Consider the following 56089-nt stretch of genomic DNA (forward strand, 5'->3'; position numbering starts at 1 on the left):
GGGGAGGGGGGCGGACGCGCGGGTGGCGGCGGGGTCGTGCCGAGGATGGGTGTCCGTCGGTGAACCTCTCGGTGCCGGTGCAGCCGTATCCCGCGGATGTGGGCACCGCCACAATATTGTCAGCGATGGTCAAAATGGAAGGGGTGGGGGAGGGAAAGCCTGGAATGTCCGGGGTGCGGGTGGTGAGCGGGTGCCGGTGCAGGTGGCAGTGCGGGTGCCGGTGCGGGTGTGTGGAGGTTGCCAGCGCGGGTGGCAGTGCGGGTGCCAGCGCAGGTGCCAGCGCGGGTGCGCGGAGGTTGCGCAGCAGCGGCGAATCGGTCGATCAGGCTAAGTTGTCCGACCGTGACGTCTGCCTCGCTCCGTGGCCGCCCGGCGGCGACCTCGCACGCCGAGATCGAGCGTGCTGCGTTCGATCTGTTCGCGGTGCGCGGCTTCGAGGCCACGACGCTCTCGGCGATCGCGCAGGAGATCGGGGTCTCCGCGCGGACCGTCACGCGCTACTACGTGTCGAAGAACGACATCCCGTGGGGCCAGTTCGACAGGACCCTGGACCAGTTCCGCGAGCTGCTCTGGGCGATGCCGACCGAGCTGCCGCTGTGGGACCGGGTGCACCGCGGCGTGATCGCGTTCAACGACTTCCCGCCCGACGCCTCCCCGTCGCACCGCGACCGGATGGCGCTGATCCTCGGCACTCCGGCGCTGCAGGCCCACGCTGTGCTGCGGTACGGGCAGTGGCGCTCCGTGATCGCCGAGTACGTCGCCGAGCAGCGCGGCCTCCCCGTCGATGCCGCCCTGCCCCGCCTGGTCGGCCACGTCAGTCTGGCGCTGGCCGTCGATGCGTACGAGCGTTGGCTGGCCGAGCCGTCCGGTGACGGCGTACGCGATCCGGAGGGGGACCGGCAGCTCCTCCTCGCCTTCCTGGGCGAGGCGATGGACGATCTGCGGGAGTTCCTCACCTAGCCGACTTCCGGGTTCACCACCGCCGACTTCCGGGTTCGCCACCGCCGAGTTCCGGGTTCGCCACGCGCGAGTTCCGGGTTCGCCACGCTGACTTCGTGACGAACACGGATCTCAGCCGTGGCGAACCCGGAACTCGGTCAGAGGGAGGTGTCGATCAGGTAGCCGCTCTGGAACTCCGACTGGAGGACCGAGGCGAGCTGGTCGTAGGAGACTCCCTTCTTCTGGGCGAGGTCCGAGAGCGACGTACCGCTGGTGAGAGCGTCGGTGAGGGTGTCGGCGTCGGTGTCGAGCAGGGTCGAGAGTTGGTCGAGCGTGCGTGACTGCGACTCGGTCATCTCGCCGCCCTTGAGTCCGCTCGGCGGCTGGCCGCCCGGAGGCGGACCCTGCGGCCCGCCCTGCGGTGCCTGGAGCCCCTCGGTCTCGACGAGCTTGGTCGTCATCTCCTGGAGGTTGCTGCTCTGCTTGAGGTCGTCGGGCGCGTCGGCCATCAGCGCCGAGACCAGGTCGTCCTCGCTGACCCCGGAGGTGACGGCGAGGCTGGCCAGGCTCGAGCCGCTGGCCAGGGCACTGGAGACCGCATCGGTCGTCATGCCGAGTGCCTTGGCGGCGGTCTCGAGGAGGCCTGCGGGCTTGGCATCGGTGGTGGAGGCGGTCGCGTACTGCCACGACGAGCCGCTGGTGATCGAGCTGATCGACATCGAAACCTGCTTTCTGCACGGCGTCGGGTGGTGTGGGCCATGCAGCGGGTACGTCGGCACCGCCCGGTTCCGGGTAAGCATCGGCAGTCGATGCATAGGGCTTCTTCAGGTGGTCTGGGGTCCGTGTTCAGCAGTGCTCGCGGCGCCGTTGTGACGGTGGTGTGAGGCTGCTGTGGGCGGCCCCGATGCCGGCTGTGTGGAGGGTTCCTGCGGTCGCCGTGACGTTCAGTCCCACGGCACGTCGTAGTGACGGGCGACTGGCTTGAGGATGGCGTACTCGTTGGCCAACGAGACCAGGACGCTGAGTAGCCAGGCGGCCGCGGTCGTCCAGACAGTGAGGGCGTGTGTGGTGGTCGAGGCCGCGATCAGCACGACGAGTGTCGGCACGACGTACAGGATCGCGACTCGGATGGCGACGAAGATCGCGACAAAGGGGATCGCCGCTGCCGCCAGGACCTTGCCGAACAGCGTGGCTTCGTCGTCGGCGTCGCTGTCCTTGTCGCTGGTAGCCCACGGATCGTCGTGCTCTCCGACGTCGATCCCGAGGAGGTTCACCTCCGTGTCGGGGGCCGGAGCGAGCAGCCGGAGTGCCTGGACGGAGGCCATCCCCACCACTGCTGCCACGGCAGCCCATCCGAGTGACCGAACTGCCCCGACATCGAAGATGAGCAAGCATGCCAGGAACACCGAGGAGAAGGATTCGACGGCGACGGCCTCAGTGCGCAGCCGGAGTCGGAACAGCCGATGGCGACGCTCGCTCACGCCGATGATCCTGTCATTGGACCGGCCGGAGTCGAGGAGATCGGGACCGGCGGAGGGGCTAGGCGTCGCGGCGCGACCGTTGGCCGTCCTCCCAGCACAGCGCGGTGACGGCTCCCGTAGCGGTCGTGATCGGGGCGTGTAGGGGACCTTCGTCTAACGCCGACAGGGCCTGGATCCGGCATGATGCGGGCATGGGCGAGTGGGCCTCCAGGTGGGGCGATGAAGGTGCGCACCGCAGGGAACTGATCCCATTCGGTGAGCGCGAGCCGCGACCTGTCCCTCACGGCTGCGCCCGCTTGGTCGAGGCTACGTTTCACGGCTGGCTTGGTCTCGACGATCCCGTTCTTGTCATCTGGGACAACGAGCGAGAAGTAGTTCGCCTCATGACTGGCGAGATCCGTTGGTATGCCGGAGACGGTCAGCAGGCGTTCCCCCGCGATGGTCAGATCGTCGTTGAGTCTGAGGGCGTCTATCCGCCCGGCAACCGTTACATGGACGCTCTCGCCGTACGGTCCTTGCAGGATCTCATGGACGAGATCAATGCAACTGAGATCGTGGCGGTTGACCCCGACCGCGTCATCCACGTCATGGGTCGACAGGACGGCGTCCGCGCTGAAGTAGAAATCGCGTCCGATAGTGGGATCGTCCTGCGCGCGTCGGGGGTTCAGGGGACGATTCCCTTCAGCGTTGAGGTTCGTGCGATCCGTCTCATCGAAGGCGAGGAGGTCCTTGAACCGGTGGACGTTCACTGGCCGTACTCCTAGTCACGGCGTATGCCTTGGATGGGGCCGAGGTGCCATGTGGATCTGTCATGCGGAGCCTGCGGAGAAGCGGGCCGCGAGGCGTTGCAGTCAGCGTGATCCGATTTACGATCGCAGACGTGGCACCGACTGAATCTCAGGAAGTTCTTGCCCCTCTCACCAGCGCCGCCATCTTCCTCACCTTCACCGTGAGGCAGGGGGCTGAGGCGACGGTGCGCGATGTCCTCGGTGATGTGAGCGGTATCCGGCGTTCGGTCGGCTTCCGGGCCCCGGAGGCGCGGCTGAGCTGCATCGCCGGGATCGGATCGGACCTGTGGATGCGGATGATCACGACGTCCGCACCGGCCGAGCTGCACCCCTTCGTTGCCTTGGACGGAGGGAAGCACCGCGCCCCGGCGACCCCGGGGGACCTGCTGTTCCACCTCCGGGCCGACCGGTTGGACCTCTGCTTCGAGCTCGGCAAGCAGCTTGCACAGCGGCTCGAGGGCGTCGCCGACGTGGTCGACGAGGTGCATGGCTTTCGGTCCTTCGACGAACGGGACGTGCTCGGCTTCGTCGACGGAACCGAGAATCCCGAGGGCGCTGCGGCAGCCGGCGCGGTGCTCGTGGGGGACGAGGACTCGGTCCATCGCGGCGGCAGCTACGTGATCGTGCAGAAGTACTTCCACGACCTCGCCGGGTGGAACGCCCTCAGTGTGGAAGCCCAGGAGCAGGCGATCGGGAGGACCAAGCTCGACGACTGGGAGTTCCCCGACGAAGACAAGGCGCCCAACGCCCACATCAAGCTCAACGTGATCGAGGAGGACGGCGTACAACGGCAGATCCTGCGGGCCAACATGCCGTTCGGCCGGATCGGGGCGAGGGAGTTCGGCACCTACTTCAGCGGCTACGCCCGTACCCCTGCGGTGACCGAGGAGATGCTGCGGCGGATGTTCGTGGGTGATCCGCCGGGCACCACCGATCGGATCCTGGACTTCTCCACCGCCCAGACCGGCTGTCTCTTCTTCGCCCCGAGGGTCGACTTCCTCGACGGGCTCAGTGCCGACGTCAGTGATCCGAGTCGGGGGTGAACCCGGAAGTGGGTGGTGGTGAACCCGGAAGTCGGTGGTGGTGAACCCGGAAGTGGGAACGACGAAGGCCCCCGACAGAGTCGAGGGCCTTCGGTTTCCCGTGTGGCGGGTGAAGGATTCGAACCTTCGAAGCTTTCGCGACGGATTTACAGTCCGGCGTGCCGTCTGGCTTTTGGTGGTGCGAGCGCGGAGGTAGTTCGCCGATGGATTACTGGCCTGACCTGCGACGATGCGTCCCTGACGTGAGTTGCTCCGTGTCTCCCAGAGGTGACCGGGAATGGAGAGGACCGAAACTCGGGCGCGTATAGGGCGCGGTGGTGCTCGACGTCGTCATTACGAGCGCGGCGAGGTCGTCGACCGCTGTCCCAGGGTGAGCGAGTTTCAGGGGCTGGGTTCGGCTGCAGAGAACACGTCCCACGCGCTGGACCTGCGGCATTCCGCCCAGATTGACGGGTTCAAGGCGGCTCGGCGCAGTTACACCTTTAGCTCCGAAAAGGCGACGTTGTGCCTGCCCAGCACCTGCATCCATTCTTTCTCCGACTGAGTGAGGTCAGCTTCAACCAGTAGGCCGACCCTCCGCATTTCGTATCGGACGAGCCAGTGCTGCTGGTAGTCGGTTTCGCAGAGGTAGTCCCACCCCAGAACTCGCGCCTTCGTGGCTGCCCGCGAACGAGGAACGAAGATCATCAACGCCAGGGCGACCAGATCGTCGTCCATCCGTAGGAGTGGCTCCCACACCGACTTGTTAACTCGGCGCCCGAGAACGCGACGCAAGATGTGGAGGTTCCACAGCACGACGTCTGTTTCGGCCCGATCGGCGGCGTCACGCATCTGCCTCTCCACCACTCGGGCGATTCGCGCCTTGTCCGCCTCTCCGATCACATCCTTGATCGTGTCGAGTTCGCCAGCCAAGAACGGGGCTAGGTGGGGATGGAACGTGCACAGACGCGTCAGTTCGTCGACGATCAACACTGATGATACCTGACCCGATTCGCGGCGACCACGGAGAGTTTTCACAGCAAACTTGAGGACTGAGTACTGGGGGTACCGGTGAGCCAACAGCTCGGCATGACGCAGGAACCTCGCCCCGGCCAATGGTGTGACCTTTGCGGGAACGTGAACGCGGACGTCCTCAATCCACGAATCTCCGACACCTTGCCGGAGGTCGGCAATACGGGTCTTCCTAGTGTTCAGGTCGAGCCGGTACTCCGAGAGTGCGTGCTGCAGATCAACCACAAACCTCTCGGCTTCGGAGCGATCCGAGCAGTACGACGTGTAGTCATCCACGTACCGCAGGAAATCGTGCCCCTTGGCCACCAGAGAGTCATCGACCCTCTGTAGGACCAACTCCGCGAGAAGGTTCGATACGGCTGGACCGATCATTACGCCTTTCGTCTCGCCGTCGTGACAGTTCCGAACAAGGAGATCGAGTTTCGCCTGCCAAGTCGTCTGCGACCGATCGGCCTTGGCGTTCTTCTTCCCTCTGGTAGCCCAGTCGATTGCGTGACTGTAAACACTGGGAAAGCAATTGCTCACATCCGCCTTTACTAGGAACTCCTGGCCTTGAGCAAGGCGGGTGTCTCGACTTAGGGATACTTCGGAGGTCTCGTAGTCCATCTGGACTATGCGGCCATTCTTGTGAAACCTTGGCTTGATCTGCGAGCGTGGGCTCCCGAGGAGTTGAGCGAGGTGTGACCAGTTGTCACCTACATGGAGCGCAAGGCGGGAATATGGCACAGGATGCGGAATTCCAAGCCTTCTCACGAGTCCATCGAAGCGGCGTGCTCGGAGTTCCGTCCACGCAGCAGCGTGGTGGGCCCTACCAGGGAGCGTCGCCAGGTCCTTTGCACAATCCACGGAGAACGACTCGGAGGAGAGGATCGCCGGGAGTTCTTCTCCGACTGCCTTGACGCTAGGGAAATACTGCCGCTGAAGCAGTGCCTTCCGAACAGCGTCCGCATCCAAGTCGCCCATTGCAAGGGATGCGAAGAAGTCAGCAAAGTCAGTCTTAGGCATTCGTGGCCCTCCGGTCCTACGCGGTCATTCGAGCGAGCACCGTCAAGCCCGGTCCCTTCGCGGCAAGATACCAATAGGTTCTTCGGCCGCGGAGGCGGGCTGAATACCGCAAGCCCCGAGTGTCAACCAGGCCGGAGCATTCCCGGGCAGAGCCCGGGCCGTGGCTCGCCAACTCATGGGCTTTCAGCGCTCCTACCTCCCGGCTACCACAATGTAGATTTCACCGCATCCCGCGTCGGGTCGCTTCCCACCTGCGTGACATCGCCGTGTTCAGTCGTCTTCGCCTCGGTTCTCGATGAGGAAGGGCTTTCGCTGGTCTGGCAGCTTCTTCCCGAGTGCGGCGATCTCCCGCGCCACGTCAACGAGGGTGCCGTCGTGACGCGCTACCGATTCTCGGAAGTCTGCCAGGTCGACACTGTACTCACTGATCGGCACGGGTCCGTAGGGGCCGTCGCACGCGATGTGAACCCGGTGGGCCAGCGATCCGGGTCGGTTGACGAGATCAGGTGACGTGCCGAGAGTCCAATGAAGCGCGCGTCCCGGGGCCAATGAAGACAGGCCCTCACTTAGACGTCGATGCATCACATCGAGGTGGGCCCCTCCGCGGTCAACCGGGAATGGTGGGTCAATCGTGATGCGCACGTTTACGGCGACGGTTGGGCCCGAATTGCCAACGACGAATTCCAGGTTCCATCCGTTGCGGGATTGCAGTCGAACATCGGCCCAGACGTAGGGCGACGACGAGCCTTCGGCGATGGCTTGCTGGAGGTCTGTCTGTCGCCGCATCTCGCGGACCTGCTGTTGAACGAATCGACCTGACACACCTGTGGCGACCGCGGCTGCAACCGCTGCAAATGACGCGATCACTGCAATCCAAGTCTCCATGGGACGCATGGTAAGCGTTGGCGCCCGACTGACGAGCAGGCTCCGCCGGGGTCGAGCAGGCTCGCGTCATACCACCGCGTTTGACGTGGGGCACCTTCTCTCGGTCGGCCGTGATGCTCGGCCTGAGTGACAGGTTCGCGTGCGGCAGGGCGCGGCCAGTGCCGCTCAGGGCCGCCCGCCGTCATCCATCTGACACCGCCGGGAGCGTGAAGTCGCCCTCGGTGATACGACCGACCATGAAGTAGATGACGACGAGCTGGTTGATCGCACGCTGGTTGCGGTAGTCCTCGAGCAGGGCGTGCGTCGCGATGCGGCACAGCAGCTCGTCCATGAAACGGGCCAGCATCACGGGCGAGTCGATGATGACGTCGAACTTCTGGCCCATCTCGACCCAGCGGTCGATCTCGGCTCGCTCATTCGGGCGGATTCGCTCAACGTGGTCCACCTCGTAGGCGTAATTCTCGGCGAGCGTTGCTGGCGTGGCAGTCGACTCGGGCTGCCGCGACTCGCCTCGACGTTCGAGGTAGGCAATGTTGCGGCAAGCGTCGCTGCAGTAGACGCGGATCCTCCCCTTGCCTGACTTCGGGGGTAGCGGCTGGCCGCAGGTCTTGCAGGTGACGCGTGCGTTGCTCATACCGATCAGGTGCGTCAGGGACGCCGCCCAAGAAGGCGTATCCCACGATCTGTCAAGCGTGTGACGTTTTTGGGAGTCGACGTTGGGGTCAGTCGGGGAGGGGGCAGTGATAGCGGCTGGGCGGTTGGCCGACGGAGGATGGAGAGGTCTGTGGAGGCTGGCCGTGTATAGATGGGAGATGTCTCCCGTCTATGGAGAGGGTTGGTCCCCGCGCAGTCAGAGACTGCGGGCCCGATTCGGTTCCCCTGGCGTTGCCGGTGGGCCACCGGCACCGGTGCCGGAGGGCCTCCGGCACCGAGCGGCGCACCGGACGTGGCTGGCTCTCGCCGTGCACCTCCTGATTGAGAGAGCCGCGTGGCATCGAGGCTTCGTCGCGACCGCGAGGAGGGTGCCATGTCCCATCACCTGACGATCACGGACGCTTGCGATGAGTTGGGCGTCGCACGGTCGACGTTCTATGACTGGCGGGCCGCGAAGAAAGCGCCACGCTGCATCAAGCTGCCCAACGGCGGTCTTCGGATCCGCCGCGCCGATCTGGACCGCTGGCTTGAGGAGCACGAGGAGCCTGCGGACTCCGAGGGTCACGCATGACCGCGCCGGACCTGTCGTACGACGTCCGGATCTGGGACGTCGAGGTCCGCGCGGGAGCGAGGCGGACGACGTACCGCGTGCGCTGGTTCGTCGGGTCGGCCCGCTTCGCCGAGCAGTTTCACGACGCGCAAGCTCGCGGACTCCTTCCGCGCGGGCCTCCTCCGGTCGGCCAGCCGGGGAGAATCGTTCGATCGCCGGTCGGGCGGTAGCAGCAGGCCACGATCGGCTCCGGCTCTACACGAATGAAGCGATGGTCGAGAACCAGCGGCTGTACGGGAGGATCGGCTACGTCGAGACGCACCGAGCCTGCGAGAACGGGCTGAGGCGGATCTTCTACGTCAAGGCCTTGGATGGCTGATGAGGCTGCCGGCCGAGAGCTCGATGAGGTCGGAGTCGACGAAGCGTTCCTCGATCGCGACGATGTTCGCCTCAATCAGCGCCAGCAACTCCGAGTTGTTGATGTTGCCGGTCAGAACGCGGAAGAGTCGTCTCGGAGTGCCGCTGACCAGATGGCTGTTGAGAAAGTCGACGTCCTTGGTCACCACTATCCGGCTCTCGCGGTCAGCCAATGCCGCGATGTCGCTGTCGGGCGTCGCATTGCGTTTCGGCAGATCGAGGGTGTGAATCGCGTCGTGACCCAACTCGTTCAGCGCCCGAGCGAGTCGGCGCGGTAGCTGGGCATCGACCAGGAACTTCACGCGGCGCCGAGAGGCTCGATGTGACCGCGAGTTGTCATGGCACCGAACTCCAGGGCAGCCAGGAGGTCGTCACGCTCCAGATCCTCGTAGTCGTCGAGAATCTCCTCGAACGTCATCCCGGAGGAGAGCAGGTCGAGCAGCATCGAGACCGGGTAGCGCAGGCCACGGACCACGGGCTGGCCGTGGCAGATGTCCGGGTTCGAAGTGATGCGGTCCAAGCGGGTCACGTGAACATCGTAGGCCGGATTTCGTTCCCCTGCCGGTGCCGGAGGCCCTCCGGCACGGAGTGGTGGGCCGGACGCGGCTGGCTTCCGCGGTACACCTCCCGTTTGAGAGAGCGACGTGCCACGGAGGCTTCGTCACGACCGAGGAGGGTGCCATGTCCGATCACCTGACGATCACGGACGCCTGCCACGAGCATGACCGCGCCGGACCTGTCGTACGACGTCCGGATCTAGGACGTCGAGGTCCGCGTGGGAGCGAGGCGGACGACGTACCGCGTGCGGTGACGAGGAGATGCTGCGGCGGATGTTCGTGGTCCGCCGGGCACCACCGCCCAGGCGGGCTGCCTCTTCTTCGCCCCGACGGTCGACTTCCTCGACGGGCTCAGTACCGACGTCAGTGATCCGAGTCGGGGGTGAACCCGGAAGTCGGTGGTGGTGAACCCGGAAGTGGGTGGTGGTGAACCCGGAAGTCGGTGGTGGTGAACCCGGAAGTGGGTGGTGGTGAACCCGGAAGTGGGTGGTGGTGAACCCGGAAGTGGGTGGTGGTGAACCCGGATCTGGGTGGTGGTGAACCCGGAAGTGGGAACGACGAAGGCCCCCGACAGAGTCGAGGGCCTTCGGTTTCCCGTGTGGCGGGTGAAGGATTCGAACCTTCGAAGCTTTCGCGACGGATTTACAGTCCGCTCCCATTGGCCGCTCGGGCAACCCGCCTGGGATGTCTCCGGTGAACCGGACGACTCGGGAACGATAGCGCAGGGGAGTGGCGGAGTGAAAAACGGCGGTCGTCCCGGTGCGCGAGGGGGTGGAACGGCCCGGCTCAGGGCAGCGCGACGGGCTCGGGAGGGACCGCCGCATACGCCTCCCGCAGTACGTCGACACGACCAGCGAACGCCACCGAGCCGATCGACGCGATCGGGTGCACGCCCCGCCCGGACCCCAGCGCGGCCGCCGCGGTGAACCCCTCCAGGTCGGAGGCCGTGACGATGCGATGCTCGATCGGTACCCGGGCCCCGACCAGGGCGACGGTGACGCTGGGCAGCACCGGACCGGCGGGGGTCACCCAGGTGCCGTCGGGGCGGCCCAGCACGAGGGACCAGGTGGTGCCCTCGGTGAGCGTGCCATCGGCGGTGAGCATCACGGCATCGTCGTACCCCGCCGCGATCGCGGTGTCCCGGAGCGCGAACTCCGGGGCGGTCGCGGTGTGCTTCATCGTCGGGCGCATCCGGTCGTGGCGCAGGGCGGCTACCCGGAGCGGGTGCGCCGACGGGGTGAGTCCGCGGGAGGTCACCTCGGCCTGTAGGGAGGCCGACTCGACGGCCAGCCGCACCAGGTGCGGCAGCGCCAGGCCGGACTCGGCCACCCCGCGATGCAGGGCGGTCGCCATCGCCGAGACCGCCACCGACGACCCGTACAAGGCCCGGGTGTCGCGCTGCAGCCGCTCGACGTGCAGCCCCCAGCCCCGCACCCCGATCCCGTCACCACAGGGCAGGGCCTCGACGCGCACCGTGGTGAAGCAGCCATACTTCGGGGCAGCGTCCGCAGTCGTCTCGCTCATCGCCCTCGCATAGTAGGTCCCCGCGTGCCCCGCAGTCTCCGTGTCGTCGTGGTGGACAACCACGACTCCTACACGTTCAACCTCACCGCACTGCTCCAGGTAGCCGGCGCAGCGGTCGAGGTCGTGCGCAACGACGACCCGACCCTGGACGCCCTCGGCGCCGACGACCTCGACGCCCTGGTGATCTCCCCGGGACCGGGCACGCCGCTGCGTGCCGCCGACGTCGGCCGGCTGCCCGACCTGCTCGACCGGCTGCCGAGCACCCCGATCCTCGGCGTCTGCCTCGGCCACCAGCTGCTCGCCCACCACCTCGGCGCCACGATCGAGCAGATCGCGCCGCACCACGGCCACCTCTCGACGGTCAGCCACGACGGCACCGGGCTGTTCGCGGGACTGCCGACGCCGTTCACCGCGACGCGCTACCACTCCCTGACGGTCTCGGCCGTCGACCTGCCCCCGGCCCTGCGGATCACCGCCCGCGCCGAGGACGGCGTCGTGATGGGCCTCGCGGTCGACGGACGCCCCTGGCACGGCGTCCAGTTCCACCCCGAGTCCGTCGCCAGCCAGTACGGCGACCGGCTGGTCGAGTCCTTCCTGCGTTCGGTAACGAGGACGGCATGATCGAGGACCTCTTCGCTCGCGAGCTGGGCGATGCCGCCGACGCGTTCTGGGTCGACCGGCCCGATGGCAGCGCCCTGCTCGGCTCGGCCGACCGCGTGGCGACGTACGACGTCGGCGACGGGGTCCGGATCGACGGCGTCCTCGTCGCCGAGGACCTGTGGACGTGGCTGGCCGGGCTGGATCCGGGGGAGACCTGGGTCGGCTATCTCGGGTACGGCGTCAAGGCGATCACCCGCGGCGGCGTGCCGCATCCTCGGCCGAGCCGGACCCCCGATGCGCTCTGGATGCGGGCTGACCGGCTGATCGAGGTGCCCGCGGCCGCCGCGAGCGCCCAGGCCGTCCCGATCGCCCAGCCTGTCCCGATCGCCCAGCCCGCCCAGACCTCCCGGACTTCCCAGGCCCCCCTGCCCTCCACCCCGAAGACCGACGTCTCCTCACGCGACCGGACCGGCTACCTCGCCGACATCGCGACGATCGTCGGGCACCTGGCGCGGGGCGAGACCTACGAGGTCTGTCTGACCCGGACCGTGAGCACCGCAGCGCCCCGGGACCCGCTCGCCCTGTTCACCACCATGCGCGCCACGATGCCGACCGGGCGGTCGGTCTACCTGCGCCACGGCGACCTGGCGATCTGCTCGGCGACGCCCGAGGAGTTCCTCACCGTCACCCCCGACCGGACCGTCACCTCCAGTCCGATCAAGGGCACAGCGGCGCGCCACCACGACGACCCCGACGCCGACGCCGCCGCAGCGCAGCGGCTCACCACCGACCCCAAGACCCGGGCCGAGAACCTGATGATCGTCGACCTGGTCCGCAACGACCTGCACCAGGTCTGCGAGCCGGGCTCGGTACGGGTGCCGCGCTTCCTCGCCGTCGAGTCCTACCCGACGGTGCACCAGCTCGTCTCCACCGTCGTCGGTCGACTCAGCCCGGGGCTGACCCGGGTCGACGCGATCCGTGCCGCCTTCCCGCCGGGGTCGATGACCGGTGCGCCGAAGGAGCGCACCATGCAGATCATCGACGCCCTCGAACCGGTCGCCCGCGGCGTCTACTCCGGCGCGATCGGGGTGCTGGGTGCCGATGGGGGCGCCGACCTGCGGGTCGTGATCCGCACCGCCGTCGTCGACGGCGCGACGGGCGAGGTCACCGTCGGCACCGGTGGCGCGATCGTGTGGGCCTCCGACCCGGCCGAGGAGTGGGCCGAGACCGAGCTCAAGGCCGACGCCGTGCTCCGCGCGGTCGCCGCCTGCGCAGCGCTCAGACCTGAGGGCGGTGCATCCTGAACAGCTGCTCGGCCCCGATCGTGTAGTAGTCCGCCGGCCCGCCACCGCGCAGCACCGGCTCGCCGGCGACGGTGCTGTACGACCCGTCGACCAGCAACGCGGAGTCGATGTGGACCCCGACCACCTCGCCGAGCACCAGCCAGGTGTCGGTCGCGACGCCGTCGGCGCTGGTCAGCTGCAGGATCTGCGAACGGCGGCACTCGAAGACCACCCCGGCCTCGGCCACGTGCGGCGCCCCGACCACCGTGGAGGCGCCCGCGGTCAGGGCGGCGAGGTCGAACTCGTCGACCGCGCTGTCGACCATCGCCGAGGTGGTGTTCATCTGCTCGGCCAGCGGCCGGCTGACCAGGTTCCAGCAGAACTCCTCGGTCGCCTCGATGTTCGTCACCGAGTCCTTGTGTCCGAGGCTGGCGAACCCGACGATCGGCGGCGTGTAGTTGAAGGCGTTGAAGAAGCTGTACGGCGCCAGGTTGCGCACCCCCGAACCCGAGACGGTCGAGATCCATCCGATCGGTCGCGGGCCGACGATCGCGTTGAACGGATCATGGGCCAGGCCGTGCCCGCGGGCCGGTTCGTAGAAGTGCCGTGCCATGCCCTCAGCCTAGGCTCGCGTGCCCCCCACCGGCCGGTCGGTGCTGGCCGCGCGTGGCGGCGTACGGAACAATGGGGGTCATGGCTGAATCCTCCTTCGACATCGTGAGCAAGCTCGACCGCCAGGAGGTCGACAACGCGCTCAGCCAGGCGGCGCGTGAGGTCACCACCCGGTTCGACTTCAAGGGCACCGGCGCCTCGATCGAGTGGAAGGGCGAGACCCAGATCGAGATCACCGCGTCGGCCGACGACCGCGCGAGCGCCGTGCTGAGCGTCTTCCAGGACAAGCTGATCAAGCGCAACCAGTCCCTGAAGATCCTCGACGCCTCCGAGCCGCGCCAGTCCGGCCAGCAGTCCAAGATCGACATCTCGCTCAAGGAGGGGATCACGACGGAGAACGCGAAGAAGATCTCCAAGCTGATCCGCGACGAGGGCCCCAAGGGCGTCAAGGCTCAGATCCAGGGCGACGAGCTGCGGGTCTCCTCCAAGAGCCGCGACGACCTCCAGGCCGTCCAGACGCTGGTCAAGGCGCAGGACTACGACTTCGCGGTGCAGTTCCAGAACTACCGCTGATCCGTCAGTAGGCCGACCCCGCACCGTCCCACGGTGCGGGGTCGCTTCGTTTTCCACAGGCTCGGGTGCTGGCCCTGACGGTGGGGTGGGGAGCGGGTTACCCTCGATCCATGACAGCAGCTGAGGTGATCCGCGCGGCGATGGAGCTGTCGCCGGCCGAGCGCCAGGACGTCGCGCTCGCGTTGATGCGCAGCGTCGATGAGAGTGTCGACCTGGAGGAGGTCGCTGCTGCCTGGAGGACCGAGATCGGCGGCCGCATCGAAGCGCTGCGGGAGGGCCGGGCCACCTTGCTCAGCCGCGACGACCTCGATCGATTCCTGGACCAGCAGGGCACTCGGCGGGCCGTGTGACGCTCACGCTTGCGGTCCAGGCGGAGGCCGCGGCGGAGGTCCGCGATGCCATCGCCTGGTTCGACAAGGGGGCCCAGGGACGGGGCCAGGTCTTCAGGTCGGCGTTCAACGACGTCGTGGACCGGTGCTTGCTGTGGCCCGAGTCGGCCCCGGTCTACGGGATCGATGCGGGGGAGGTCATCGTGCGGTCGGCCGGTGTTCCGGGGTTCGGCTATGCCATCGTCTACCTCGTCGAGGGCGACGTTCTCTACGTCGTCGCGCTGGCCCACCAGCGGCGGCGGCCGGGCTACTGGCAGGCGCGGCTCAGCCCTGACTCCCGCGAGCGTTGATCGGCCGGCGCGCCGTGAGCCGCCTCTTTGACCCTCTGGCTAGGTTCGTCGAGGTGAAGACCCTCGCCCTCGCTGTCGTGTCGGTGACCGCCGCCCTGGCTTGCACCGGCTGCGGTGGAGGCAGTGCTGCGGTGGCGACGACGTCGGCGACCTGCCACATCGGCGGAGAGGTCGATGCGGACGTGACGTTGGCGCAGAGCCCGTCGGGGCTGAGCGTCTCCTACGCCGGGAAGGCGTTGCCGGAGACGGGGGAGGTGCTCTACCTGGTCTCGGTGGACAACAAGCTCGGTGACGAGGTCCAGCTCGGGGTGCGTTTGAGCGGCGGCAAGGAAGACGGCACCTACGTCTTCGATCCGGGCCAGGACGAGATCAAGGACGTCGCCACTCCGGCGACCGTCTCGGCGACCTCGATCACGGCGTCCTACCCGCATGCCCGGCTGAGCTCGTTGAAGGACCACGGCGGGGTGAAGACGTGGGCCGCGAGCGTGATGGTGGGCCAGAACGAGGTCACGTGTGACGGCGGCGACGCGCAGGGGTCGCGCCGGTTCTAGCCCTCGGCCCCAGCCCCGGACCCAGCCTGAGCCTGCGCCCGCGCCCGCGCCACCTCCGGCGCCAGGTCCAGCACCGTCCGGAGGAAGTCGCCCAGCGCGAGTGCGACCTGGTGGCCGAGCGGGGTGAGCCGGTACTCCACGCACGACCGCTTGGCCGCGACCACCTGGCGATGGACCAGCCCGTCGCGGGTGAAGCGCTGCAAGGTCAGGGAGAGCATCCGGTCGTTGATGCCGGTGACGTCGGTCTTGAGCTGGCCGTACCGCGACGGCCCGGCGGCCAGCGAGGTCAGCACCAGCATCGCCCAGGGATGACCCACGGTCTCGACGGCGGCGTGGACGGTGCCGGCGCCGTCGAGCAGCTCCGCGACGTTGACCGCGGGCTGCGGGCAGTCCTCGGGGGAGGCGGGGGAGAGGGGCGAGGCCACCCCTCGACGGTATCACTCTTGGAATAAGAGTGATGTGGGTCTGGTTGTGCTCGGTGTCACCGTCCCGACGACCTTGGAGGTCATCACCATGAGCATGAGCAGCACCCGCAGCGCAGCCACCGCTTCGACCGAGGTCGTCGATCTCGGCCGCCCCTGGCCCGGCGTCGGCCCGTTCCTCTTCGCCGCGTTCCACTCCGACGCCTACCCGCGCGGCACGGCCGCGATGGGCCCCGACGCCGACCTCGCCGGCCGTCCGCTCGGCCAGGACTTCGGCAACCCGGCCGGCTGGAACATGTACCACGGCACCACCGTGCCCGGCTTCCCTGCGCACCCCCACCGTGGCTTCGAGACCATCACCCTGGTCACCCAGGGGTACGTCGACCACGCCGACTCCACCGGCGCCTCCGCGCGCTACGGCGTCGGCGACGTGCAGTGGGTGACCGCCGGCAAGGGCGTCAGCCACGCCGAGATGTTCCCGCTGCTCGACACCGAGGCGGAGAACCCCTTCGAGCTCTTCCAGGTCTGGCTCAACCTGCCCGCCGAGGACAAGTCGGCCGACCCGGAGTTCGTCATGTACTGGAACGAGGACATCCCGGTCCTCACCCCCGCTGACGCCACCGGTCAGGTGTCGATCAAGGTGATCGCGGGGGCGTACGGCGACGTCGTACCGGCTGCACCGCCGCAGCGCTCGTGGGCCTCGCGCCCCGACGCCGACGTGGCGATGTGGCTGGTCGAGCTCGGGCCGAGCTCGACGGTGACCCTGCCGGCTCCGGCCGGTGCGGAGACCGAGCGGATGCTCTACGTCTTCGGCGAGGACGCCGCCCTCACCATCGACGGCACCCCGGTGCACGCCGGCCAGGGCTTCGCGCCCAGCAGCGTGCGCTCGCTGGACCTGAGCACCGCCGAGCACGGTGCCCGGATCCTGTTGCTCCAGGGCCGTCCGATCGGGGAGCCGGTGGTCGCCTACGGCCCGTTCGTGATGAACAGCGAGGCCGATATCCGGCAGGCGTTCGAGGACTACCGCCGCACCGAGTTCGGCGGCTGGCCGTGGCCGGTCACCGATCTGGTGCACCCGCGTGAGACCGAGCGGTTCGCCCGCTACGGCGACGGCAGGGTCTCGCGTCCGGCCGACTGACCCCCGACCGACCCCCGACCGATCCCAGGCTGAGCGCCGGTAGGCAGCCGGCGTTCATGCCTTGGAGCCCAGAACAGCGTACGGTCCTGCTGTGATCACCCGCGGCCTCATCGGCAGCCTCTGCGTCCTCGCAGGTGGCTGGGTGGTGGCGACCCTGCCTGAGTCCACGCCGATGCTGCGCCACCACGTGCTGGTGAACCTGCGCAGCCACGAGTGGTCCCGGATGGTCGCCCTGGCCGTGATCCTGATCGGTCTCGGCCTGATCTCGCACTCCTGGCTCCGGCTCCGGTCCCTGGTCGCACGCGGGCGCGACCAGGCCGAGAGCCTGGCCCTGGTCCGCTACACCACCGTGATCTGGGCGGCGCCGCTGATCGTGGCACCGCCGCTCTTCTCCCGCGACGGCTGGTCGTACGCCGCTCAGGGCGCCCTTGTCGCGGCGGGGATCTCGCCCTATCAGCACGGCCCGTGGATCCTCGAGGGTCCGGTGCACGAGGCCGTCGACCCGATGTGGTGGTTCACCCCGACGCCGTACGGCCCGCTCCCGGTCTGGTGGGGCGCGGAGATGGCGCACCACACCGGCAACCCGCTGATGCTCGCGATCGGGCACCGCTTCCTCGCGCTGGTCGGCCTGGCCCTGCTCGCCTGGGCGGTGCCGAAGCTGGCCCGCTGGACCGGGGTCAACCCGGCGGTCTCCACCGCGATCGTGATCGCCTCCCCGGCGATGATGGCCAACGGTGTCGGCGGCCTGCACAACGACCTGCTGATGATCGGCCTGATGGCCGCCGCCCTCGTCGTCGGCGTGGAACGGCACTGGGCACTGGGGGCGGTGCTCGGCGGCCTCGCCGCCGCCGTGAAGCTACCCGGGGGACTGGTCTGTCTCGGGATCGTGCTGGCCACCGTCCCCGCCGGGGCCTCCCTGCTCAGACGCGGGCTGCGCGCCGTCGAGATCGGGGTGGTCGCGCTCGCGGTGCTCTTCGGTCTCGGCTTCGTCAGCGGCCTGGGCAACGGCTGGCTGGAGGCGCTCGGCGTCCCTGGCACGGTCAACACCCTGCTCACCCCGGCGGTGGTGATCGGCGGCCCGATCGACGGCCTCTCCCACCTGCTCGGCCTCCATCTGGGCCACGACTTCTTCATCGACGCGCTGCGCAAGGTCGGCAACGTGATCACCGTGATCGCGGTCGGCTGGGTCTGCCTGCGCTGGCCCACCGGCGACCGCGCCAAGGCGGTCACCGCTGTCGCGCTGATGGTCAGCGTGCTGGTGATCTGCAGCCCCGTCATCCAGCTCTGGTACCTGCTCTGGCCGGTGCCGTTCCTGGCCGTGCTGCCGATGGCGCGCCGCCCCCAGATCGCCCTCGTGGTCGGGCTGGTCCTCTCCGCCCTGGTCGCGCCGCTGGACCCGTCGCTGCACGGTGCCTACAAGGTGATCGTGATGGTGATCGTCATGATCGTGCTCGTCCTCGGCGTGCTGTGGGGCCTGACCTGGCTACGCCGTCGTCGTGAGGCCCGGGAGCTCGCCGGAACCGACGGTGGCGTGGACCTGCAGCATCCGATCCACGGTGGCTGACCAGGAGAACTCCTCGGCACGAGCCCGGGCTGCCGCCCGCCGCTCTGCGGTGGGGCGCCGCGTCAGCCGTCGTACGGCGTCGGCGAGCGCGTCCGGCTCCGGCTTGGCCCACGCGCCGGAGGCGGCGTCGACCAGCTCCTGAGCGCCCCCGACGTCGGCGGTCACCACCGGGGTGCCGCAGGCCAGCGCCTCCAGGACGGCCAGCCCGAACGTCTCGGCGGGGCAGCACGACAGCGCGATGTCGGCCTCCCCGATCCGCCGGGCCAGCAGCCGCCGGTCGCCGAGGTGGCCGTGGAAGCGCACCGGCGCTGCGCCGGCCAGCGTCCGCAGCTCGGTGAGCATCGGGCCCTCGCCGTACACGTCGAGGGTGAGCGCGACCCCGGCGTCGTGCAGTGCGACCGCCGTGGCGACCGCGAGCTGGGGTGACTTCTCCGGGGAGAGCCGGCCGACGTGGATCAGCCGCAGCACCTGCTGCGACCCGGACCCGGACCGGATCTGCGGGCCGTTCCGCGGCACCGGCCTGAAGTGGTCGAGGTCGACCCCGAGTGGCACCCGCGCCATCGGCGTCCCGGCGGCGGCGGCCAGGCCCGCGAACTCACGCTGGGCGTAGTGCGAGGTGACCACCACGGTGTCGAAGGCGCGCACCAGGATCCGGTTGAGCAGCCCGATCGAGACCTTGCCGAGCCCGGCGCCGGGCTCCATCCCGGTGCGCAGGGCGAACTGATCGTCGAGCCGCTCGTGGCTGAACAGCACCGACCCGACCCCGGCCCGCCGCGCCCAGCGGGCGACCGGCAGCAGGGTGAGCTTGTCCGAGCACTCGATGCTGGTCGGCGCCCACTCCTCGAGCACGTCGACCACCCGCCAGGGCTCCAGGATCAGCCGGTAGCCGCCGCCGACGCGTGGGGCGCGCACCTCGACGACGGGGCCGTGCGGGCCGTCGTAGCGCCGATCGACCTCGCCGGGGATCACCAGCAGCCGCTCGCACCCGGCTGCGGCGTAGCCCGCCCCGAGCGCCTCCAGGGCCGTCTTCATGCCTCCTGAGCGGGGTCCGACGAAGTTGGCGAGCTGAGCGATCCGCACAGCACGCGACCCTCCCCGTTCGAGGTGAACGGGGAGGGTCGGTGAGGTGGATCCGGTACGTCGATCGCGGGCCGTCCCGCGCCCGACGTGGTGATCGACTCAGGGGGCCACAGGCTGCCCGGTGAGCTTCTTGTAGGTGTAGGCCGCACCGAGCATGACGACCGGGATCGCCACCAGGGCGCCGACGCCGCACAGGCACAGACCGATCACGTAGACCAGGCCGCCGACGATCACCCAGACCAGCATGTTGGCCAGGTTGTTGCGGGTGAAGTCGAACGATGCCTTGAGGGCATCGACGGGGGCGAGGTTCTTGTCGACGACGAAGATCGGGGTGAAGAGCAGGAAGAACTCCGCGGCGATGCCGGGCAGGATGCAGAGCACGGTGCCGACCGCGGTGATCACCGCGACCAGCAGGCCGGCGAGCACGACGCTGCCGATGTTGATCCGGCTCACCAGCCCGGAGATCTGGAACGGCCGACCCTCGGTGACGTCGAGCGCCCCGCGCAGCAGGGCGGCGCTGATGATCATGGTGATCACGCTGAAGGCGAACTGGCCGACGGCCCCGACCAGGAAGGAGGCGAAGGTGCCCGAGCCGTTGGTGCAGACCAGCTGCCCGCTCGAGTTCATCTTGCACTCCGCCGGGTTGGTCAGGGCCAGCTGGGCGACGACGCTGATCCCGATGGCGACAGCGACGCCGAGCAGCAGGATGAACGCCGCCAGCATGATCTGACCCAGGTTCTCCTGGAACTTCTTCCAGCCGTAGGCCAGCGCGTCGCCGACCGCCCAGTCGCTGGGCTGGGGGGAGGGCTTGGAGAAGTCGGGGCCGGGCGGAGGCGGCGGAACCTGGCCGTAGCCGCCGTAGTTCCCGCCGCCGGGCGGGGTCGATCCGTAGTCGGGGCCGTCGGGGGGCAAGGTCGACATGTCAGCACCTTCGGGTTGGGGAGGCGGGGACCGCCGTGACATGCGGCAACGTAACGTGCCGCGCCACCGGTTGAACAGGTCCGCGAAGGTGGCACCATCGGAGAGGTGAGCAATCCCGAGGCCAAGCCTGACCTGCTCGACTGCCCCGCCGCGGCCGACGTGCCGCGTCCCACGGCGCCGGTCGAGATCATCGTGGCGCGTGACGTCCCGCTGGGTGGCCCGCGTGCCATGCCGGTACGCCGCACCCTGCCCAGCCGGCAGCGGTCCCTGATCGGGTCGTGGTGCTTCGTCGACCACTACGGACCCGACGACGTCGCCAGCACCGGCGGGATGAAGGTGCCGCCCCATCCCCACATCGGGCTGCAGACGGTCTCCTGGCTCTTCACCGGCCGGATCGTGCACCGCGACTCGGCGGGCAACCATGCCGACGTGCTGCCCGGCGAGCTCAACCTGATGACCGCCGGTCGGGGCATCTCCCACTCCGAGATCTCCGCCGACGAGGACGAGCCGGTGCTGCACGGTGCCCAGCTCTGGGTGGCGCTGCCCGAGGAGGCCCGGCACGTCGAGCCGGGCTTCGCCCACTACCGGCCCGAGCCGGTCGCCGGACCTGGCTGGGCCGCTCGGGTCTTCCTCGGCACCCTCGCCGGGTCGACCTCCCCGGTGTCGACGTACACGCCGCTGCTGGGGGCCGAGATCCTCCTCGACGCCGGTGCGGAGGTCGAGCTCGACCTCGACGTCGCCTTCGAGCACGGCATCCTGGTCGACGCCGGCGCCGTCACGGTGCTGAGTCCCGAGCACGGTGCCGAGCCGATCGCTGCGAACGAGCTGGGCTACCTGGCGCCCGGGCGGTCGGCGGTGCGGCTGCGGGCGGCGGGTCAGACCCGGCTGCTGTTGCTCGGCGGGCCGCCGTTCGGGGAGGCGATCGTGATGTGGTGGAACTTCGTCGCGCGCTCCCATGAGGAGATCGTCGAGGCCCGCGAGGAGTGGATGACGGCGATCACGGACCCCGGTTCGGGGGCGGTGATCGGCGACTCCCAGAGCGTGGTGGCGACCCGCTTCGGCACCGTGATCGGGGACCACCTCGCCCCGATTCCTGCTCCTGGGCTTCCAGGTACTAGGCTGCGTACGCGTCGTTAAGAGCACCGGGTTCCGGATGGGTAAAACCGAAGGAACCGCCCCGATTTGGACCGAGCGGGGAGGCCCGGTAATCTTCTCGGTCGTTGCCCCTTTAGCTCAGTCGGCAGAGCGTCTCCATGGTAAGGAGAAGGTCTACGGTTCGATTCCGTAAAGGGGCTCTGGAATGGCGTGTGGCCCGATCGCTTCGGCGAGGAGGCCCACACTGTTCAACCCTTGGCGGGGTAGCTCAGGCGGTTAGAGCGCACGACTCATAATCGTGAGGTCGCGGGTTCGATCCCCGCCCCCGCTACCACCGTAGACGCACCATCACCATAAGGACTTCCCGTGGCCAGCAAGAGCAGCGACGTTCGCCCGAAGATCACTCTGGCATGCACCGAGTGCAAGGAGCGGAACTACATCACCAAGAAGAACCGCCGCAACGATCCCGACCGGATCGAGCTGGCGAAGTTCTGCCCGCGTTGCCGCAAGCACCAGGCGCACCGCGAGACCCGCTGATACAGCTTCCGAACAGGCCCGACCGCTGCGGTCGGGCCTTTTCGCATTTCCCGTGAACCGGGGAACGTGAACCAGGGAACGTGAAGCAGGAAAAGCAACGGCCCCACCCGGCGAACCGGGTGGGGCCGTTGCGGTTCTGAACCGTCCAGGACCGTCCAGATCAGACGAGTCGTACGACGGCCTTCGGATTGCCCAGCACTCGCTGACCGTCGCAGGTGGCCTCCAGGACCAGGGTCAGGGTCTCCTCGGTCCGGGTCGAGGACTTCACCCCGATGGTGACCTCCGCGGCGCCCTCGGCCGGAACGACCACCGGCGAGGTGAACTTGGTGCCGATCTCCAGCACCTCGGCCCCCTCGGTCCAGTGCGCCACCGCAGCCGCGGCCAGGCCCATCGTCAGCATGCCGTGAGCGATCACTCCCGGAAGGCCCACCGCGAGCGCGACGGCCTCGTCGGAGTGGATCGGGTTGTGGTCGCCGCTGGCGTCGGCGTACGCGACCAGATCGGCTCGGGTGAGGGAGAAGACCTGGGGGACGAAGTCGCTCATGCTGCACCTCCGTGCACGAGGGTGGCCTTGGCCTCGCCGACGAGCTCGCCGGAGGCGTCGGTGATCTGGGTGAGGGTGCCGATCAGCTCGGCGCCGCCCAGGGCGCGCAGGGAGGCGACCTTCATCGTGGCGGTCAGCTCGTCGCCGACGACGACCGGACGGTGCCAGGTGAAGCGCTGCTCACCGTGCACGATGTGCTCCAGGTTGGCACCGACGTCGGCCAGGAAGGCCAGCATCGCGTCGTTGAGCAGGATGATCGGGAAGGTCGGGGGCACGCCGTCGCCGCTGTAGCGGGTCGCAGCGGCGAACGCCGCCACCCGCTCGGGGTCGACGGACCAGGGGCCGACGGGCGCGAAGTCGCGCTCCAGCACAGAGTGATCCACGCTTCCGACCCTAACCGCGCTCGCTCGCCGGGACGGGGTGTGGAACCGACAACGACGACGGAGGCTGATCAGCGACCTGCGACAATGACACGGTGACACTGCTCGCCGACCACACCACCGTGCACCTGGGGGGCCCCGCCCAGAACTGGATCGAGGCCACCACCGTCGAGGAGCTGGTCGCAGCGGCCGCCGACCCCACCGCTCTGATCCTGGGCGGCGGGTCCAACCTGATCGTCGCCGACGAGGGCGTGCCCGGCACCGTGGTGCACGTGGCGACCCGCGGGATCACCCCCGACACCGACGACCCGTCGTGCGGCGGCGTGCTGGTCACGGTCGCGGCGGGGGAGAGCCTCGACGACCTGGTCGCCACCACGGTCGAGCGTGGCTGGGCGGGCCTGGAGGCACTGTCGGGGATCCCCGGCAGTGTCGGTGCCACCCCGATCCAGAACGTCGGTGCCTACGGCGCCGAGGTCTCCCAGACGATCGCCCGGGTGCGGGTCTGGGACCGTGTGCTCCAGGGCTTCCGCACCTTCTCCGCCGACGAGTGCGGCTTCGCCTACCGCACCTCGCGGTTCAAGGCCGATCCCGGCCGCCACGTCGTGGTCGAGGTGGTCTTCCAGCTCAAGCCGGGGACGCTGTCGGCCCCGATCGGGTACGCCGAGCTCGCCAAGCGGCTCGGGGTCACCGTCGGCGACCGGGTTCCGCTGGCCGACGTCCGGGCAGCGGTGCTGGGGCTGCGCTCGGCCAAGGGGATGGTGATCGACCCCGCCGACCACGACACCTGGAGCGCCGGGTCGTTCTTCACCAACCCGATCATCGAGCCCGCCGAGGTGCCGGACGGTGCGCCGTCGTACGACCAGGGCGACGGCACCGTGAAGACCAGTGCGGCCTGGCTGATCCAGGCGGCCGGCTTCGAGAAGGGCTACGGTCGCGAGGGCGTCTCGGTGTCGACCAAGCACACCCTGGCGCTGACCAACCGCGGCGCGGGCACGACCACCGCGCTGCTCAGCCTGGCCCGCGAGATCCGCGACGGCGTCGAGCGCGAGTTCGGCATCACCCTGGTGCCCGAGCCGGTCTTCGTCGGCGCCCCGGAGTGGTGACCGGCCGAGGCTGACCCTCGTCCCCGCTCAGCGGGAGAGGGCGACCAGCACCTCGTGGTGCCCGGTGTGCGGGAACATGTCCAGCAGCCGTGCGCTGGCCGGGGTGAAGGAGCCCATCCGGGCCAGGTCGGCGGCCAGCGTGGTCGCGTTGCACGAGGAGTAGATCACGGTCCGCACCGAGGACGCCTCCAGCCAGTCCGCCAGCGCCGGGCCGATGCCGCGCCGCGGCGGGTTGACGATCACCAGGTCGGGCTCCGGTGTGGTGGCCAGTGCGAACGCGGTCGCGTCCCCGGCCAGCCAGGTCGCCTCCACCCCCAGCTCGGCGCTGGACAGCCGGGCCGAGACGATCGCCTGCTCGGAGAACTCCACGCCGGTCACCGCCCGCCCTGCAGCGGCGACGTGCAGGCCGAAGCCGCCCACCCCGCAGTAGAGGTCCCAGACCGAGGACGGCGCTGCCTCGTCGACCAGGGCCGCCGCCTCCCGGTAGAGCCAGGCGGCGACCTCGGTGTTGGTCTGGAAGAAGGACTGTGGCCGCAGGTGCAGGGGGCGGCCGTTGACCTCCATCGTCAGCGTCTCGGCCTCGGTCAGGACGATCTCGTCCGGGCCCTCCAGGACCGCCTTGTGGTCGGGCTGGAGGTTGACCGAGACGACGCTGGCCGGGATCTGCTCGGTCAGCCACGCCAGGTGCTTGCGGATCCGGGCCACGCCCTCGGTGGAGCGCAGCACGAAGCGGACCATCAGCTGCCCTGCCGGGGAGACGGTCGCCAGCACGTGCTTGAGCTCGCCGCGGCGCGTCGGCACGTCGTACGGCGTCAGCCGGGCGCGCGTGACGAACGCGGCGATCGCGGGCAGGGCGTCGTGCAGCCGGACGTCGTGCAGGCCGCACTCGCGCAGGTCCACCCCGACCCCGCCGGGGCCCAGGATGCCGAGCGTCGGAGCGTCGAGGGTGCCGCCGACGACCATCTTCGCCTTGTTGCGGAACCCCGACTCGGCGCTGGCGACCGGCTCACGCCAGGGCAGCCCCGCGGGCAGCAGCCCGGCGACGTGGGTCTGGAGACGCTCCACCTGGGTCGGGTAGGCGACCTCGAGGAGCTGACACGATCGGCACACGCCGGCGTCGTAGTACGTGCACTGCATGAGCCAGGGTCAGGCGTTCACACCGGTGTCGTTGATCGTCACCGAGCCGTCCCAGGCGAAGGCGATCAGGAAGATGAAGGCGATCAGGCCGAGGATCGCGAGGACCAGGATGATCGTGCCGATCAGTCCGAGGATGAACCCGGCCTGGGCGTTCCCGCGTCCGCCGAGCCGGCCGGCTGCGGCGTCGATCCGTCGCTTGGCCCGGATCCCCATCACCATCGCGAACGGGGAGCCGACGAAGCCGACACCGCAGATGAAGCCCATCACCAGGCTGATCACGCCGGTGATCATCGCTGCCTGGGCACCGGGGTCCTCCGGCTGGGCGAAGGTGTAGCCCGGCGGCGGGGTCTGGGTCCACCGGTCGTAGCCCGGCGGCGGGCCGTAGGACTGCGAGCCGCCGGTGGACGCGTCGTACTGCGGGTTCTGGCCGTACGCCGGCCCGGTGCCGTACGACGGCGGGGTGCCGTACTGCGGCGGGGCGGTGTAGCCGGGCGGCGGGGGCGGCGTCGACGGGTCGGCGGCCTCGGGCTTCGGGTCCTTGCCGAACCGGGGAGGCTCGGGCGCTGCGCCGTACTGTCCGGGCGTCGTCGGGTCGCTCATGCCCTCATCATTCCGTATCGACGCCGAGCGCGCCTGCTTCGCCGGGGAGCGGAGCGGCCAGCCAGGCGTCCACCTCGGCCAGCAGGGCCGTCCGCAGCGACTCCGGCGCTCGGGAGGCACGGATCGATCCGGCCGCCAGCGAGGCCAGGTCGGCGTCGGTGAGGTGGTGGGCGGCCCGCATCGCGGCGTACTGCCCCAGCAGCCGCGAGCCGAAGAGCAGCGGGTCGTCGGCCCCGAGCGCGATCGTGGCACCGGCGGCCATCAGGGTCGGCAGCGGCACCTCGGTCAGGGAGCCGTAGACGCCGAGGGAGACGTTCGAGGTGGGGCAGACCTCCAAGGCGATCCCGGCGGCGACCAGGGCGTCGAGCAGCCGCGGGTCCTCGGCCGAGCGGACGCCGTGTCCCAGCCGGGTGGGGTGCAGCGACTCCACCACGGTGCGGACGTGGTCGGGGCCGCGCAGCTCGCCGCCGTGCGGCATCAGGGCCAGGCCGGCGCGCTCGGCGATGCCGAAGGCGTGGGCGAACTCCGGGGTGGCACCGCGGCGCTCGTCGTTGGAGAGCCCGAAGCCGACCACGCCGCGGTCGACGTACTGGGTGGCGAGGCGGGCCAGGACCCGGGCGTCGAGCGGGTGCCGGGTCCGGTTGGAGGCGATGATCGTCGCCATCGCCAGGCCGGTCTCGCGCGAGGCCACCTCGACCGCGTCCAGGACCAGGTCGGTGAAGGCGGTGATCCCGTCGAACTTCGAGGCGAAGCCCGACGGGTCGACCTGGATCTCCAGCCACCGGCCGCCGTCGGCGACGTCGTCCTCGGCGGCCTCACGGATCAGGCGGTAGATGTCGGCCGGGGTGCGCAGCACCGACCGGGCGACGTCGTAGAGCCGCTGGAAGCGGAACCAGCCCTTCTCATCGGCGGCGGAGAGCTGCGGCGGCCACTGCGAGACCAGCTGGTCGGGCAGCCGCAGCCCGTCGCGTTCGGCGAGCTCGAGCAGCGTGGAGTGCCGCATGCTGCCGGTGAAGTGCAGATGCAGATGGGCCTTCGGAAGCGCCCTGAGGTCCCGCCGCTCGGCCACGAGCCACTAGCCCTGGGCGACCAGGGCCTCGGCGGCGGCCAGCTTCACGCAGACCGCGACGGCCGTCATCGACGCCTCGACGTCGGCCAGCGAGGGGTACGACGGCGCCAGCCGGATGTTCTCGTCCTTCGGGTCGTTGCGCCCCGGGAAGGCCGAGCCCGCCGGGGTGAGCGCGACGCCGGCGGCCTTGGCCAGCTCGATCACGCGGCTCGCGGTGCCGGGCAGCACGTCGAGGTTGACGAAGTAGCCACCGCGCGGCGTGGTCCAGGTCGCGATCCCGAGGCCGGAGAGCTGGGAGTCGAGGATCGTCTCCACCGCGGCGAAGCGTGGCGCGAGCAGCTCGCGGTGCTTGGCCATGTGGTCGCGCACGCCCTGGGCGTTGCCGAAGAACTCCAGGTGGCGCAGCTGGTTGACCTTGTCCGGGCCGATCGAGCCGAAGCCGAGGTGGGAGTGGAACCAGGCCACGGTCTCGGCCGAGCCGCCGAGGAAGGCCACCCCGGCACCGGCGTAGGTGATCTTCGAGGTCGAGGCGAACACGATCGGGCGGTGCGGGTGCCCGGCGACGGTGGCCAGCGACACGATGTCGGCGGTCTTGGTCTCCTCGGCGGTGAGGTGGTGCAGCGCGTAGGCGTTGTCCCACAGGATCTTGAAGTCGGGCGCCGCGGTCGGCATCGAGGCCAGCCGCTCGGCGACCTCCTGGGTGGTGACCGAGCCGGTCGGGTTGGCGTAGGTCGGGACCAGCCACATGCCCTTGATCGAGGCGTCGTCCTTGACCAGCGCGGCGATCGCGTCCACGTCGGGGCCGTCGGCCAGCATCGGCACGGTGATGGTCTCGATGCCGAGCCACTCCAGCAGGGTGAAGTGCCGGTCGTAGCCGGGGACCGGACAGATGAACTTCACGGTCTCGCCACGCGCGTCGAGCCACGGGCGCTCGGAGTCGACGCCGCCCTTGAGCAGCAGGTAGGTCAGCACGTCCTTCATCAGGGTCAGCGAGGAGGCACCCTGGGCGGAGATCTGGTTGAGCTCCAGGCCGAGCAGCTCGGCGAACATCGCCCGCAGCTCGGTGACCCCGGCGAGGCCGCCGTAGTTGCGGGCGTCGGTGCCGTCGGCGCAGGTGGTGGTGGCCGGCAGGGCCAGCAGTCCGTCGGACAGGTCGAGCTGCTCCGAGCTCGGCTTGCCGCGCGTGAGATCGAGCTTCAGTCCGGCGGCCAGGAGGCCGTCGTACGCCGTCTTCTGATCCTCGAGGAAGGTGCGGATCTCGTCGTGGGACAGGTCGGACAGGAGGGTCTGCTCACTCACTGGTACATCGTCCCAGATCGACCCCCTCAACGGCGAGCCAGTTCCGGGCTAGTGTGCCGTCATGAGCATGTACGCCGTCACGGACCCGGCCACCGGCGAGGTGGTCAAGGAGTACCCGACCGCAACTGCGGCCGATGTCGAAGCGGCCCTGGCGGCCGCCACCGAAGCCTGGCGCACCTGGTCGAGGTCGACCACGGTGGCCGAGCGCGCCGCCCTGGTCCGCCGGGTCGGGGAGCTGCATGTCGAGCGCAAGGACGAGCTCGGCGCCATCATCGTGCGCGAGATGGGCAAGCCGCTGGAGGACGCGGTCGGGGAGGCGGAGTTCGCCGGAGCGATCTTCGAGTACTACGCCGACAACGCCGAGCGCTTCCTGGCCGACCAGCCGATCGAGCTGCTCGACGGGGAGGGCAGCGCGGTGATCAAGCGCTCGCCGTTCGGCGTGCTGCTCGGGATCATGCCGTGGAACTTCCCCTACTACCAGGTCGCCCGGTTCGCCGGCCCCAACCTGTGCACCGGCAACCCGATCATCCTCAAGCACGCCCCGCAGTGCCCCGAGTCGGCCGCGGCGATCCAGCAGATCTTCGACGACGCAGGGTTCCCGGCGGGCACCTACGTCAACCTCTACGCCACCAACGAGCAGGTCGCCGACATGATCGCCGACCCGCGCATCGCCGGGGTCTCGCTGACCGGCTCCGAGCGTGCCGGTGCCGCCGTCGCCGAGATCGCCGGGCGCAACCTGAAGAAGGTCGTGCTCGAGCTCGGTGGCTCCGACCCGTTCATCGTGCTGGGCGAGCCCGGCTCCCTCGACATGGACGACCTGGTCGAGAAGGCGGCCCTGGCCCGGCTCGACAACACCGGCCAGGCCTGCAACGCGGCCAAGCGGTTCGTCGTGGCCGAGGGGCTCTACGACGAGTTCGTGGAGAAGTTCACCGCGAAGGTGCTCGAGGGCGCCGAGGGCATCACCCCGCTGTCCTCCGAGGCCGCCGCGACCCGGCTGGCCGAGCAGGTCGACGCCGCCGTCGCCGGGGGCGCCAGCCTGGCCAGCGCGGGGGAGCGCCGGGGTGCGTTCTTCCCGCCCGGTGTGTTGACCGGGGTCAGCGCCGACAACGAGGCCTACTACCAGGAGCTCTTCGGCCCGATCGCGATGGTCTTCAAGGCCTCCTCGGAGGACGACGCGGTCCGGATCGCCAACGACACCCCGTTCGGCCTCGGCTCCTACGTCTTCACCGCTGACGCCGACCAGGCCGCCCGGGTCGCCGGCCGGATCGAGGCCGGCATGGTCTTCGTCAACGGCGTCCTGGCCGACGGCGTGGAGCTGCCCTTCGGCGGAATCAAGCGCTCCGGCTTCGGCCGCGAGCTCGGCAGCCTCGGCATCGAGGAGTTCGTCAACAAGAAGCTGATCCGCACGATCGCCTGAGATCGTCGCCTGACATCGTCGTACGACGACGGCCCCGCCCCAGCAGTGCTGGGAGCGGGGCCGTCGCCGCTTGTCACCCTGAAGGTGGTGGTCCTCAGAGTGCAGCTGCCTCCGCGGCGAGGTCGCGGATCCGGTCCCAGTCCCCGGCGGCCAGGGCGTCGGCCGGGGTGATCCAGGTGCCACCGACGCAGCCCACGTTGGGCAGGTCGAGGTAGGTCCGGGCGTTCGTCGTACGGATGCCGCCGGTGGGGCAGAACCGTGCCGTCGGCACCACGGTGGGCAGCGAGGCGAGGAACGTCGCCCCGCCGATCGCGGCCGCGGGGAAGAACTTCATGCTGGTGATCCCCGCCTCCAGGACCGCGAGCACCTCGGAGACGGTGGCGGTGCCGGGCAGGAACGGCAGCTCGGTCTCGAACATGCCGTCGAGCAGCTTCGGGGTGGCGCCGGGGGAGACCAGGAAGCTGGCGCCCGCGGCGGCCGAGGCCTTGGCGAGCTCGGGGGTGGTGACGGTGCCGGCGCCGAGGATGATCTCGGGGACCTCGGCGGAGATCGCCCGCATGGCCTCCAGTGCGACCGGCGTCCGCAGGGTCAGCTCGATCACGGGCAGGCCGCCCTCCACGAGCGCTTTGGCGACGGGGACGGCGTGCTCGATCTCCTCGATCACGACGACCGGGATGACCGGGGCGATCGAGAGCAGGTCGGGGGTGGTGGTCTCAGACATGGGCGGGGGACTCCTGAACGGTGCCGACGTGGGCGGGGGTGCTGGGCTGGGGGACGGTGGTGCTGGCGGGGGCCGGTGAGACCGGGGAGACCGCGGCGACCGGGGAGAAGACCGATGCGCCGGTGTCGGCAGGACCGACAGCGTTGCGGAAGGCGGTGAAGAGCTCGCGACCGGTGCCGACCCACTCGTGGTCGGCCAGCCGGCGCCCGGTGGCCGGCCGCTGGGCCAGCTCCTCGGCGTCGACGGCGATGGTGAGCCGGCCGTGGTCGGCGTCGAGGGTGATCAGGTCACCGTCGCGGACCCGGGACAGGGGGCCGCCGAGGGCCGCCTCCGGGGTGACGTGGATGGCCGCGGGCACCTTGCCCGAGGCTCCCGACATCCGGCCGTCGGTGACGATGGCGACCTTCTGGCCGCGGTCCTGCAGGGCACCGAGCGCCGGGGTGAGCTTGTGCAGCTCGGGCATCCCGATCGCGGCCGGCCCCTGGTAGCGCAGCACCGCGACGAAGTCGCGGCCGTCGAGGGCACCGGCGGAGAACGCGGCCAGGAAGTCGGCCTGGTCGTCGAAGACCGCCGCCGGTGCGGTCACGGTGCGGTGCTCGGGCTTGACCGCCGACACCTTGATCACGCCGGTGCCGAGCGGGCCGTGCAGCACGTTGACGCCACCGTCGGCCGAGAACGGGTCGCTGGCCGGACGCAGCACGCTGACGTCGTACGACGTCGCCGGACCGTCGACCCAGACCACGCCCGGCTCGGTGGGCGTGGCGCCGAGGCCGTCGGGGTCGAGGCGTGGCTCGGTGGCGTAGCGCGACAGGCCCCGACCGAGGATCGTCTCGACGTCGTCGTGCAGCAGTCCCGCCTCCAGCAGGGTGCGGATCATGTAGCCGACCCCGCCCGCAGCGTGGAAGTGGTTCACGTCGGCCTCGCCGTTGGGGTAGACCCGGGTGATCAGCGGCACCACCGCCGACAGGTCGGAGAGGTCGTCCCAGGTCAGCACGATGCCGGCGGCCTGGGCGATGGCGACCAGGTGCATGGTGTGGTTCGTCGAGCCGCCGCTGGCGAGCAGGGCGACGCAGGCGTTGACGATGGCGCGCTCGTCGACCAGCTGGCCGATGCCGGGGCCGCCGGTGAGGGCCAGGTCGGTGACGCGGGCGCCGACGGCGCGGGTGAGGGCGGCACGCAGCTCGGTGTCGGGGTTGACGAACGAGGAGCCGGGCAGGTGCAGGCCGAGCACCTCCATCAGCAGCTGGTTGGAGTTCGCGGTGCCGTAGAACGTGCAGGTGCCGGCGGAGTGGTAGCTGGCCGACTCCGCTGCGAGCAGCTCCTCACGGCCGACCTTGCCCTCGGCGTGCAGCTGGCGGATCCGGGACTTCTCGGCGTTGGGCAGTCCCGAGGTCATCGGTCCGGCCGGGACGAAGGCGGTCGGCAGGTGGCCGAAGGCGAGCGAGCCGATCAGCAGGCCGGGGACGATCTTGTCGCACACGCCGAGCATCAGGGCGGCGTCGAACATGTCGTGGGACAGGCCGATCGCGCAGGCCATCGCGATCACGTCGCGGGAGAAGAGCGAGAGCTCCATGCCGGCCCGGCCCTGGGTGATGCCGTCGCACATCGCGGGCACCCCGCCGGCGACCTGGGCCAGGCCACCGGCGCGGACGACCGCCTTCTTCAGCAGCGGCGGGTAGTCGACGTACGGCGCATGGGCGCTCAGCATGTCGTTGTAGCTGGTCACGATGGCGACGTTCGGCTTCGCGGTGGGGGTGACCACCGCGAGCTCGCGCTTGTCGGACTCGGGGGCGGCGGCGAAGCCGTGGGCGAGGTTGCCGCAGCCCAGGCGGCCGCGGGCCGGACCGGCCAGGCGGGCGTCGGCGAGGCGGCGGAGGTAGGCCTCGCGCGTCGGTCGGCTGCGCTCGATCAGGCGCTCGGTGACGGCCGCGAGGGCCGGGTGAAGGCTGGTGGGAAAGCTCGGGGAAGGCGTGGCTTCTGTCACGCGACACCACTTTGGCAGTGACTTTTGATCGATACAAGACTTGCATAGGTATTTTCGAGACAAAAGTGATGGCTAGGATCGCGCTCATGGTTGATTCCAGGCCTGCCACGACCGGCGACGTGCTCGATCTGATCCGTACCGGCCGAGCCGCGACCCGTGCCGACGTCGGGCGCCTCACTGGCCTCTCCCGCACCGCTGTCGCCAGCCGGATCGCGGCCCTGGCCGACGCCGGCTACGTCGCGTTCGGCGGCGACAAGGCCTCCACCGGCGGACGCCCTGCGGGCTCGCTGCGCTTCCGCGGCGACGCCGGGGTGGTCCTGGCCGTCGCGATCGGGCGCAGCCGCAGCCAGCTCGCGGTCTTCGACCTCGAGGGCCACGAGCTCGCCGGCGACACCCGCGACCATCGCGTCGGGGTCGCGGCCGACGAGCTGATGCCCGGCGTCGTCGAGCGCCTGGCCGCGATGCTCAAGGAGATCGACGAGGAGGTGATCGGCGTCGGGATGAGCCTGCCCGGGGTCGTCGACGCCGAGCGCGTGGTCTCCGTGGAGTCCCCGGTTCTCGGTGGCTGGGACGGTGTCGAGCTGATTCCGTACCTGCGCGAGGTGACGCCGGCGCCGGTCTTCCTGGCCAACGACGCCGACGTGCTGGCCCGGGCCGAGATCTTCGGCAAGCGCGGCCTGCGGAACTTCCTCGTGGTCAAGGCCTCCACCGGTCTCGGGATGGCGATCGTCGCCGACGGCCAGGTGCTCTCGGGCACGCTCGGCGCGGCCGGCGAGATCGGCCACACCCGGATCGAGGCCGGTGACCTGCCGTGCCGCTGCGGCGCCGACGGCTGTCTGGAGTCGGTCGCCGGGGGATGGGCGCTGGTGAACTCCTTCAACGACTCCGGTCGCCAGGCCAGCCACATCCGCGACCTGGTCGCGCTGGCGCTGGCCGGTGACGCGGTGGCCCGCAACCTGCTGCGTGAGTCGGGGCGCCGGCTCGGCGAGATCCTGGCGATCGCGATCAACCTGCTCAACCCGGAGGCGGTCGTGATCGGGGGAGACATGGGGGCCGCGTTCGAGATCTACGTGGCCGGCGTACGGGAGACGGTCTATGCCCGCTCCACGGCGCTGGCCAGCCGTGATCTGCGGTTCCTGCCGTCGGCTCAGGGCGACTCCGCGGGACTCGTCGGCTGTGCAGCTCTGGCGATCGACAACGTGCTCGATCCGGCCGCTGTGGATGCCCGATTGGTGCGGCACCCGGCAGACCTGTAGTGTCTTCTTCTGGTGGATCGCCCACATGATGTTGTGCGCCCTGGTTAGGGTGTCACCAACACATGGATTCATCGGAGGGCACTAGCTCAACTGGCAGAGCATCGGTCTCCAAAACCGAAGGTTGGGGGTTCAAGTCCCTCGTGCCCTGCACCGATCGTGGACAAGGAGAGGCATGTCCGAGAGCACGACCACCCCGGCCCCGCGGAAGCGGGACGGCGGCGAGAAGCGCGTCAGCCCCTTCACGTTCTACCGACAGGTGGTCGCGGAGCTGCGGAAGGTCGTCTGGCCGACGCAGCAGCAACTGTCCACCTACTTCGTCGTGGTGTTGGTGTTCGTCCTCGTCCTGATGGCGATCGTGTCGCTGCTGGACCTGGGTCTCGGGAAGCTTTTCTTCGAGATCTTCAGCGGCCGTAACTGACAACGTCGTCACGAGATTTAATGGAGCAAAGCGTGTCTGAGCAGGAGTTCGAGGAGACCCAGGTCTCCGTCGAGGCCGAGGCGACCGACGAGGTCGAGACGGACGAGGCGGTCGAGATCGAGGCCTCCGAGGCGCCCGTCGACGAGAACGCCGACGAGGTCGAGGCCGAGTCCGGCGACGCTGACGAGAATGACCCGCTTGAGGCGTTCCGTCGTGAGCTGTGGGCCAAGCCGGGTGACTGGTACGTGGTGCACACGTACTCCGGCATGGAGAACCGGGTGAAGTCCAACCTGGAGAACCGCATCATCTCCCTCAATATGGAGGACTACATCCACGAGATCGTGGTCCCCACCGAAGAGGTCTTCGAGATCAAGAACGGCCAGCGCAAGAAGGTCAAGCGCACCGTTCTCCCCGGCTACGTCCTGGTCCGGATGGACCTCACCGACGAGTCCTGGGCCGCGGTCCGTCACACCCCGAGCGTGACCGGCTTCGTCGGTCACCAGCACCAGCCGGTCCCGCTGTCGATGACCGAGGTCGAGTCGATGCTCGCTCCGGCCGTCGTCGCTGCCGCCGAGGCTGAGGCCGAGGCAGTCGCCGCCGGCACCGCCTCCTCTGGTGGTGCGGGCACGATCCTGGCGCAGAAGAAGCCGGTCGAGGTGGCCGACTTCAGCGAGGGTGACTCCGTCATGGTTGTCGACGGTCCGTTCGCCACGCTGCACGCGACCATCACCGAGATCAACGCCGAGTCCCAGCGGCTCAAGGCGCTCGTCGAGATCTTCGGTCGTGAGACCCCGGTGGAGCTCAGCTTCAACCAGGTCAGCAAGGTCTGATTTTTTCGTACGCCGGTCGGCCCGACTCCTCCGTGGAGTCGGGCCGACCTGCTTCGGTTTGGTCCGGTCTGATTGCTTCGTTTTGCCCCTGCCGGGGCTCGTGGCTCAGACTGGAGGTTCGGCTGCCCTCCGGGGCGGTCAGTGGCAGAGGCGCCCGCCTCGTCATGACCACAGGAAGAAAGAGATAGAGGAATGCCTCCTAAGAAGAAGATCGCCGCGCTGGTCAAGGTCCAGCTCCAGGCTGGCTCCGCTACCCCGGCTCCGCCGGTCGGTACCGCGCTCGGTCCGCACGGCGTCAACATCATGGACTTCTGCAAGGCGTACAACGCCCAGACCGAGTCCATGCGCGGCAACGTGATCCCGGTTGAGATCACCATCTACGAGGACCGCACCTTCGAGTTCATCACGAAGACGCCGCCGGCCGCTGAGCTGATCAAGAAGGCCGCTGGCATCGCCAAGGGCTCGTCGGTCCCGCAGAAGGACAAGGTCGGCAAGCTGACCAAGGACCAGGTTCGCGAGATCGCCACCACCAAGCTTCCCGACCTCAATGCCAACGACATTGAGGCCGCCATGAAGATCGTCGAGGGCACCGCCCGCTCCATGGGCGTCACCACCGACTGAAACGTGGGAGAGCCGCGCTGGCTCGTTCACCACATCTCCTCTTAAACACTTAAGGAATCACCATGCAGCGCAGCAAGACCTACCGCGCCGCGGCTGAGACGTTCGACAAGAACGAGATCTTCAGCCCGCTGGCCGCGATCAAGATCGCCAAGGGTTCGAGCAAGAAGAAGTTCGACGAGACCGTCGACGTCGTCATGCGACTGGGCATCGACCCGCGCAAGGCCGACCAGATGGTTCGTGGCACCGTCAGCCTGCCCAACGGCACCGGCAAGACCGTCCGCGTCATCGTCTTCGCGAACGCCGACAAGGCTGACGAGGCCCGCGCCGCTGGCGCCGACGTCGTCGGTGGCGACGAGCTGATCGAGAAGGTCGCCGGCGGTTGGACCGACTTCGACGCCGCCGTCGCCACCCCCGACCTGATGGGCAAGGTCGGTAAGGTCGCCCGCATCCTCGGCCCGCGTGGCCTGATGCCGAACCCGAAGACCGGCACCGTCACGATGGACGTCGCCAAGGCTGTCTCCGACATCAAGGGCGGCAAGATCGAGTTCCGCGTCGACCGCCACTCGAACCTGCACTTCATCATCGGCAAGGCCTCCTTCACCGAGGCTCAGCTCGCGGAGAACTACGCCGCGGCGCTCGAGGAGGTGCTCCGTCTCAAGCCGGCCAGCTCCAAGGGCCGTTACATCAAGAAGATCACTGTCTCCACGACGATGGGTCCGGGCGTCCAGATCGACGCCAACCGCACCCGCAACGTCGCCGGGGAGGACGAGGCCTGATCCGCCTCGCTTCACGCGTCACCTCACCAGGGTCCGTCACCATCACGGTGGCGGGCCCTGGTGCCATTTCGGGCTCCGTTGCCGGTGGGCGACAGGCTCAGTCCAGCAGTCCGTGGCGCCGGGCCAGCGCGATCGCCTCGTCGCGCGAGGCCGCACCGAGCTTGCGGTACAGCCCCCGCAGCTGGGTCTTGAGGGTGTTCGTGCTGACGTGCAGCGACGAGGCCAGCTCGGGCAGGGTGCCCGGCCCGGCCAGTGCCACGAGGACCCGGCGCTCGGCGGTGGTCAGCAGCCCCACGGCGTACGCCCGGTGCCGACCCCGCGGCTCGGGCAGCGCGGCGGCGCCCGCCGCCGCCAGGGCGGTGTGCAGGGCCGCAGGCAGCTGCGCGGTGAGCCGGCGCAGGTCCGGGTCGAGGTGGCGGGCGACCACGATCCCCGCGCCGGCCTCGACGTCGATCGCCTCGATCAGGTGGCGTGCTTCCCGCCGGACCCGGGGATGGCGGGCCTCGCGCTCGGCGAGCACCGCGGCCCGACGTGCCTGGCTGCGGTCGTCGGCGGCCAGGTGGGTGCGCGCGGACACGAGGGTGTCGAGTCCGGGGATCGCCGACGGGGCGATCTGGGCTACGAGTGGTGCCACCGCGTCGAGGCGGCCCGCGGCGAGCTCGACCTCGGCGCGGGTCAGCAGCGCGAAGGTGTGGTGCATCGACCCGGTCGGGCCGAGGTCGCGGTGCCGGTCCAGGGTGGCCGCGACCAGGTCGCAGGCCCGGTCGATCGCTCCGACGTCGACCAGGTGCCGGCTGATCGCCCACAGCGCCAGCGGCCAGAGCTCGTCGTAGGCCAGGGTCGGCTGCAGGCGGTCGACCAGACCGTCGGCGACGGTGTCGTCGAGGTGGTCCGAGGCGATCAGCAGGTCGGCGATCAGGACCGGCCGGGCCATCGTGTCGGCCTCGATCAGGGTCGCGGTGTGGGTGGCGATCCCGGACCAGGCCAGCTGCCAGCGGCCCAGCTCCTGGTGGTCGCCGAGCAGGGCGGCCAGGAGGACGCCGTACGGCGCTGCCGACGGCCCCGCGTAGCCGGTCACGTCCTCGGCACGGGCGGTCCAGGCGTGCTCGACGTCGAGTCGGGCACGGTCGAGGTCGCCGGCGTGCAGGGCCGCCTGGGCCGCCTGCAGGTGCCAGTAGGCGACGAGCTCGACGGTGGGGGAGAAGCGGGTGCCGCAGGTGGCCTCCAGCAGCGGCCGCGACCGCTCCGCCAGCCGTACGCCGTCACGGGCCCGCCCCGCGGTGCGCAGGGAGACCATCGCCAGGATCGCGGCCTCGACCAGCGGTCGGCCCCGACCGGCGCGGATGGTCGCCCGCACCTGGTCGGGCCCTGCAGGCAGGCGGACCCGGTCGGGGTCGTGCGGGAGGCCGCCGATCGCCTCGGCGATCAGACCGGCGCGGGGCGTGGGCGCGAGCTCGGCGGCGCTCGCCGACCCGGTCAGGTCGAAGACCAGCTCGTGGACGCTGCGGTCGAAGATCAGGGTGCACCAGTGCCGCTCGACCAGGCCGAGTGCCTCGGCGCGTGCGCCGGCGTCGTAGGCCCTGCGGAACGCCGCGGAGGGGCCGCTCGGGCCGGGCGGCTCCGGGGTCAGGGAGAAGCTCATCGGGGCCCTTCGGAGCAGGGGTCGGGGCAGGGTTCGGGGCAGGGGAGGGAGGGGAGGGTGAAGGCGGGGTGAAAACGGGCCGAGACGGGTGAAATCTATCGCCCCTCGGTCAGGTCCTGGGACCTGCGGCCGAGTGCCGGGACAGCCGGTCGGCGCGGCGGGTGCCTCGGAGGGGGAGGCATCGTCCCGCCGGCCGGTGAGGTCCTTCGCGATTTGGATCGGTGCGGCGGACGCCGTACTGTCAGTCCCTGAAACCAGAGACCGCCGGTTATCTGAGGGCATCAGCCTGATGATCGAAGGGTTCGCGAGAGCGAGCGGCCTGCGCAGGATTCAGAGTACGAACCCAGCAGTTCATCTGCGAAGTCCACGCCCTGAGCCTGTGCTCAGGGCGTTTGTCGTTGTGGAGCCGCGGAGGTCTCGTCCACGGAAGAAGGAGACCCATGGCGCGGGCAGAACGTAACGCCGCCGTCGCGGAGATCGTTGACGAGTTCAACGCCTCCGCCGGTGCCGTGCTGACCGAGTACCGCGGTCTCACCGTCAAGGAGCTGCAGACGCTGCGTCGCTCCCTCGGTGCGAACGCCAACTACGCCGTGGTCAAGAACACGCTGACCAAGATCGCCGCCAACCAGGCTGGCTTCACTGGTCTCGATGACTACCTTGCTGGCCCGACCGCCGTTGCCTTCATCAAGGGCGACGCTGTCGAGGTTGCCAAGGGTCTGCGTGACTTTGCCAAGGCTAACCCCGCCCTTGTGATCAAGGGTGGATTCCTGGACGGCAAGGCCCTCGACGCCAAGGAGGTCGGCAAGCTCGCTGACCTCGAGTCGCGCGAGGTTCTTCTTGCCAAGCTGGCCGGCGCCATGCAGGCGTCGCTGGCCCAGGCGCTGTACGTCTTCAACGCCCTGCCCACCAAGGCCGCGCAGCTTGCTGCCGCCCTGCAGGTCAAGGCCACCGAAGACCCCACGATCCTCGCAGGTGGTGCCGGTGCTCCGGCTGCCGCCGAGGAGGCTGCCACCGAGGTCGCTGCTGAGGAGGCTCCCGTCGAGGAGACCACCGAGGCCGCTGCCGAGGAGACCACCGAAGCCTGACCTCTCGGTCAGCTCGGACACCACCTGAAACCCCGGCCTCTCGTCGTACGACGAGGGCCACATTGAAAGGAAGCCAACATGGCTAAGCTCAGCACCGCAGAGCTGCTCGACGCGTTCAAGGAGCTCACCCTCATCGAGCTCTCCGAGTTCGTGAAGGAGTTCGAGGAGACGTTCGGCGTCACCGCCGCCGCTCCGGTCGCCGTTGCCGCTGCCCCGGCCGCCGGTGGCGCTGCTGGTGGCGACGACGCTGCCGCTCAGGACGAGTTCGACGTCATCCTCGAGGACGCTGGCGACAAGAAGATCAACGTCATCAAGGAGGTGCGCGCCCTGACCTCCCTCGGTCTGAAGGAGGCCAAGGACCTCGTTGAGGCCGCGCCGAAGGCCCTCCTCGAGAAGGTCTCCAAGGACGCCGCTGAGAAGGCGAAGGAGGCCCTCGAGGCCGCCGGCGCCAAGGTCACCCTCAAGTGACCTCTGGGGTAACCCAGCGCTGACGCGTTTTTCTGTCGCAGGGGCGACCACCTTCGGGTGGTCGCCCCTGTGTCATTTCCCGCTGTACGCCGCCACCTCCCGGCCCCGCCGGAGGGCTGTCAATGACCGTTCAGGTCCATGTTTCAGGACCGCTCGGCCCACGACCCGCGCCCTGCTCCGCCCGTAACCTCGATCACACTCGGGCGTTGTGACTGATCAGTAGCAATCAGGCCAGGGATGGGAGGTCGATGGTCATGGGCGTCGACATCAAGATCGAGCACCTCACGAAGAGCTTCGGCAAGCAGCTGATCTGGGGGGACGTCTCGCTGACGGTCCCCGCCGGGGAGATCTGCGTGATGCTCGGGCCCTCGGGCACCGGCAAGTCGGTGCTGCTCAAGACCCTGATCGGCCTGATCAAGCCCGACCAGGGCGCCGTCGTGATCGAGGGCACCGACCTGGTCTCCTGCTCGGAGAAGGAGCTCTACGAGCTGCGCAAGTTGTTCGGCGTGCTGTTCCAGGATGGCGCGATGTTCGGCTCGATGAACCTCTACGACAACGTCGCCTTCCCGCTGCGTGAGCACACCAAGAAGTCCGAGTCCGACATCCGCAAGATCGTGATGGAGAAGATGGACCTGGTCGGTCTCGTCGGGGCGGAGGACAAGCTCCCCGGTGAGATCTCGGGCGGTATGCGCAAGCGCGCCGGCCTGGCCCGCGCCCTGGTGCTCGACCCGGAGATCATCCTCTTCGACGAGCCCGACTCGGGTCTGGACCCGGTCCGCACCGCGTTCCTGAACCAGCTGATCGTCGACCTCAACGCGCAGATCGACGCCACCTTCCTGATCGTCACTCACGACATCAACACCGCCCGCACGGTGCCCGACAACATCGGCCTGCTCTACCACAAGCACCTGGCCATGTTCGGGCCGCGCGAGATGCTGCTCAGCTCCGAGGAGCCCGTCGTGCGGCAGTTCCTCAACGCGCAGCGGGTCGGCCCGATCGGTATGAGCGAGGAGAAGGACGCCGACCAGCTCGCCGCGGAGAAGGACATGGACCTCCCGCCGCTGCCGCCGATCGCGCTCCAGCTCGACCCGTCCAACGGCATCCCGCGGCGCAGCCAGCGACCCGCGGGGGAGTGGTGCCGGCTCAACGGCGTCGTACCGCCGCCCGGGTCGTTCCAGCCGGACTCGGTCCTGGCCGGGGGCAGGAGCGCCTCCGCGGAGGCCTGACCCGTGTCAGCTCTGTCAGCCGCACGGGTGCTTCGGCCCGTCGGGACCGCAGGCAGGTTCTTCGCCTTCGCGCTCGACGTGTTCCGCAGTCTCTTCCGTCGGCCCTTCCAACTCCGCGAGTTCATCCAGCAGGCCTGGTTCATCGCGTCGGTGACGATCGTGCCCACCGCCCTGGTCGCGATCCCCTTCGGCGCGGTGATCGCGCTCCAGGTCGGCGGTCTGATCAAGCAGTTCGGTGCCCAGTCCTTCGTCGGCTCGGCCAGTGTCCTGGCCGTGGTCCGCGAGGCCGGCCCGATCGCGACCGCGCTGCTGATCGCCGGTGCCGGTGGCTCGGCCATCGCCGCCGACCTCGGCGCCCGCAAGATCCGTGAGGAGCTCGACGCGATGATGGTGCTCGGGATCGACCCGATCCAGCGCCTGGTCGTGCCCCGGGTGCTGGCCTGCATGCTGGTCTCGGTCTTCCTCAACGGCCTGGTCAGCGTCGTCGGCGTGGCCGGTGGCTACGTCTTCAACGTGGTCATCCAGGGCGGCACACCGGGCTCCTACCTGGCGAGCTTCACCGCCCTGGCGCAGCTGCCCGACGTGTGGCAGGGCCTGGCCAAGGCGTTGGTCTTCGGCCTGATCGCCGCGATCGTGGCGTCGTACATGGGGATGAACGCGGCCGGTGGCCCGAAGGGGGTCGGCGACGCGGTCAACATGTCGGTCGTCGTCACCTTCATGCTGCTCTTCGTCGCGAACTTCGTGATGAGCGCGATCTACTTCCAGTTCGTCCCCTCGAAGACAGGGTGACGCGATGAGCCTCCTGACCTCGATGAGCGCCACCGTGAGCAACGTGGTGCGCAAGCCGATGAACGGCCTGGACCACCTCGGCCGCGAGCTGGCGTTCTACCTCAAGGCGCTGGCCTGGATGCCGCGTGCCGCCCGGCGCTACCGCAAGGAGGTCGCCCGGCTGCTGGCCGAGGTGACCCTGGGCAGCGGTGCCCTGGCCGTGATCGGCGGCACCGTCGGCGTGATCACCGCGATGACCTTCTTCACCGGCACCGAGGTGGGGCTGCAGGGCTACGCCGCCCTCAACCAGCTCGGCACCAGTGCCTTCTCGGGCTTCATCAGCGCCTACTTCAACACCCGCGAGATCGCCCCGCTGGTCTCCTCGATCGCCCTGGCCGCCACGGTCGGCTGCGGCTTCACCGCACAGCTCGGCGCGATGCGGATCTCCGAGGAGGTCGACGCGCTCGAGGTGATGGCGGTGCCGTCGATGCCGTTCCTGGTCACCACCCGGATCCTGGCCGGCCTGATCGCGATCGTGCCGCTCTACGTGCTCGGCCTGCTGTCGTCGTACTTCGCGACGCGGGTGACGGTGACCACGATCTTCGGTCAGTCCACCGGCACCTACGACCACTACTTCACCACCTTCCTGCCGCCCGGCGACGTGCTGTGGTCCTTCGGCAAGGTGCTGGTCTTCAGCATCGTGGTGATCCTGATCCACTGCTACCACGGCTACAACGCGTCGGGCGGTCCTGCCGGTGTCGGTGTCGCGGTGGGCCGCGCGGTGCGCACCAGCATCGTGGCGGTCACCGTGCTCGACCTCTTCCTGTCGATGGCGATCTGGGGCACGGCGACGACGGTGAGGCTGGCGGGATGAGCGCCCTCAAGTTCCGTGCGCTCGGTGTCTGCTTCCTCGCCCTGATGATCGGCGGGGTGTGGCTGACCTACGCCGTGTTCACCAAGAAGTTCACCTCGTACGACGAGGTGACGCTCCAGACCACGACGCTCGGCCTGCAGCTGCCCGACCGGGCGGACGTGAAGATCCGCGGCGTCCTGATCGGCGAGGTGCTCAAGACCACGGCGACGGCCGACGGCGCCACCCTCACCCTCGGGATCAAGCCCAGCCAGCTCCACACGGTGCCGGCCAACGTCACCGGGGCGATCCTGCCCAAGACCCTCTTCGGCGAGAAGTACGTCTCCCTCGACATCCCCGCGACCCCGTCGTCGCAGTCCCTGCGGACCGGGGCGGTGATCGCGAAGACCCACGTCGCCACCGAGCTGGAGGCGGTCCTGACCGACCTCTACCCGCTGCTGCGCGCCGTCGACCCGGCCGACCTCAACATGACCCTCAACGCCGTCTCGACCTCGTTGGAGGGACGCGGCGCCGAGCTCGGCTCGACCCTGGAGACGGCCGACGGCTACCTGAAGAAGCTCAACCCGCAGCTGCCCGAGCTGATCGACGACCTGCGCAAGACCGCCACCGTGTCGAACACGTACAGCTCGATCATGCCGAAGCTCGCCCAGATCCTGCGCGACTCGATCATCACCACCGGAACGCTCAAGGAGCAGCAGCAGCCCGTGCACGACCTGCTCACCAACGTCACCGGCCTGTCCAACACCGCCAAGGCGTTCCTGCTCGCCAACGAGGGCAGCCTGACCAGCCTGGCCCAGATCAACGACGGCCTGCTCTCCAACGCCGCCCGGTACTCCCCGGAGTTCCCGTGCCTGCTCGGTGGCCTCGACGCCCTGGGCCAGCGCGAGTCGGGGGTCTTCCGCAACTACACGCTGCACATCGTGCTGGAGACGCTGGCCAAGCAGCCGCGGACCTACACCGCCGCCGACAAGCCGGTGCTGCGCGAGGACCGGGGTCCGACCTGCGGTCACCTGCCGACCCCGAACTGGTCCCAGGCCAACCCGCTGCGGGTGGTCCCGCAGGTCGACGACGGCGTCCAGGGGGCCGTCCGATGAGCCGCACGGGCCTGGACAAGAAGACCGCGAAGGACCTGGTCCGGCTGCTGATCTTCATCGTCGTCACCGCGATGGCCACCGGCCTGCTGGTGCTCACCATCGGCAACATCTCCTTCGGCGGCTCGAACCGCTACGAGGCGGTCTTCTCCGACGCCACCGGGATGAACAAGGGCGACGACGTCCGGATCGCCGGGGTCAAGGTCGGCACGGTCAAGGACATCCAGATCAAGGACCGGACCAAGGCGTTGGTGACCTTCACCGTCGCTGACGACCAGCACCTGGCCGATGCCACGAAGGCGACGATCCGCTATCGCAACCTGGTCGGGCAGCGCTACCTCGCGCTCACCGACACCCTCGACAGCGGGGCGCGGATGAGGCCCGGGCAGACCATCCCGATCACCCAGACCCAGCCCTCGCTCGACCTGAGCACCCTGTTCAACGGCTTCAAGCCGCTCTTCCAGGCGCTCTCGCCCGACGACATCAACAAGCTCTCCTACGAGATCATCCAGGTCTTCCAGGGGGAGGGTGGCACCCTGGAGAGCCTGCTCTCCCACACCGCCTCGGTGACCCAGACGCTCTCCTCGCGCGACGCGGTGATCAACTCCCTGATCGACAACCTGAACCAGGTGCTCAACCACCTCGGCGACCGCGACACCCAGCTCTCCTCCCTGATCACCACGTTCCGTCAGTTCGTCGGCGGACTGGCCAAGGACAAGGACGCCATCCTGGGCTCCCTCGACCAGATCTCCGAGGTCTCGGTGCAGACCGCCGACCTGCTCAAGGGGATCCGGGACCCGTTCCCCGACGACGTGAAGCAGCTGCGCGCCCTGGCCGACAACCTCAACAACGGTCGCAGCGAGCTCGACCGGGCGCTCCAGGTGCTGCCGATCAAGCTGAACAAGATCGGTAATACGGCCAGCTACGGCTCGTGGTTCAACTTCTTCCTGTGCGACTTCAACGGTGTGGTGAAGCTGCCCGGCAACCAGCAGATCAAGCTCGGTACGTCGACCCTGAACCTCAACACCGGGACGAGGTGCAAGCTCGGATGACACGACGGATGAGGTGGCCGCTGGCCCGCTCCGGCGCGGGCGTGCCCGGGGGAGGACGCCCGGCGTTCAAGCCGTTCCGCGAGCGCAACCCGATCACGGTCGGGGCCGTCTGCCTGGCGGTCCTCGCCCTGCTGATGCTGGCCGCGTTCAAGGCCCAGGACCTGCCGCTGATCGGCGGCGGCACCAAGTACTACGCCGACTTCGCCGAGGCCGGTGGCCTCAAGACCGGCGACGAGGTCAGGATCGCCGGGGTCCGGGTCGGCAAGGTCGACCAGATCGCCCTGGACCACGGGCACGTCAAGGTGCGACTGCGGCTCAAGACCGACTCCGCGTTCGGCCCCGACACCCGGGCCACGATCAAGGTCAAGACCCTGCTCGGCTCGATGTTCGTCGCCCTGGAGCCGGCCGGCGACGGTCAGCTGAAGAAGGGCGCCGAGATCCCGGTCTCCCGCACCACCTCGCCGTACGACGTCGTGCAGGCGTTCACCGGACTGGCCGACACCGCCGGCGCCATCGACAGCAACCAGCTCGCCGAGGCCCTGACCACGCTCTCGGACCTGACCCGGACCACCCCTGACTCCTTCAAGCAGGCGCTCAGCGGGGTCTCGGCGCTGTCGCGGAACCTGGCCGCCAAGGACCAGCAGATCGGCACCCTGCTGACCAACCTGCAGCGGGTCTCGAAGGTGCTCGACGAGCGTGACGGCGACATCGTCGCCCTGATGAAGGACGCCGACAGCCTCTTCACCGCCCTGGTCGCCCGGCGCCAGGCGGTGCACGACCTGCTGAGCTCCACCTCGAGCCTGTCCCAGCAGCTCAGCGGGCTGATCACCGAGAGCCGCGCCGACCTCAACCCGGCGCTGACCCAGGTGAAGAACGTGCTCGGCGTACTGGAGAAGAACGAGGACAACATCGATGAGAGCCTGCGGCTGATGGCGCCGTTCTACCGGCTGTTCAGCAACGTGCTCGGCAACGGTCCCTGGTTCGACTCCTACATCCAGAACATCCCTCCCGTTCCGGCGGTGGGCTGATGCGTACCGTGCTGAAGTGGGTGGTGCCGGCGGTGATCGCGCTGGTGGTCGTGGTGAGCGGCGTGCGGCTCTTCCTCGGCCACGACCAGCGCACCGTGGTCGCGCAGTTCCCGCGCACCGTCTCGATCTACCAGGGCAGCGAGGTCCGGGTGCTGGGGGTGACCGTCGGCAGCGTCGACAAGGTCGAGCCCGGTGGCACCAGCGTCAAGGTGACGATGCACTACGACGCCGACGTCGAGGTGCCGGCCGACGCCAAGGCCGTGATCGTGTCGCCCTCGGTCGTCGGCGACCGGTTCATCCAGCTCACCCCGGCGTACGTCTCGGGCCCACGGCTGGCCGACGGTGCGGTCCTCGACGTCTCCCGTACGGCGACCCCGCTCGAGCTCGACGACATCTACGGCGACCTCGACACCGTGGTCAAGGCGATCGGTCCCGAGGGCGCCAACAAGAACGGCGCGCTCAGCGACCTGCTCGACCAGACCGCGAAGAACTTCGGTGGTCAGGGTGCGCAGCTGCACCAGACCATCGGCGACTTCAGTGACCTGACCCGGACGCTGGACAACAACAAGGACAAGCTCTTCTCCTCGGCCAGCCAGCTGGAGGGGTTCATCAACACGCTGGCGAAGAACGACGGCACCGTGCAGAAGTTCAACACCTCGCTGGCCTCGGTCTCCGAGATGCTCGCCGGGGAGCGGTCGGACCTGGCCAGCTCGCTGCGTAACCTGGCCACCGCGCTCGGGGACGTGCAGAGCTTCGTCAAGGAGAACAAGGATGTGCTGCACAGCGACATCTCCAGCCTCAACCGGCTGGCCAAGGTGATCGTGAAGCGGCGCGACGCGCTGGCCGAGACCCTGGACAACGCCCCGCTGGCGCTGGACAACCTGTTCCACGCCTACAACCCGCAGGCCGGCACGCTCGACACCAACGCGAACCTGGACAAGCTGCTGCCCTACAGCCTGAGCAACCTGCCGCTGACGCTGTGCACGGCCCTGAACAACATCGACAAGACCGGGACGCTGTGCAACGCGCTCGGTGGTGCCGGTCGCTCCGGCCAGGTCTTCGGCTCGGCCGCCGGCACCGGATCGGCGGTCGGCAAGCGGACCGATCCGACGCTGGGAGGGCTGGTCAAGTGAGGCGCTCACCGATGAGGCTGCTGCTCGGCACCCTGCTCGCCCTGGTCGCGATCAGCGTCTCGGGCTGCCGCTGGGATGTCTACGACCTGCCGCTGCCCGGCGGTGCCGACACCGGCAAGAACCCGATCAACGTCACCGTCGAGTTCGCCGACGTGCTCGACCTGGTGCCCGACTCGGCGGTCAAGGTCTCCGACGTCACGGTCGGCAAGGTGAAGTCCATCCGGCTGGTCGACGGGCATGCCGACGTCGACCTGACCCTGCGCCGCGACACCGCGCTGCCGGTCAACGCGGTGGCGAGCATCCGCCAGACCAGCCTGCTGGGGGAGAAGTTCGTCGACCTGGCCGCGCCGGCCTCCGACGCCAGCGCGGTCAAGCTGACCAGCGGCGACACGATCACCCTGGCCGACAGCGGACGCAACCCGGAGATCGAGGAGGTGCTCGGCGCGCTCAGCCTGGTGCTCAACGGCGGCGGTGTCGCCCAGCTCCAGTCGATCGCCAGCGAGCTCAACAAGGCCCTGGGCGGGCACGAGGACGCCGCCCGCAGCGTGCTGGTCCAGGCGAACACGTTCGCCACCCAGCTCGACACCCACAAGGGCGAGATCGTCACCGCGATCGAGGCGCTGGACCGGCTGGCGAAGTCGGCGCGGGCCCAGGAGAAGACGATCGACGCGACCCTGGAGGACCTCCCGGCGGCGCTGACCAGCATCGACTCCCAGCGCCAGGACCTGGTCACCATGCTGGACTCGCTGAGCAGCCTCGGCACGGTCGGCACCCGGGTGATCAAGGCGTCGAAGTCGCAGGTGATCCGGATCTTCCAGAACCTCCAGCCGACGCTGACCCAGCTGGCCGCGGCCGGTGACCACCTGGTCAACTCGCTGGACACGGTCTTCACCTACCCGTTCGTCGACGACCTGGTCGGCCGGGACCCGCAGGTCGCCCGCAACATCCACATGGGCGACTACGTCAACCTCTCCATCGACCTCGAGATCGACGCCTCCAAGCCCCTGGTCGACCTGACCAACCCGGTGCCGAGCGCGATCAACCCGACTGCGGTGGTGGGCAACCTACTCACGTGCCTCACCTCGGGGAGCCTGTCCAGCAAGGCCTGCAAGGACCTGATCGCCTCGGGCACGACGCTGGTCAACATCCTCAACGAGTGCAAGAAGCCCTCCAACCGCGACACCGCCCTGTGCGACGTGCTCAACCAGGTCCCGGGGCTGCCGAACCTGAGCGGCATCGTGCCCTCGCAGATCCCGTCGGTGCTCAACTCGCTGCTGCCGAACCCGCTCAACGACGTCCTCAGCGGACTGTTGCCGGGGCTGTTGCGGGCCGCGCCGGGGTCACCGACGGCCACCGCCTCCTCCGGGCCGTCCGGGTCGGCGGCACCGTCGGCGAGCGGCACCGTGTCGGGGCGGTTCAGCTACTCCGAGCTCAGCCGGGCCTATGACCCGACCCTGGTGCGGCTCCTCGTTCCCGGCCTCGCCACCGGAGGTGCCCAGTGATCACCCAGCGCACGAGGATCCAGCTCGTCGTCTTCGCTCTCATCACCCTGCTCGGGGTGAGCTTCGCCGGCGCGAAGTACGCCCGCCTGGACCGGCTGGTGCACGATCCGGCGTACACGGTGGTGGCGCACTTCGCCTCCTCCGGTGGCATCTACGAGGGTGCCGAGGTCGACTGGCGGGGGGTCAAGGTCGGCACCGTGAGCAAGCTCGTGCTGACCGACGACGGCGTCGACGTCCACCTCGACGTGGACAAGAAGTGGCGCTCGATCCCGAGCGACACGATCGCCGCGGTCGCCAACCGTTCGGCCGTCGGTGAGCAGTACGTCGACCTCCAGCCGGCCACGAACAGTGGACCGTACCTGCGCCAGGGCTCCCAGATCGCCGTCGCCAAGACCCGCACCCCGCTGCCGACCGAGACCCTGCTCGGCGACGCCGCCAAGACCGTCGGATCGGTCAACCAGCAGTCCCTGGCGACCACGATCCACGAGCTCGGCACCGCCTTCGCGGGCACCGCGGGCGACCTCCAGACGATCCTGGACTCGACCACGTCGTTCCTCAAGACCGCCGACGCCAACTTCGACACCACCACGGCCCTGATCAAGGACGCCAACACGGTGCTCTCGGGTCAGGTCGCCACCGGGTCGGCGCTGACCAGCTTCGCCAAGAACCTCTCGCTGTTCAGCGGCGTGCTGGCCGGCAGCGACAAGGACCTGCGCACCCTGATCACCAACGGCGCCGCGGGGGCCTCGCTGCTCAAGCAGTTCCTCGACGACAACAACGTCGACCTCACCCAGCTGCTGAGCGAGTCGGTCACCATCGGCGACGTGATCTACCAGAAGCTGCCCGGCCTCAAGGCGATCCTGGTGATCTACCCGTACGTCGTCGAGGGCGGGTTCACCGTGGTCAGCAAGGACAACGTCAGCGGCCAGTGGGATGCCCACTTCGGCCTGGTGCTGACCCCGGACAAACTCTGCACGAACGGCTACAACACCAAGAAGCGGGCGCCCCAGGACGGCTCGAACCGGGCGCTCAACACCTCCGCGCGCTGTGCCGACCCGGCGACGAAGTCGAACCCGCGCGGTGCCCAGAACCTCAATCGGGCCGCCCCGGCGACCGGCGACGTGGATACTTCTTCGGTGATCGGTTCCTATGACCCGACGTCGAGGTCGTTCAGCTGGGGAGCACCGCAGTGAGCCCGCTGCTGCGACGCGGGATCGTCGCCGTGCTCGGGGTCGTGATGGTGCTGGCGGTGGCCGCCCTGGGCTACCAGGCCGCGCACCGTGACGGTCTGCCGTGGAAGACGGACAACGCCACCCAGGACGCCCGCGACACCGTGATGGGGCAGGCCCGGGCCTTCATGAAGCGGGTCAACACCTACGGGCCCGATCTGGTGCAGGGCTCCACGATGCCGACGTACCGCAGTGGGGTGGAGGCGCTGGTGACGACGAAGTTCAAGTCCGCGTTCGACCAGAACGTGCCCTACGCCGAGGCGACCGTGACGCAGGCCGGTCTGGACCGGCAGACGAAGGTCTACTCCGCCGGAGTCGGCGACCTCGACCTGGACCGGGGGAGGGCCACGGTGCTGGTGGTGGGGGAGCTGACCAACTCCTTCCCCGACGCCAAGCACCCGAAGGACACCTCCAAGCGGCAGTCGGCCGACCCGCAGCCCTATCGGGTCGAGGTCTCCCTGGTGCGCCAGGGCGGTGACTGGAAGGTCGACGACTTCACCCCGGTCGGGGCCGAGGCGCAGCAGCAGGTGACGAAGTGAGCGAGCAGAGCGTGGCCGACACCGAGAACGCCGGCGAGTCGACCGGCGAGACGACCGCCGAGTCGACCGACGGGTCGACGGCAGCGGAGCGACGCCCGTCGCGTCCGGTGCCGGGCTGGCTGATCGCCGTGCTCGGCGTGCTCGCCCTGGCCCTGGTCAGCGTGGCGGCCTGGTCGTGGAGCCGGCCTGACCCGGTCGCGGCCGAGGACGCCGCCGTGGCCGCCCAGCACGCGGCCGAGCAGGCCATCGTGCCGGTGGTCGCCTACGACTACCGGACCCTGGACGAGAACGAGAAGGACGCCGAGAGCTACCTGACCTCGCGCTACCGCACCGCGCAGTTCGCCCCGCTGTGGGCGACGGTGAAGAAGAACGCCCCGGCCTCCAAGACCGTGATCACGGCGACCGTGGTCGGCTCGGGCGTCGTGCACGCCACCCCGGACCGGGTGCAGGTGCTGGTCCTGGTCGACCGCCCGACGAGCAACGCCACCACCACGACGCCGGTCACCTACGAGGACCACGTCACGGTCACGATGGTGCGCTCGGGCGGCCGGTGGCTGATCGACGACCTCACCACCGACTAGTCGCCGACGACGCCGTACGCCGGCCCGGGGCAGCCCCGACACGCCGTACGGCACGCCGCGCGCGGGCCGAGGTGCTTGACCTGCTGACCGGATCGGCGCATCATCTTCCGCGAAAGCCGACTGTGCCGAGAGGGCGGGAAGAACGTCGGGGTTGAGTCGCGCCGTCTTTTGATGTAGCGTAGCGCTTTGCGCGTGCCCTCAAATGCCCCGGGTCTGTCCGGTGACCCTCGGGTGGTGGGTGTCGCGCTATCCACCAGCGAAACCTGTTGAAGGATTCCTCTTGGCCGCGCGCAGCTCCTCCGCTGATTCCACTTCCCGTCGCCTTTCTTTCGCAAAGATCAACGAGCCCCTCGAGGTTCCGCAGCTCCTTGCACTCCAGACCGACAGCTTCGATTGGCTGGTCGGTAACGAGGTCCATGCCGAGCGGATCGCCGCTCGCCGCGCCGCAGGCGAGGACGTCTCCGACAAGTCGGGCCTCGAGGAGATCTTCGAAGAGCTCTCCCCGATCGAGGACTTCTCCGAGACGATGTCGCTCTCGTTCGAGAACCCGGTCTTCTACGACCCCAAGTACACGGCCGACGAGTGCAAGGAGAAGGACTTCACCTACTCCGCTCCGCTCTACGTCTCCGCCGAGTTCACCAACAACGACACCGGTGAGATCAAGGGCCAGACGGTCTTCATGGGCGACTTCCCGCTCATGACCGACAAGGGCACCTTCATCATCAACGGCACCGAGCGTGTCGTCGTCTCCCAGCTCGTCCGTTCGCCGGGCGTCTACTTCGAGCGCACCGCGGACAAGACCTCCGACAAGGACATCTTCACCGCGAAGCTCATCCCGAGCCGCGGCGCGTGGCTCGAGTTCGAGATCGACAAGCGTGACCTGGTCGGCGTCCGCCTCGACCGCAAGCGCAAGCAGAACGTCACCGTGCTGCTCAAGGCGCTCGGCTGGACCACGGAGCAGATCCGTGAGGAGTTCGGCGAGTACGAGTCGATGATGTTGACCCTGGAGAAGGACAACACCACCGGCCAGGACGACGCCCTGCTGGACATCTACCGCAAGCTCCGTCCGGGCGAGCCGCCGACGCGCGAGGCCGCCCAGACCCTGCTGAACAACTACTACTTCAACTCGAAGCGGTACGACACGGCCAAGGTCGGTCGCTACAAGATCAACAAGAAGCTCGGCCTGCTCGAGGCCTTCGACCAGCAGACGCTGACCGTCGACGACATCGTCGCCGCGATCAAGTACATCGTCGCGCTGCACGACGGCCGCACCCAGCTCGAGACGCCGCAGGGCCTGATCGACATCGCCCCCGACGACATCGACCACTTCGGCAACCGCCGGATGCGCACCGTCGGCGAGCTCATCCAGAACCAGCTCCGCACCGGTCTGGCCCGGATGGAGCGCGTCGTGCGCGAGCGGATGACGACCCAGGACGTCGAGGCGATCACGCCGCAGTCCCTGATCAACATCCGTCCCGTCGTGGCCGCGCTCAAGGAGTTCTTCGGAACGTCCCAGCTGTCGCAGTTCATGGACCAGAACAACCCGCTGTCGGGCCTGACGCACAAGCGTCGTCTCTCCGCCCTCGGCCCGGGTGGTCTCTCCCGTGACCGCGCCGGCATGGAGGTCCGAGACGTCCACCCGTCGCACTACGGCCGGATGTGCCCGATCGAGACGCCGGAAGGCCCGAACATCGGTCTGATCGGCTCGCTCGCGTCGTTCGGGCGGATCAACCCGTTCGGCTTCGTCGAGACGCCGTACCGCAAGGTCGTCGACGGTGTCGTCACCGACAAGATCGACTACCTGACCGCTGACGACGAGTCGAAGACCGTCATCGCGCAGGCCAACGCCACGCTCGACGCCAACGGCAAGTTCGTCGACGAGCGGGTCCTGGTCCGTCTCGCCGACGGCGAGGTCTCCGAGGTCCCGGCCGCCGAGGTCGACTACATGGACGTCTCCCCGCGCCAGATGGTGTCGGTCGCGACCGCCCTGATCCCGTTCCTCGAGCACGACGACGCCAACCGCGCCCTGATGGGTGCCAACATGCAGCGCCAGGCGGTTCCGCTGGTGCGCAGCGAGGCCCCCCTGGTCGGCACCGGCATCGAGTACCGCGCCGCGGTCGACGCCGGTGACGTGATGGTCGCCAAGAAGGCCGGTGTGGTCAAGGACGTCTCCGCCGACGTCATCGAGACCATGAACGACGACGGCACGTACTCGACGTACAAGCTGTCCAAGTTCAAGCGCTCCAACCAGGGCACCTGCGTCAACGAGATCCCGCTCGTCGCCGAGGGTGACCGCGTCGAGGTCGGCACGCCGATCGCCGACGGTCCGGCCACCGAGGGTGCCGAGATGGCGCTCGGCCAGAACCTGCTGGTCGCGTTCATGCCCTGGCAGGGTCACAACTACGAGGACGCGATCATCCTGTCGCAGCGCCTCGTGCAGCAGGACTACCTCACCTCGATCCACATCGAGGAGCACGAGGTCGACGCTCGCGACACCAAGCTCGGCCCGGAGGAGATCACGCGGGACATCCCGAACGTCTCCGAGGAGGGTCTGGCCGACCTCGACGAGCGCGGCATCATCCGGATCGGTGCCGAGGTCTCGACCGGCGACATCCTGGTCGGCAAGGTCACGCCCAAGGGTGAGACCGAGCTGACCCCGGAGGAGCGCCTGCTCCGCGCGATCTTCGGTGAGAAGGCGCGCGAGGTCCGCGACACCTCGATGAAGGTCCCGCACGGCGAGGAGGGCACCGTCATCGGTGTCCGCGTCTTCGACCGCGAAGAGGGCGACGAGCTGCCGCCGGGCGTCAACCAGCTGGTCCGCGTCTACGTGGCCCAGAAGCGCAAGATCTCCGTGGGTGACAAGCTCGCCGGCCGTCACGGCAACAAGGGTGTCATCGCCAAGATCCTGCCGATCGAGGACATGCCGTTCATGGAGGACGGCACCCCGGTCGACGTCATGCTCAACCCGCTCGGTGTTCCGCGTCGAATGAACATCGGTCAGGTCCTCGAGCTCCACCTCGGCTGGCTTGCCAAGCAGGGTTGGGACCTGGACCTGCACGACGACAAGAACGTCAAGAGCACGGAGTGGGCCGAGCGCCTGATGGCGATCCACGCCGACAAGGCCGAGCCGGGGACCAAGGTCGCCACGCCGGTCTTCGACGGTGCCCTCGAGGACGAGATCACCGGTCTCCTCGGTGCGACCAACCCGAACCGTGACGGTGTCCGCCTGGTCGGCACCGACGGCAAGGCCCGCCTCTTCGACGGCCGCTCCGGCGAGCCGTTCCCGGAGCCGGTCGCCGTGGGTTACAAGTACATCCTCAAGCTCCACCACCTGGTCGACGACAAGATCCACGCGCGTTCGACCGGTCCGTACTCCATGATCACCCAGCAGCCGCTCGGCGGTAAGGCCCAGTTCGGTGGCCAGCGCTTCGGTGAGATGGAGGTCTGGGCGATGGAGGCGTACGGCGCCGCCTACGCCCTCCAGGAGCTGCTCACGATCAAGTCCGACGACGTCCCCGGGCGTGTGAAGGTCTACGAGGCCATCGTCAAGGGCGAGAACATCCCCGACTCCGGTATCCCCGAGTCGTTCAAGGTTCTCGTCAAGGAGATGCAGTCGCTCTGCCTGAACGTCGAGGTCCTTTCCCAGGACGGCAGCGCGATCGAGCTCAAGGACGCTGAGGAAGACGTCTTCCGTGCGGCCGAGGAGCTCGGTATCGATCTCTCCCGTCGCGAGCCGTCGTCCGTCGAAGAAGTCTGAGTAAGGGTAGGTATTCAAAAAAGTGTTGGACGTTAACTTCTTCGACCAGCTGAAGATCGGCCTGGCCACCGCGGACGAGATCCGCGCGTGGAGCCACGGCGAGGTCAAGAAGCCGGAGACCATCAACTACCGCACGCTCAAGCCCGAGCGGGACGGACTCTTCTGCGAGAAGATCTTCGGCCCGACCCGGGACTGGGAGTGCTACTGCGGCAAGTACAAGCGCGTCCGCTTCAAGGGCATCATCTGTGAGCGTTGTGGCGTCGAGGTCACCCGCTCCAAGGTGCGCCGCGAGCGGATGGGCCACATCGAGCTGGCCGCTCCCGTGACCCACATCTGGTACTTCAAGGGCGTGCCGTCGCGACTGGGCTACCTGCTCGACCTCGCCCCGAAGGACCTCGAGAAGGTCATCTACTTCGCTGCCTACATGATCACCTCCGTCGACGAGGACGCGCGTCACCGCGACCTGCCGTCGCTGGAGAACAAGGTCGGCCTGGAGCGCGACCGTCTCACCAAGCGCATGGACACCGCGCTCAACGACCGCCAGAAGAAGCTCGAGGAGGACCTCGCGGCTCTGGAGGCCGAGGGCGCCAAGGCGGACCAGAAGCGCAAGGTCCGCGACGGTGCCGAGCGCGAGCTCAACTCCATCCGCAAGCGGTCCGAGGGTGAGCTCGCTCGCCTCGAGGCCGTGTGGGACACGTTCAAGAACCTCAAGGTCCAGGACCTGATGGGTGACGAGCTGCTCTACCGCGAGATGAAGAACTGGTTCGGCAAGTACTTCGAGGGCCACATGGGCGCCACGGCGATCCAGAAGCGCCTGCAGGACTTCGACATCGCTGCCGAGGTCGAGTCCCTGCGCGAGACCATCGCCACCGGCAAGGGTCAGCGCAAGGTGCGTGCGCTCAAGCGGCTCAAGGTCGTCGACGCGTTCCGCAAGACCGGCAACCAGCCGATCGGCATGGTCCTGGACGCCGTCCCGGTCATCCCGCCGGACCTGCGCCCGATGGTGCAGCTCGACGGTGGCCGCTTCGCGACCTCCGACCTGAACGACCTGTACCGCCGCGTGATCAACCGGAACAACCGACTCAAGCGTCTGCTCGACCTCGGTGCCCCGGAGATCATCGTCAACAACGAGAAGCGGATGCTCCAGGAGGCCGTCGACTCGCTGTTCGACAACGGCCGTCGTGGTCGTCCGGTGACCGGTCCGGGCAACCGCCCGCTCAAGTCGCTCTCCGACATGCTCAAGGGCAAGCAGGGTCGCTTCCGTCAGAACCTGCTCGGTAAGCGCGTCGACTACTCGGGTCGTTCCGTCATCGTCTCGGGTCCGCAGCTGAAGCTGCACCAGTGCGGTCTGCCCAAGCAGATGGCCCTGGAGCTCTTCAAGCCGTTCGTGATGAAGCGCCTGGTGGACCTGAGCCACGCTCAGAACATCAAGTCCGCCAAGCGGATGGTCGAGCGCGCCCGTCCGGTCGTGTGGGACGTCCTCGAAGAGGTCATCACCGAGCACCCGGTCCTGCTGAACCGTGCACCTACCCTGCACCGTCTCGGCATCCAGGCGTTCGAGCCGCAGCTGATCGAGGGCAAGGCCATCCAGCTGCACCCGCTGGTCTGTGGCGCCTTCAACGCCGACTTCGATGGTGACCAGATGGCTGTTCACCTGCCGCTGTCGGCGGAGGCTCAGGCTGAGGCCCGCGTGCTCATGCTCTCGACGAACAACATCCTCAAGCCGTCGGACGGTCGTCCGGTGACGATGCCGTCGCAGGACATGATCATCGGTCTGTTCTTCCTGACCACCGACCGCGACGACCAGCCCGGTGTCGGCCGTGCGTTCAGCTCGCCCGCCGAGGCGATCATGGCGTTCGACCGTCGCGAGATCACCCTGCAGTCGCAGGTCAAGATCCGGCTCAACGACATCGTGCCGCCGGAGGACTGGGAGGCCCCCGAGGGCTGGACCGCGGGCGACCCGGTCATCCTCGAGACCACCCTCGGCCGGACGATCTTCAACGACACGCTGCCGGCGGACTTCCCGTACGTCAACGAGGAGGTCGGCAAGAAG

At 68.8% G+C, this 56089-nt stretch carries 57 protein-coding genes and 4 tRNA genes (1 of these 61 cut by a window edge); 39 read left to right on the forward strand and 22 right to left on the reverse strand.

Annotated elements, in window-relative coordinates; genetic code table 11:
• Nucleotides 1-342: 342 nt before the first annotated feature.
• A complete protein-coding gene (locus tag Q1V88_RS15435) occupies nt 343-960 on the forward strand; it encodes a TetR family transcriptional regulator (protein ID WP_300682184.1) in 618 nt (205 codons plus the stop codon).
• Nucleotides 961-1097: 137 nt separating this feature from the next.
• Here Q1V88_RS15435 and Q1V88_RS15440 read toward each other — a convergent pair whose 3' ends face one another.
• A complete protein-coding gene (locus Q1V88_RS15440; protein WP_300682185.1) occupies nt 1098-1658 on the reverse strand; it encodes a hypothetical protein in 561 nt (186 codons plus the stop codon).
• Nucleotides 1659-1883: 225 nt separating this feature from the next.
• Entirely contained in the window at nt 1884-2282 is a 399-nt protein-coding gene (locus tag Q1V88_RS15445) for a hypothetical protein (protein ID WP_300682186.1), read from the reverse strand.
• Nucleotides 2283-2611: 329 nt separating this feature from the next.
• On the opposite strand from Q1V88_RS15445, the gene Q1V88_RS15450 reads away from it, so the two are divergent.
• Complete coding sequence (locus Q1V88_RS15450; RefSeq protein WP_300682187.1) at nt 2612-3184, forward strand: hypothetical protein; 573 nt, start codon at nt 2612-2614, stop codon at nt 3182-3184.
• 116 nt (nt 3185-3300) lie between these two features.
• A complete protein-coding gene (locus Q1V88_RS15455; RefSeq protein WP_300682188.1) occupies nt 3301-4251 on the forward strand; it encodes a Dyp-type peroxidase in 951 nt (316 codons plus the stop codon).
• Between the two features lie 474 nt (nt 4252-4725).
• Here Q1V88_RS15455 and Q1V88_RS15460 read toward each other — a convergent pair whose 3' ends face one another.
• The 3 genes from Q1V88_RS15460 to Q1V88_RS15470 form a co-directional block, all read right to left on the reverse strand.
• The gene (locus Q1V88_RS15460; RefSeq protein WP_300682189.1) at nt 4726-6267 is read right to left on the reverse strand and encodes an RNA-directed DNA polymerase; all 1542 of its coding nucleotides are present in this window, start codon (nt 6265-6267) and stop codon (nt 4726-4728) included.
• A gap of 270 nt (nt 6268-6537) precedes the next feature.
• Nucleotides 6538-7152: a hypothetical protein gene (locus Q1V88_RS15465; RefSeq protein WP_300682190.1), complete on the reverse strand. Its 615-nt coding sequence runs from the start codon at nt 7150-7152 to the stop codon at nt 6538-6540.
• Nucleotides 7153-7333: 181 nt separating this feature from the next.
• The gene (locus Q1V88_RS15470) at nt 7334-7786 is read right to left on the reverse strand and encodes a hypothetical protein (RefSeq protein ID WP_300682191.1); all 453 of its coding nucleotides are present in this window, start codon (nt 7784-7786) and stop codon (nt 7334-7336) included.
• Between the two features lie 393 nt (nt 7787-8179).
• On the opposite strand from Q1V88_RS15470, the gene Q1V88_RS15475 reads away from it, so the two are divergent.
• Nucleotides 8180-8377, forward strand: coding sequence for a helix-turn-helix domain-containing protein (locus tag Q1V88_RS15475; protein WP_300682192.1), 198 nt, complete (start codon nt 8180-8182; stop codon nt 8375-8377).
• A 338-nt stretch (nt 8378-8715) separates the two neighbouring features.
• Here the strand turns inward: Q1V88_RS15475 and Q1V88_RS15480 are convergent, their stop codons facing one another.
• The 4 genes from Q1V88_RS15480 to Q1V88_RS15495 form a co-directional block, all read right to left on the reverse strand.
• Entirely contained in the window at nt 8716-9075 is a 360-nt protein-coding gene (locus tag Q1V88_RS15480; protein WP_300682193.1) for a DUF5615 family PIN-like protein, read from the reverse strand.
• A complete protein-coding gene (locus tag Q1V88_RS15485) occupies nt 9072-9302 on the reverse strand; it encodes a DUF433 domain-containing protein (protein ID WP_300682194.1) in 231 nt (76 codons plus the stop codon). Before Q1V88_RS15485 ends, Q1V88_RS15480 begins: the two co-directional genes overlap by 4 nt.
• 627 nt (nt 9303-9929) lie before the next feature.
• Nucleotides 9930-10010, reverse strand: a tRNA-Tyr gene (locus Q1V88_RS15490).
• 106 nt (nt 10011-10116) lie between these two features.
• On the reverse strand, nt 10117-10854 hold the full coding sequence (locus tag Q1V88_RS15495; RefSeq protein WP_300682195.1) for an aminotransferase class IV: 738 nt from the start codon (nt 10852-10854) through the stop codon (nt 10117-10119).
• A 24-nt stretch (nt 10855-10878) separates the two neighbouring features.
• Between Q1V88_RS15495 and Q1V88_RS15500 the strand changes: the two genes are divergently transcribed.
• Both Q1V88_RS15500 and Q1V88_RS15505 read left to right on the forward strand, forming a co-directional pair.
• Nucleotides 10879-11475 (forward strand): aminodeoxychorismate/anthranilate synthase component II, encoded by a 597-nt coding sequence (locus Q1V88_RS15500; RefSeq protein WP_300682196.1) that lies wholly within the window; start codon nt 10879-10881, stop codon nt 11473-11475.
• Nucleotides 11472-12758 (forward strand): anthranilate synthase component I family protein, encoded by a 1287-nt coding sequence (locus tag Q1V88_RS15505; RefSeq protein ID WP_300682197.1) that lies wholly within the window; start codon nt 11472-11474, stop codon nt 12756-12758. Before Q1V88_RS15500 ends, Q1V88_RS15505 begins: the two co-directional genes overlap by 4 nt.
• Here the strand turns inward: Q1V88_RS15505 and Q1V88_RS15510 are convergent.
• Nucleotides 12733-13350: a flavin reductase family protein gene (locus tag Q1V88_RS15510; protein WP_300682198.1), complete on the reverse strand. Its 618-nt coding sequence runs from the start codon at nt 13348-13350 to the stop codon at nt 12733-12735. The genes Q1V88_RS15505 and Q1V88_RS15510 overlap by 26 nt on opposite strands.
• Before the next feature lie 80 nt (nt 13351-13430).
• Between Q1V88_RS15510 and Q1V88_RS15515 the strand changes: the two genes are divergently transcribed.
• The 4 genes from Q1V88_RS15515 (at nt 13431) to Q1V88_RS15530 (ending at nt 15152) form a co-directional block, all read left to right on the forward strand.
• A complete protein-coding gene (locus Q1V88_RS15515; RefSeq protein ID WP_300682199.1) occupies nt 13431-13922 on the forward strand; it encodes a YajQ family cyclic di-GMP-binding protein in 492 nt (163 codons plus the stop codon).
• Nucleotides 13923-14032: 110 nt separating this feature from the next.
• On the forward strand, nt 14033-14272 hold the full coding sequence (locus tag Q1V88_RS15520) for an addiction module protein (RefSeq protein WP_300682200.1): 240 nt from the start codon (nt 14033-14035) through the stop codon (nt 14270-14272).
• Nucleotides 14269-14601 carry a hypothetical protein gene (locus Q1V88_RS15525; RefSeq protein WP_300682201.1) on the forward strand — a complete coding sequence of 111 codons (333 nt, stop codon included), beginning with the start codon at nt 14269-14271 and terminating at the stop codon, nt 14599-14601. The genes Q1V88_RS15520 and Q1V88_RS15525 overlap by 4 nt, the downstream gene beginning before the upstream one ends.
• A 53-nt stretch (nt 14602-14654) precedes the next feature.
• Nucleotides 14655-15152, forward strand: a complete 498-nt coding sequence (locus tag Q1V88_RS15530) for a hypothetical protein (RefSeq protein WP_300682202.1) — start codon at nt 14655-14657, stop codon at nt 15150-15152.
• On the opposite strand, the gene Q1V88_RS15535 is transcribed toward Q1V88_RS15530, so the two are convergent.
• Nucleotides 15149-15577, reverse strand: a complete 429-nt coding sequence (locus Q1V88_RS15535; protein ID WP_300682203.1) for a helix-turn-helix domain-containing protein — start codon at nt 15575-15577, stop codon at nt 15149-15151. The genes Q1V88_RS15530 and Q1V88_RS15535 overlap by 4 nt on opposite strands.
• Nucleotides 15578-15665: 88 nt before the next feature.
• On the opposite strand from Q1V88_RS15535, the gene Q1V88_RS15540 reads away from it, so the two are divergent.
• Nucleotides 15666-16712, forward strand: coding sequence for a pirin family protein (locus Q1V88_RS15540; protein WP_300682204.1), 1047 nt, complete (start codon nt 15666-15668; stop codon nt 16710-16712).
• Nucleotides 16713-16803: 91 nt separating this feature from the next.
• Entirely contained in the window at nt 16804-18276 is a 1473-nt protein-coding gene (gene mptB, locus Q1V88_RS15545; protein ID WP_300682205.1) for a polyprenol phosphomannose-dependent alpha 1,6 mannosyltransferase MptB, read from the forward strand.
• On the opposite strand, the gene Q1V88_RS15550 is transcribed toward mptB, so the two are convergent.
• A complete protein-coding gene (locus Q1V88_RS15550) occupies nt 18196-19356 on the reverse strand; it encodes a glycosyltransferase (protein ID WP_300682206.1) in 1161 nt (386 codons plus the stop codon). The genes mptB and Q1V88_RS15550 overlap by 81 nt on opposite strands.
• 99 nt (nt 19357-19455) lie before the next feature.
• Nucleotides 19456-20277, reverse strand: coding sequence for a hypothetical protein (locus Q1V88_RS15555; RefSeq protein WP_300682207.1), 822 nt, complete (start codon nt 20275-20277; stop codon nt 19456-19458).
• Between the two features lie 105 nt (nt 20278-20382).
• On the opposite strand from Q1V88_RS15555, the gene Q1V88_RS15560 reads away from it, so the two are divergent.
• The 4 genes from Q1V88_RS15560 (at nt 20383) to rpmG (ending at nt 21909) form a co-directional block, all read left to right on the forward strand.
• Nucleotides 20383-21414 carry a pirin family protein gene (locus Q1V88_RS15560; RefSeq protein WP_300682208.1) on the forward strand — a complete coding sequence of 344 codons (1032 nt, stop codon included), beginning with the start codon at nt 20383-20385 and terminating at the stop codon, nt 21412-21414.
• Between the two features lie 85 nt (nt 21415-21499).
• Nucleotides 21500-21572: transfer RNA gene (locus Q1V88_RS15565), tRNA-Thr, on the forward strand.
• A gap of 57 nt (nt 21573-21629) precedes the next feature.
• Nucleotides 21630-21706 (forward strand) — tRNA-Met (locus Q1V88_RS15570).
• A gap of 32 nt (nt 21707-21738) precedes the next feature.
• Nucleotides 21739-21909: a 50S ribosomal protein L33 gene (gene rpmG / locus Q1V88_RS15575; RefSeq protein ID WP_300682209.1), complete on the forward strand. Its 171-nt coding sequence runs from the start codon at nt 21739-21741 to the stop codon at nt 21907-21909.
• A 160-nt stretch (nt 21910-22069) separates the two neighbouring features.
• Here rpmG and Q1V88_RS15580 read toward each other — a convergent pair whose 3' ends face one another.
• Entirely contained in the window at nt 22070-22453 is a 384-nt protein-coding gene (locus Q1V88_RS15580) for a MaoC/PaaZ C-terminal domain-containing protein (protein ID WP_300682210.1), read from the reverse strand.
• A complete protein-coding gene (locus Q1V88_RS15585; RefSeq protein ID WP_300682211.1) occupies nt 22450-22836 on the reverse strand; it encodes a MaoC family dehydratase N-terminal domain-containing protein in 387 nt (128 codons plus the stop codon). The genes Q1V88_RS15580 and Q1V88_RS15585 overlap by 4 nt, the downstream gene beginning before the upstream one ends.
• Before the next feature lie 92 nt (nt 22837-22928).
• Here Q1V88_RS15585 and Q1V88_RS15590 point away from each other — a divergent pair, with 92 nt between their 5' ends.
• Nucleotides 22929-23936: a UDP-N-acetylmuramate dehydrogenase gene (locus tag Q1V88_RS15590; protein WP_300682212.1), complete on the forward strand. Its 1008-nt coding sequence runs from the start codon at nt 22929-22931 to the stop codon at nt 23934-23936.
• 27 nt (nt 23937-23963) lie between these two features.
• On the opposite strand, the gene rlmC is transcribed toward Q1V88_RS15590, so the two are convergent.
• Genes rlmC through Q1V88_RS15610 form a run of 4 tightly spaced genes read right to left on the reverse strand, consistent with a single transcriptional unit; the run spans nt 23964 to nt 28041 of the window.
• The gene (rlmC, locus tag Q1V88_RS15595; protein WP_300682213.1) at nt 23964-25073 is read right to left on the reverse strand and encodes a 23S rRNA (uracil(747)-C(5))-methyltransferase RlmC; all 1110 of its coding nucleotides are present in this window, start codon (nt 25071-25073) and stop codon (nt 23964-23966) included.
• Between the two features lie 9 nt (nt 25074-25082).
• Nucleotides 25083-25673 carry a DUF4190 domain-containing protein gene (locus Q1V88_RS15600; protein ID WP_300682214.1) on the reverse strand — a complete coding sequence of 197 codons (591 nt, stop codon included), beginning with the start codon at nt 25671-25673 and terminating at the stop codon, nt 25083-25085.
• Nucleotides 25674-25680: 7 nt separating this feature from the next.
• On the reverse strand, nt 25681-26742 hold the full coding sequence (locus Q1V88_RS15605) for an adenosine deaminase (protein WP_300682215.1): 1062 nt from the start codon (nt 26740-26742) through the stop codon (nt 25681-25683).
• A 6-nt stretch (nt 26743-26748) separates the two neighbouring features.
• Nucleotides 26749-28041 carry an aminotransferase class I/II-fold pyridoxal phosphate-dependent enzyme gene (locus Q1V88_RS15610; protein WP_300682216.1) on the reverse strand — a complete coding sequence of 431 codons (1293 nt, stop codon included), beginning with the start codon at nt 28039-28041 and terminating at the stop codon, nt 26749-26751.
• A gap of 61 nt (nt 28042-28102) precedes the next feature.
• Between Q1V88_RS15610 and Q1V88_RS15615 the strand changes: the two genes are divergently transcribed.
• Nucleotides 28103-29458, forward strand: coding sequence for an NAD-dependent succinate-semialdehyde dehydrogenase (locus Q1V88_RS15615; RefSeq protein WP_300682217.1), 1356 nt, complete (start codon nt 28103-28105; stop codon nt 29456-29458).
• Nucleotides 29459-29552: 94 nt separating this feature from the next.
• On the opposite strand, the gene eda is transcribed toward Q1V88_RS15615, so the two are convergent.
• On the reverse strand, nt 29553-30179 hold the full coding sequence (gene eda, locus Q1V88_RS15620) for a bifunctional 4-hydroxy-2-oxoglutarate aldolase/2-dehydro-3-deoxy-phosphogluconate aldolase (RefSeq protein ID WP_300682218.1): 627 nt from the start codon (nt 30177-30179) through the stop codon (nt 29553-29555).
• Nucleotides 30172-32163 (reverse strand): phosphogluconate dehydratase, encoded by a 1992-nt coding sequence (gene edd, locus Q1V88_RS15625; protein WP_300682219.1) that lies wholly within the window; start codon nt 32161-32163, stop codon nt 30172-30174. Before edd ends, eda begins: the two co-directional genes overlap by 8 nt.
• A gap of 86 nt (nt 32164-32249) precedes the next feature.
• Between edd and Q1V88_RS15630 the strand changes: the two genes are divergently transcribed.
• The 6 genes from Q1V88_RS15630 to rplA all read left to right on the forward strand — a co-directional run bounded on the left by Q1V88_RS15630 (nt 32250) and on the right by rplA (nt 36064).
• Complete coding sequence (locus tag Q1V88_RS15630) at nt 32250-33419, forward strand: ROK family protein (RefSeq protein ID WP_300682220.1); 1170 nt, start codon at nt 32250-32252, stop codon at nt 33417-33419.
• Between the two features lie 75 nt (nt 33420-33494).
• Nucleotides 33495-33567: transfer RNA gene (locus tag Q1V88_RS15635), tRNA-Trp, on the forward strand.
• Nucleotides 33568-33591: 24 nt separating this feature from the next.
• On the forward strand, nt 33592-33837 hold the full coding sequence (gene secE, locus Q1V88_RS15640) for a preprotein translocase subunit SecE (RefSeq protein ID WP_300682221.1): 246 nt from the start codon (nt 33592-33594) through the stop codon (nt 33835-33837).
• A 20-nt stretch (nt 33838-33857) separates the two neighbouring features.
• Nucleotides 33858-34667 (forward strand): transcription termination/antitermination protein NusG, encoded by an 810-nt coding sequence (gene nusG / locus Q1V88_RS15645; protein WP_300682222.1) that lies wholly within the window; start codon nt 33858-33860, stop codon nt 34665-34667.
• Nucleotides 34668-34859: 192 nt separating this feature from the next.
• Nucleotides 34860-35288 (forward strand): 50S ribosomal protein L11, encoded by a 429-nt coding sequence (rplK, locus tag Q1V88_RS15650; RefSeq protein WP_300682223.1) that lies wholly within the window; start codon nt 34860-34862, stop codon nt 35286-35288.
• 62 nt (nt 35289-35350) lie between these two features.
• Nucleotides 35351-36064 carry a 50S ribosomal protein L1 gene (rplA, locus tag Q1V88_RS15655; protein ID WP_300682224.1) on the forward strand — a complete coding sequence of 238 codons (714 nt, stop codon included), beginning with the start codon at nt 35351-35353 and terminating at the stop codon, nt 36062-36064.
• A gap of 97 nt (nt 36065-36161) precedes the next feature.
• On the opposite strand, the gene Q1V88_RS15660 is transcribed toward rplA, so the two are convergent.
• Nucleotides 36162-37706, reverse strand: a complete 1545-nt coding sequence (locus tag Q1V88_RS15660) for a LuxR C-terminal-related transcriptional regulator (RefSeq protein WP_300682225.1) — start codon at nt 37704-37706, stop codon at nt 36162-36164.
• A 440-nt stretch (nt 37707-38146) separates the two neighbouring features.
• On the opposite strand from Q1V88_RS15660, the gene rplJ reads away from it, so the two are divergent.
• From rplJ to Q1V88_RS15735, 15 genes are all read left to right on the forward strand, one after another.
• On the forward strand, nt 38147-38791 hold the full coding sequence (rplJ, locus tag Q1V88_RS15665; RefSeq protein WP_300682226.1) for a 50S ribosomal protein L10: 645 nt from the start codon (nt 38147-38149) through the stop codon (nt 38789-38791).
• 78 nt (nt 38792-38869) lie between these two features.
• Nucleotides 38870-39259 (forward strand): 50S ribosomal protein L7/L12, encoded by a 390-nt coding sequence (rplL, locus tag Q1V88_RS15670; protein WP_300682227.1) that lies wholly within the window; start codon nt 38870-38872, stop codon nt 39257-39259.
• Between the two features lie 254 nt (nt 39260-39513).
• Nucleotides 39514-40485: an ABC transporter ATP-binding protein gene (locus Q1V88_RS15675; protein WP_300682228.1), complete on the forward strand. Its 972-nt coding sequence runs from the start codon at nt 39514-39516 to the stop codon at nt 40483-40485.
• 3 nt (nt 40486-40488) lie between these two features.
• Nucleotides 40489-41274 carry an ABC transporter permease gene (locus tag Q1V88_RS15680; protein ID WP_300682229.1) on the forward strand — a complete coding sequence of 262 codons (786 nt, stop codon included), beginning with the start codon at nt 40489-40491 and terminating at the stop codon, nt 41272-41274.
• A gap of 22 nt (nt 41275-41296) precedes the next feature.
• Nucleotides 41297-42127, forward strand: coding sequence for an ABC transporter permease (locus Q1V88_RS15685; protein WP_300682249.1), 831 nt, complete (start codon nt 41297-41299; stop codon nt 42125-42127).
• Nucleotides 42124-43218 carry an MCE family protein gene (locus Q1V88_RS15690; protein WP_300682230.1) on the forward strand — a complete coding sequence of 365 codons (1095 nt, stop codon included), beginning with the start codon at nt 42124-42126 and terminating at the stop codon, nt 43216-43218. Before Q1V88_RS15685 ends, Q1V88_RS15690 begins: the two co-directional genes overlap by 4 nt.
• Nucleotides 43215-44267: an MlaD family protein gene (locus Q1V88_RS15695; protein ID WP_300682231.1), complete on the forward strand. Its 1053-nt coding sequence runs from the start codon at nt 43215-43217 to the stop codon at nt 44265-44267. The genes Q1V88_RS15690 and Q1V88_RS15695 overlap by 4 nt, the downstream gene beginning before the upstream one ends.
• A gap of 8 nt (nt 44268-44275) precedes the next feature.
• Nucleotides 44276-45295, forward strand: a complete 1020-nt coding sequence (locus Q1V88_RS15700; RefSeq protein ID WP_300682232.1) for an MCE family protein — start codon at nt 44276-44278, stop codon at nt 45293-45295.
• Entirely contained in the window at nt 45295-46428 is a 1134-nt protein-coding gene (locus tag Q1V88_RS15705; RefSeq protein WP_300682233.1) for an MCE family protein, read from the forward strand. Before Q1V88_RS15700 ends, Q1V88_RS15705 begins: the two co-directional genes overlap by 1 nt.
• Before the next feature lie 11 nt (nt 46429-46439).
• Nucleotides 46440-47930, forward strand: coding sequence for an MCE family protein (locus Q1V88_RS15710; protein ID WP_300682234.1), 1491 nt, complete (start codon nt 46440-46442; stop codon nt 47928-47930).
• The gene (locus Q1V88_RS15715) at nt 47927-49123 is read left to right on the forward strand and encodes an MlaD family protein (protein ID WP_300682235.1); all 1197 of its coding nucleotides are present in this window, start codon (nt 47927-47929) and stop codon (nt 49121-49123) included. Before Q1V88_RS15710 ends, Q1V88_RS15715 begins: the two co-directional genes overlap by 4 nt.
• A complete protein-coding gene (locus tag Q1V88_RS15720; RefSeq protein ID WP_300682236.1) occupies nt 49120-49698 on the forward strand; it encodes a hypothetical protein in 579 nt (192 codons plus the stop codon). Before Q1V88_RS15715 ends, Q1V88_RS15720 begins: the two co-directional genes overlap by 4 nt.
• The gene (locus Q1V88_RS15725) at nt 49695-50279 is read left to right on the forward strand and encodes a hypothetical protein (RefSeq protein ID WP_300682237.1); all 585 of its coding nucleotides are present in this window, start codon (nt 49695-49697) and stop codon (nt 50277-50279) included. The genes Q1V88_RS15720 and Q1V88_RS15725 overlap by 4 nt, the downstream gene beginning before the upstream one ends.
• A gap of 280 nt (nt 50280-50559) precedes the next feature.
• A complete protein-coding gene (gene rpoB, locus Q1V88_RS15730; protein WP_300682238.1) occupies nt 50560-54036 on the forward strand; it encodes a DNA-directed RNA polymerase subunit beta in 3477 nt (1158 codons plus the stop codon).
• A gap of 22 nt (nt 54037-54058) precedes the next feature.
• Nucleotides 54059-56089, forward strand: partial view of a DNA-directed RNA polymerase subunit beta' gene (locus tag Q1V88_RS15735; protein WP_300682239.1) — the 5' portion only. The gene runs 1815 nt beyond the window's last position; 2031 of the gene's 3846 nt are visible here — the first part of the coding sequence; the start codon lies at nt 54059-54061; its stop codon lies beyond the right edge, outside the window.

Origin of the sequence: Nocardioides sp. (genome assembly GCF_030150155.1) — a bacterium.
Taxonomy (GTDB): Bacteria; Actinomycetota; Actinomycetes; order Propionibacteriales; family Nocardioidaceae; genus Nocardioides.

Bases quoted from the DNA above. Each gene is read 5' to 3' on its own strand.
- rplL (WP_300682227.1), top strand. From the start codon at position 38,870: ATGGCTAAGCTCAGCACCGCAGAGCTGCTCGACGCGTTCAAGGAGCTC.
- Q1V88_RS15515 (WP_300682199.1), top strand. From the start codon at position 13,431: ATGGCTGAATCCTCCTTCGACATCGTGAGCAAGCTCGACCGCCAGGAG.
- Q1V88_RS15630 (WP_300682220.1), top strand. From the start codon at position 32,250: ATGGTTGATTCCAGGCCTGCCACGACCGGCGACGTGCTCGATCTGATC.
- Q1V88_RS15675 (WP_300682228.1), top strand. From the start codon at position 39,514: ATGGGCGTCGACATCAAGATCGAGCACCTCACGAAGAGCTTCGGCAAG.
- Q1V88_RS15555 (WP_300682207.1), bottom strand. From the start codon at position 20,277: ATGTCGACCTTGCCCCCCGACGGCCCCGACTACGGATCGACCCCGCCC.
- Q1V88_RS15705 (WP_300682233.1), top strand. From the start codon at position 45,295: ATGCGTACCGTGCTGAAGTGGGTGGTGCCGGCGGTGATCGCGCTGGTG.
- Q1V88_RS15660 (WP_300682225.1), bottom strand. From the start codon at position 37,706: ATGAGCTTCTCCCTGACCCCGGAGCCGCCCGGCCCGAGCGGCCCCTCC.
- Q1V88_RS15465 (WP_300682190.1), bottom strand. From the start codon at position 7,152: ATGGAGACTTGGATTGCAGTGATCGCGTCATTTGCAGCGGTTGCAGCC.
- nusG (WP_300682222.1), top strand. From the start codon at position 33,858: ATGGAGCAAAGCGTGTCTGAGCAGGAGTTCGAGGAGACCCAGGTCTCC.
- Q1V88_RS15690 (WP_300682230.1), top strand. From the start codon at position 42,124: ATGAGCGCCCTCAAGTTCCGTGCGCTCGGTGTCTGCTTCCTCGCCCTG.
- Q1V88_RS15460 (WP_300682189.1), bottom strand. From the start codon at position 6,267: ATGCCTAAGACTGACTTTGCTGACTTCTTCGCATCCCTTGCAATGGGC.
- eda (WP_300682218.1), bottom strand. From the start codon at position 30,179: ATGTCTGAGACCACCACCCCCGACCTGCTCTCGATCGCCCCGGTCATC.
- Q1V88_RS15475 (WP_300682192.1), top strand. From the start codon at position 8,180: ATGTCCCATCACCTGACGATCACGGACGCTTGCGATGAGTTGGGCGTC.
- Q1V88_RS15495 (WP_300682195.1), bottom strand. From the start codon at position 10,854: ATGAGCGAGACGACTGCGGACGCTGCCCCGAAGTATGGCTGCTTCACC.
- Q1V88_RS15470 (WP_300682191.1), bottom strand. From the start codon at position 7,786: ATGAGCAACGCACGCGTCACCTGCAAGACCTGCGGCCAGCCGCTACCC.
- Q1V88_RS15505 (WP_300682197.1), top strand. From the start codon at position 11,472: ATGATCGAGGACCTCTTCGCTCGCGAGCTGGGCGATGCCGCCGACGCG.
- rlmC (WP_300682213.1), bottom strand. From the start codon at position 25,073: ATGCAGTGCACGTACTACGACGCCGGCGTGTGCCGATCGTGTCAGCTC.
- Q1V88_RS15700 (WP_300682232.1), top strand. From the start codon at position 44,276: ATGAGGTGGCCGCTGGCCCGCTCCGGCGCGGGCGTGCCCGGGGGAGGA.
- rplJ (WP_300682226.1), top strand. From the start codon at position 38,147: ATGGCGCGGGCAGAACGTAACGCCGCCGTCGCGGAGATCGTTGACGAG.
- Q1V88_RS15615 (WP_300682217.1), top strand. From the start codon at position 28,103: ATGAGCATGTACGCCGTCACGGACCCGGCCACCGGCGAGGTGGTCAAG.
- Q1V88_RS15510 (WP_300682198.1), bottom strand. From the start codon at position 13,350: ATGGCACGGCACTTCTACGAACCGGCCCGCGGGCACGGCCTGGCCCAT.
- Q1V88_RS15580 (WP_300682210.1), bottom strand. From the start codon at position 22,453: ATGAGCGACTTCGTCCCCCAGGTCTTCTCCCTCACCCGAGCCGATCTG.
- Q1V88_RS15520 (WP_300682200.1), top strand. From the start codon at position 14,033: ATGACAGCAGCTGAGGTGATCCGCGCGGCGATGGAGCTGTCGCCGGCC.
- Q1V88_RS15540 (WP_300682204.1), top strand. From the start codon at position 15,666: ATGAGCATGAGCAGCACCCGCAGCGCAGCCACCGCTTCGACCGAGGTC.
- Q1V88_RS15600 (WP_300682214.1), bottom strand. From the start codon at position 25,673: ATGAGCGACCCGACGACGCCCGGACAGTACGGCGCAGCGCCCGAGCCT.
- secE (WP_300682221.1), top strand. From the start codon at position 33,592: ATGTCCGAGAGCACGACCACCCCGGCCCCGCGGAAGCGGGACGGCGGC.
- Q1V88_RS15440 (WP_300682185.1), bottom strand. From the start codon at position 1,658: ATGTCGATCAGCTCGATCACCAGCGGCTCGTCGTGGCAGTACGCGACC.
- Q1V88_RS15710 (WP_300682234.1), top strand. From the start codon at position 46,440: ATGAGGCTGCTGCTCGGCACCCTGCTCGCCCTGGTCGCGATCAGCGTC.
- rplA (WP_300682224.1), top strand. From the start codon at position 35,351: ATGCAGCGCAGCAAGACCTACCGCGCCGCGGCTGAGACGTTCGACAAG.
- Q1V88_RS15695 (WP_300682231.1), top strand. From the start codon at position 43,215: ATGAGCCGCACGGGCCTGGACAAGAAGACCGCGAAGGACCTGGTCCGG.
- Q1V88_RS15685 (WP_300682249.1), top strand. From the start codon at position 41,297: ATGAGCGCCACCGTGAGCAACGTGGTGCGCAAGCCGATGAACGGCCTG.
- rplK (WP_300682223.1), top strand. From the start codon at position 34,860: ATGCCTCCTAAGAAGAAGATCGCCGCGCTGGTCAAGGTCCAGCTCCAG.
- Q1V88_RS15450 (WP_300682187.1), top strand. From the start codon at position 2,612: ATGGGCGAGTGGGCCTCCAGGTGGGGCGATGAAGGTGCGCACCGCAGG.